Raw genomic sequence first — 57671 nt, forward strand, 5'->3', positions numbered from 1 at the left:
CTTGGAACGATGCAGCAGAGATGAATGAGTCTGTAGAAAGCGATGCTTTGGTAATACCCATCAATTGACGTTCAAACTTCGCAGGGAATTTGTTTTGAGCCGCAACCGCTTGGTTTTCGCCCACAACACGGATGTAATCCACTTGTTCGCCTTTGATGAAGCTTGTATCACCGCCATCAGTGATATCAACTTTACGCAACATTTGACGTACGATAACTTCAATGTGCTTATCGTTGATTTTTACACCTTGTAGACGATAAACGTCTTGAACTTCGTTCACGATGTAGTTGGTTAATGCAACTTCACCTTTCAAACGCAAGATGTCATGTGGGTTTTGTGGACCATCAGAAATGGTTTCACCACGGTTCACATGCTCGCCTTCGAATACGTTGATTTGACGCCATTTCGGAATCAATTCTTCGTAGATCTCAGAACCATCATCAGGTGTGATCACTAAACGGTTTTTACCTTTAGTTTCTTTACCGAAGCTGACGATACCAGACACTTCTGCAAGGATCGCATGTTCTTTCGGTTTACGTGCTTCGAATAAGTCAGCTACACGTGGTAAACCACCGGTAATATCACGCGTACGAGAGGTTTCTTGTGGTACACGACCGATAACATCACCGACACCGATTGTTTCGCCATCACGAACAGTCACAATCGTGTTTTGTGGCAAGAAGTAGAACTGTTCACCACCATCGGTTGTATCTAGCACAATCGCAGGACGTAAATCTTTACCAGAAGCTGGACGCGCTGTTACAGGTAAAATTTCAGTTGTGGTCATACCTGTTGCATCATCAGTTTTCGATGTTGCAGTCACACCATCAGCAATTTGGCTGAAGCGTGCTTTACCAGCAACTTCCGTCACTAATGGATGCGTATGTGGATCCCAAGTTGCAACAATACCGCCTCCTTCAACAAGCTCACCATCTTTAATTAAGATGGATGCACCGTAAGGAAGTTTATAACGTTCACGCTCACGACCTAAATCATCCGCAATACCAATTTCACCTGAACGTGAAACAGATACCAAATGCCCTTTAGCATGTTGTACAGTTTTCACATTGTGGAAACGTACTGTACCTTTATTACGTACTTGAACGCTATTTGCAGCAGAAGTTCGACTTGCAGCACCACCGACGTGGAACGTACGCATGGTTAACTGTGTACCAGGCTCACCAATAGATTGTGCAGCCATTACACCGACAGACTCACCTGGATTTACCAAGTGACCACGCGCAAGGTCACGACCGTAACATTTCGCACAAACACCAAATGTCGATGCACAGCTTACAACTGAACGTACTTTAACTTCGTCAACACCAGAATCTTCAAGGTATTGAGCAAGTTTTTCATCAATCAAAGTATTACGTGGCAAGATAACTTCATCTGAACCCACTTTAGTAACATCTTCAGCAGTTACACGACCTAATACACGTTGGCTCAATGGCTCAATGACATCACCACCTTGAATAAATGGTGTCATGACAAGACCATCATAAGTACCACAATCAGGCTCAGTAATGACTAAGTCTTGTGCTACGTCAACCAAACGACGAGTCAAGTAACCTGAGTTCGCTGTTTTCAATGCAGTATCGGCCAAACCTTTACGTGCACCGTGTGTTGAGATGAAGTACTGAAGTACAGTCAAACCTTCACGGAAGTTTGCTTTAATTGGAGTTTCAATGATCGAACCATCTGGTTTCGCCATCAAACCACGCATACCTGCTAACTGACGAATCTGAGCTGCAGAACCACGGGCACCTGAGTCAGACATCATATAAATACTGTTGAAGGATTTTTGTTTCTCGTCTTCACCCTGTTTATTTTTAACAGTCGTGAATGACAAGTTATCCATCATCGCTTTGGCAACTTGGTCGTTGGTACGTGCCCAAATATCGACCACTTTATTATAACGTTCACCCGCAGTTACGAAACCTTGCTCAAACTGATGTTCAATTTCACGAACTTCTGTTTCAGCTTTGTCGATAATTGCTTGCTTTTGTGGCGGAATCAACATGTCTTCCATACCCACAGAAACACCTGAACGTGTTGCTTGACGGAAGCCCAAGTACATCAATTGGTCAGCGAAGATAACAGTATCTTTTAGACCCAATTTACGATAGCAAGAGTTGATTAACTTCGAGATGTTTTTCTTGGTCATCTCAACGTTAATTTGTTGGAAATCCATGCCTTCAGGAACAACTTCCCAAAGGAGGCAACGACCTGGAGTTGTGTCTACAACAATGGTTTGATGCTCACGGTTACCATTTTCATCAATCACAGTTTGGTGTACACGTGCTTTTACACGCGCATGTAAGTCTACTTGACCTGTAGCCAATGCACGGTTAACTTCGTGAGTATCCGCAAACACCATGCCTTCACCTTTGGCATTGATTGCATCACGTGTGATGTAATACAAGCCCAAGACCACGTCCTGAGAAGGCACGATGATCGGCTCACCATTTGCAGGTGATAAGATGTTATTGGTTGACATCATTAACGCACGAGCTTCAAGCTGAGCTTCAAGTGTTAATGGAACGTGTACCGCCATTTGGTCACCGTCGAAGTCGGCGTTAAACGCAGCACATACGAGTGGGTGAAGACGGATCGCTTTACCTTCAATTAAAGTCGGTTCAAATGCTTGAAGACCTAAACGGTGAAGTGTTGGCGCACGGTTCAACATAATTGGATGTTGACGAATTACAGATGCAAGCACGTCCCAAACTTCTGGTGTCTCACGTTCAACCATTTTCTTCGCAGCTTTAATGGTTGTTGCTTGGCCTGAAGCTTGTAGTTTCGCAAAGATAAATGGTTTGAATAATTCAAGTGCCATTTTCTTAGGAAGACCACATTGGTGCAAACGTAGTGATGGACCAACGGTAATCACCGAACGACCAGAGTAGTCAACACGCTTACCAAGTAAGTTTTGACGGAAACGACCTTGTTTACCTTTGATCATATCTGCCAAAGATTTCAGCGGACGTTTGTTTGAACCTGTAATTGCACGACCACGACGACCGTTATCTAACAATGCATCTACAGACTCTTGTAACATACGTTTTTCGTTACGTACGATAATGTCTGGCGCTGCAAGGTCAAGAAGACGTTTCAAACGGTTGTTACGGTTGATGACACGACGATACAAATCGTTCAAGTCAGAAGTCGCAAAACGACCACCTTCAAGCGGTACAAGCGGACGAAGATCTGGTGGAAGAACTGGAAGTACAGTCAACACCATCCATTCAGGCTTGTTATTTGAATCGTTGAATGCTTCCATCAATTTCAAACGTTTAGAGGCTTTTTTAAGTTTAGTCTCAGACGTTGTATTTGGAATTTCTTCACGAAGACGTGTAATTTCAGCTTCAAGATCGATGTCTTTTAACAAATCTTGAACTGCTTCAGCACCCATTTTCGCGCTGAATTCATCACCGTGTTCTTCTAACGCTGTGAAATATTCTTCATCATTCAGAAGTTGATATTTTTCAAGCGGTGTCATACCTGGATCAGTAACGACATAAGATTCGAAATACAATACACGTTCGATATCACGTAAAGTCATATCAAGTAACAAACCGATACGGCTTGGTAATGATTTCAAAAACCAAATATGTGCAACAGGTGAAGCAAGTTCAATGTGACCCATACGTTCACGACGAACTTTCGCAGTCGTTACTTCAACGCCACATTTTTCACAAATGACGCCTTTGTATTTCATACGCTTGTATTTACCACACAAGCATTCGTAATCTTTGACTGGACCAAAGATTTTGGCACAGAATAAACCATCACGTTCTGGTTTGAACGTACGATAGTTAATCGTCTCAGGTTTTTTTACTTCACCATGAGACCATGACTTAATCATTTCTGGTGACGCAAGACCAATACGGATGCGATCAAACTCTACAGGAGCATGACCGTCTGAGTCCGTCTTTTTGCGCATGATATCGAGCAAGTCTTTCAATTTTTTTCTCCGTGTGTTGTGGAGATTTTCACTCTACAACTGGGTCACAAATATTGTTTTTTAACTGAAAAATCCCCTAAGTCCCCCACTTAGTACAAATGAGGTCTTAGGGAGATTTCAATGGCTAATTAGTCACCATTTTTCAGTTCAATGTTGATACCTAAAGAACGGATCTCTTTGGTCAATACGTTGAACGATTCAGGCATACCTGGGTCCATATAATGGTTACCATCTACAATGTTCTTATAGATGCGAGTACGACCTTCAACGTCATCCGACTTCACAGTAAGCATTTCTTGAAGTGTATAAGCAGCACCATAAGCTTCAAGTGCCCAGACCTCCATCTCACCAAAACGCTGACCACCGAATTGAGCTTTACCACCCAATGGCTGCTGCGTAACTAGAGAGTAAGAACCAGTAGAACGTGCATGCATCTTGTCGTCAACCAAGTGGTTGAGTTTCAACATGTACATATAACCTACAGTGACTGGACGGTCAAAACGCTCACCTGTACGTCCGTCATACAATACTGTTTGACCTGTACGTGAAATACCACCAAGTTCAAGTAAGTCTTTGATTTGTGACTCTTCAGCACCATCAAATACTGGTGTTGCTAAAGGCACACCCTTACGTAAATTACCTGATAATACCAAGATTTCATCATCAGTTAAGCTATCAAGATCTTCTTGCTCGCCACCAACTTGGTTATAAATCTTGTCTAAGAATTCACGTAACTCAAGAATAGTACGTTGTTCTTGCAACATCTTATCGATCTTGTCACCAAGACCTTTTGCTGCCATACCCAAGTGAGTTTCTAGAATCTGACCCACGTTCATACGTGATGGTACACCTAACGGGTTAAGTACCACATCAACAGGCACACCGTTTGCATCATGTGGCATGTCTTCTACAGGTAAGATGTTTGATACAACACCTTTGTTCCCGTGACGACCCGCCATTTTATCACCCGGTTGGATGCGACGTTTAACAGCTAAATACACTTTAACAACTTTCAATACGCCAGTTGTAAGTTCATCACCTGTAGAAAGTTTGCGTTTTTTCTCTGCAAATTTCTCATCAATTTCAAGACTCTTCTCTTTCAAGAACACTTGAATTTGTGTCAAACGTTCAGCAATTGCTTCGTCAACAGGTTGGATTTCAAGCAGATCTACCAACTCTAAACTAGACAACACGTCTTCAGTGATTTTTTGACCACGTTTAGTTGTGCCACCACCATTCGACTCTTGACCATTCAACAAGCGAACCACACGCTCACGTGCTGCTTCTTCGAAGATTTTGTATTCTTCTTTCAAGTCTTTACGGTAAGCATCAAGTTGTGCTTTTTCAATTGCTTGAGCACGTTCATCTTTTTCAATGCCATCACGAGTGAAGACTTGAACATCGATGACTGTACCTTTCACACCAGACGATACGCGTAAAGATGAATCTTTTACATCAGCCGCTTTCTCACCAAAGATTGCACGAAGCAATTTTTCTTCAGGTGTTAATTGCGTTTCGCCTTTCGGTGTTACTTTACCAACAAGAATATCACCTGCTGTCACTTCAGCACCGATATACACAATCCCTGACTCATCCAATTTAGACAGTGCAGCTTCACCCACGTTAGGAATATCCGCAGTAATTTCTTCTGCACCCAATTTCGTATCACGTGCTACACATGACAATTCTTGAATATGAATTGAAGTCAAACGATCTTCTTGAAGTACACGCTCAGAAAGTAAAATCGAGTCTTCGTAGTTGTAACCGTTCCAAGTCATGAACGCAACGCGCATGTTTTGACCGAGTGCTAATTCACCACCATCAGTCGATGGACCATCAGCAAGAACGTCACCACGACCCACTTTATCACCCAGGCTTACAAGCACTTTTTGGTTAATACAAGTGTTTTGGTTCGAACGTGTATATTTGATCAAGTTGTAGATATCTACACCTGCCTCACCCGCGATCATTTCGTCTTCATTGACACGAATAACCACACGAGAAGCATCAACAAACTCAATACGTCCGCCACGTTTCGCAATCACACACACACCAGAGTCATGTGCTACGTTTGCTTCCATACCTGTACCAACAAGTGGTTTGTCAGCAAGCAATGTAGGAACAGCCTGACGTTGCATGTTTGAACCCATCAATGCACGGTTGGCGTCATCGTGTTCAAGGAATGGAATGAGGGATGCCGCAACAGATACAACCTGCTGTGCAGAAACGTCCATATGCGTCACTTTTTCAGGAGGCATACGTACAAATTCACCTTGGTGACGTACAGATACAAACTCTTCAGTCAAATGACCATCTTGATCGATCCCTGAATCGGCCTGTGCAATCACAGTACCTACTTCTTCAATCGCAGATAAATATTCAACTTCATCTGTTACACGACCATCAATAACTTTACGGTAAGGTGTTTCCAAGAAACCGAAGCTATTACATTTCGCATACACTGAAAGTGAGTTGATCAAACCAATGTTTGGACCCTCAGGAGTCTCAATTGGACATACACGACCATAATGCGTTTGATGTACGTCACGTACCTCAAAGCCCGCACGCTCACGTGTTAAACCACCAGGCCCGAGTGCTGATACACGACGTTTGTGTGTAATTTCAGACAATGGGTTATTTTGGTCCATGAACTGAGACAATTGGCTTGAACCAAAGAATTCTTTGATTGCAGCAGCAACTGGTTTTGCATTGATCAAATCTTGTGGTGACAAATTATCTGTTTCAGCTTGGCTTAAACGCTCTTTTACAGCACGTTCAACACGAACAAGACCTACACGGAATTGGTTTTCTGTCATTTCACCAACAGAACGCACACGACGGTTACCTAAATGGTCAATATCGTCGACTTCGCCTTTACCATTACGAATTTCAACCAATGTTTTTAATACATCAGTAATGTCTTCGTTTGAAAGAATACCTTCAACTTCACGTGATTTTTGGTCAGTACCGACTTCATAAGGACGACCTAAACGACGGTTAAACTTCATACGACCCACTGGCGATAAATCATAACGCTCAGTTGAGAAGAATAAGTTATTGAATAAGTTTTCAGCAGCTTCTTTTGTTGGTGGCTCACCTGGACGCATTACTTTGTAGATTTCTACCAGTGCTTCTTCACGACCTGAAGTCGTATCTGCACGTAAAGTATCTGCAACGAATGGACCACGGTCGATGTCATTGGTATAAAGCACGTTAAACTGCTTAACGCCGCCTTCCGCAATTTTCACCATAATTTCATGGCTAAGCACTGTATTGGCAGGAATCACTTCACCATCATGTAAAGTAATATCCTGTGCAACAATACGCTCATATAAATATTCATCAGGTACAGGAAGCTTAGTTAAGCCCGCTGCTTCCATTTGACGTACATGACGCGCATTGATACGCTTACCTTGTTCAACAATCACTTTACCGTCATTGTCTGCAATATCAAACTGCGCCATTTCACCACGTAGGCGTTCTGGCACTAGGTCAATTTGATAACTGCCCATATCAAGATATACAGGAACTTTCTCATAGAACATGTCTAGAATTTGTTCGTTGCTATAGTTCAACGCACGTAAAACAACAGTCGCAAGTAATTTACGACGACGGTCAATACGTACATAAACTAAATCTTTCGCATCAAACTCAAAGTCTAACCATGAACCACGGTAAGGAATAATACGTGCTGAATACAACACTTTACCGCTTGAATGAGTTTTACCTTTGTCATGATCGAAGAACACACCTGGAGAACGGTGTAACTGAGATACGATTACACGCTCAGTACCGTTAATCACAAATGTACCGTTCTCTGTCATGAGTGGCATTTCACCCATGTAAACTTCTTGTTCACGAACGTCTTTGATTGATTTCGTTTCACGATCTTTAATGATCAAACGAATTTTTACGCGCATTGGTGCCGCATAAGTTGAGCCGCGAAGAATACATTCACGTACATCAAACTCTGGTTTACCAAGGCTATACTCAACGAATTCTAAAGCAGCATTGCCAGAATAACTTTCTATTGGAAACACTGAACGAAATGCGGCTTGGAGACCGATATCTTCGCGGTTTTTTGGAGTTTTGCCATCTTGTAAGAATGTTCTGTACGAGTCGACTTGGATCGCGAGCAGGTACGGAGCATCCATCACTTGGGGCAATTTACCAAAATTCTTACGGATCCGTTTCTTTTCGGTATATGAGTATGCCATCTGGAGTCCTCGGAAAGTAAACTAAACCCGCCTGCAGAACGGATTTAGAAGGAATTACGCAGGTCGATATGACCACCACCTTTTACAAATGCTGCAATTTTCAGTGGTATAAAACGCTTAACAATATTTTTAAAATGGAAAAATATTGTTAAGCGTTTGATTTTGTTTGCTTATTCTTAAAATTGATGATTTTTCTATCATTCAATCTAAAATCGAGCCGATTATTGTAACGCAAAAAGGCTGATAGCCCAAGAGCTATCAGCCAATTTGTGGAGTCGATTTTTAAATAATCGACCCCCTAAGCGATTACTTAAGTTTAACTTCAGCACCAGCTTCTTCAAGTTTTTTCTTAAGTTCTTCAGCTTCTTCTTTAGAAACGCCTTCTTTGATTGCAGAAGGAGCGCCTTCAACAAGATCTTTCGCTTCTTTAAGACCAAGACCAGTTGCTTCACGAACTGCTTTAATTACAGCAACTTTGTTAGCACCGAAGCTAGCAAGTTCAACTGTGAATTCTGATTGCTCTTCAGCAGCAGCAGCGCCAGCACCTGGAGCAGCAGCTACAGCTACAGCAGCAGCAGATACATTGAATTTTTCTTCGAAAGCAGAAATTAATTCAACAAGTTCAAGAACAGTTTTTTCAGCAACTGCGTTTAAGATTTCTTCGTTAGTTAAAGCCATGAGAGTAACTCCAAATGGATATTGAATGGTGTGTAAAAATGTTTAAGCTTAAGCAGCTTCTGACTCGTTTTTCTCTTTGAGCGCTGTAATAAGGCGACCCAATTTCGAAATAGGAGCTTGAAGAACGTTTGCAAGCATAGTAAGCGCTTTCTCTTGGTTTGGAAGGTTCGCGATTACGCTAACTTCAGCACCTTGATAAACTTTACCGTCAAATGCAGCAGCTTTAAGTTCAAATGCTTTATTAGTTTTAGCAAATTCTTCAAACAAACGAGCTGCAGCGCCCATGTCGTCTTCAGAAGTTGAGAAAGCTAAGATTGTTGGGCCAACAAGGTTGTCATTCAAAATATTGAATTGAGTGTCTTGAAGCGCACGTTTAGCCAAAGTATTACGTACTACACGAGTAGCAACACCTAGTTTACGCGCTTCAACACGTAGAGCAGTTAATTGCTCAACAGTTAAACCTTGGTAGTCAGCAACAACAGCAGCATACGCAGTAGAAGCAACTTCTGTTACTTCAGCTACGATCTGTTTTTTGTCTTCGATAAGAAGAGCCATTGTAAAACCTCCTAACGGTGATTTATGCACTCTAAAAAAGTGCACTCCCAATTCGTAAACCTTTCGATTTACACGCGGAGGAGGAACAAATCACACCACCGCGTCTACTCAGACTGGATTTTTAAGAAGTGGCTTCGAAAAACCACCTCGCCTGAGGTCTTTGACGCTGATAAATATTCACTTATCAATTCAAAGTTTGCCTGAGTTTGCGAGAAACTACGTTTCTTGCGAAAATCTTAAAGCGATGCTTTAAAATTTTCTCAGGGCTTTAAAATTCTTTATTTAAATAAGTTAAAACTTATTTAGAAACGTTTTGTACATCCACAGTAAGACCAGGACCCATCGTTGAGCTCAAAGTGATCTTTTGAATGTAGATACCTTTAGAAGTCGCAGGTTTTGCTTTCTTAAGGTCAGCAATAAGTGCTTCAACGTTTGAACGAACAGCTTCAGCAGTAAAACCTACTTGACCGATCGCAGCATGGATGATACCCGCTTTGTCTACACGGTAACGTGCTTGACCCGCTTTTGCATTTTTAACTGCAGTTGCTACGTCAGGAGTTACAGTACCCACTTTAGGGTTTGGCATTAAGCCACGTGGACCAAGAATTGTACCTAACTTACCTACAACGCGCATTGCATCTGGAGCAGCAATAACAACATCAAAGTCAAGGTTACCCGCTTGGATGCTTTCAGCAAGATCATCAAAACCAACAACGTCCGCGCCTTCAGCTTTAGCAGCTTCAGCAGCAGCGCCTTGAGCAAACACAGCTACACGTACAGTTTTACCAGTACCTGCAGGAAGTGTCGTCGCGCCACGAACAACTTGGTCAGATTTACGAGGGTCAACACCTAGGTTTACAGCAACATCCAAAGACTCTTTGAATTTAACTGCAGGAAGACCATTAAGAACTGCAACCGCTTCTTCCAAAGTGTAAACTTTGTGTGCTTCAACAGCAGCAACGATGGCTTTTTGACGTTTAGTTAATTTAGCCATGTCTTATAGCTCCACTTCCAAGCCCATAGAACGTGCAGAACCAGCGATGGTACGAACACGTGCGTCTAAATCAGCACCAGTTAAATCTGGTTCTTTAGTAGTCGCAATTTCTTCCAATTGAGCACGAGTCAACTTACCAACTTTAGTTTTGTTAGGTACAGCTGAACCCTTTTGGATACCCGCAGCTTTCTTAAGAAGAATCGCAGCAGGAGGAGTTTTCATGATGAAAGTGAACGATTTATCGTTGTACACAGTAATCACGACAGGAATTGGAAGACCAGCTTCAAGTTTTTGTGTCGCAGCATTGAATTCTTTACAGAATGCCATGATGTTAACACCACGTTGACCTAGTGCAGGACCAATCGGTGGAGATGGATTCGCTTTACCAGCTGGAACTTGCAGCTTGATATAGCCGTCAATCTTCTTAGCCATTATCTAATACCTCTGGGTAGTAACGCCGTTAGGCTCCCCATTTTATTCACACAGCAAACATATTACTGCGATAATAACAATGCCCGATAAAATCGGGCGCTTTTCAACCAACAATGATTAAACTGTTTTTTCGACTTGACGAAATTCCAATTCAACTTGTGTTGGTCGATTAAACACGTTAATCGTTAAGGTTAAACGTGATTTATCGTATATAACTTCTTCCACCACACCTTTAAAGTCTGTGAATGGACCGTCAATAACCAACAATTCTTCGCCTGGTTCAAACATTGTCTTAGGACGAGGTGCTTCACCAGTATTGCGTACACGTGCAAGAATCGCATCAGCTTCTTTTTGCGTAATGGGTGCAGGCTTTTCTGCTGTACCACCGATGAAACCTAATACTTTTGGACATTCTTTAACAATGTGCCAAGTTTCATCATTCATTTCCATTTCAACTAACACATAGCCAGGAAAGAATTTACGCTCTGATTTACGTTTCTTACCATCCTTCATTTCCACTACTTCTTCAGTAGGAACAAGGACTTCACCAAAGCTATCAGCAACAGCGCTACGCTGGATTCGATCATTAAGTGAACGCATCACTTGTTTTTCATAACCAGAATAGGCATGAATAATGTACCAACGTTTCATAGCTCTCTTACCCGATAATAAACTTCATAAACCAACCAATAATGTAGTCAAAGCACCACAAAATGATCGCCGCAACCACTACTACCAGTAGAACTTGCCATGAAGCTGTAACTGTTTCATGTTTCGTAGGCCAAGTCACTCGACGTAACTCTAATCGAGCATCCTTCAACAAACGAACAAAGCCTTTGCCTTGATGGGTGGCGTATAATAAACCTAAAGCCACGATGATACAAGCTATAATTACCCCAATGCGCACCCAAATGCTATTTGCAGGTGCCCAATATGCTGGTAAAAACTGTGGAACCATCATTGAACCAATCAACAGAATCAATGCAACGATCCATAACACCACATCAAATGGTGTACCAGAGCTTACAACTTCAGCAGGGTTATTTCTTTGAGGAATTGGCGCGCCGCCCATTGCGTCACGCGATTTATCATTCGACATTCTTTTACTCGTCGTAGGATTCGCGACTTATTATATGACCAGATCAGTCGGCATCAAGCTTTTTATTTAAAAATATGGCAGGTCAGGAGGGACTCGAACCCCCAACATTCGGTTTTGGAGACCGACGCTCTACCAATTGAACTACTGACCTATAAGACAAACCGAGAATCGAAACCCTCGGTTTGAGATAAAACAATTATGCAGTAACTTTAGAAACTACACCAGCACCCACTGTACGACCACCTTCACGGATCGCAAAACGTAGACCTGGGTCCATTGCGATTGGGTGGATCAATTCTACTGACATTTCTACGTTGTCACCAGGCATAACCATTTCAACGCCTTCTTTCAAAGAGATTGCGCCAGTTACGTCAGTTGTACGGAAGTAGAACTGTGGACGGTAACCGTTAAGGAATGGAGTGTGGCGACCACCTTCGTCTTTAGAAAGTACGTATACTTCTGCGTCGAATTTAGTGTGTGGTTTGATTGAACCTGGCTTAGCCAATACTTGACCACGTTGAACGTCTTCACGTTTAGTACCACGTAGAAGAATACCACAGTTCTCACCTGCACGACCTTCGTCAAGCAATTTACGGAACATTTCTACGCCAGTTACAGTTGTTTTAACTGTATCTTTAATACCAACGATTTCAACTTCTTCGCCGACTTTAACGATACCAGACTCAACACGACCTGTTACTACTGTACCACGACCAGAAATTGAGAATACATCTTCGATTGGCATTAAGAATGCTTTATCGATTGCACGTTCTGGTTCTGGAATGTAAGTGTCAAGCGCTTCAACAAGTGCAAGTACAGCTGGAACACCGTATTGACCATCTTCACCGTTAAGTGCAGCTAAAGCTGAACCACGGATTACTGGAGTGTCATCACCCGGGAAGTCATAAGTAGAAAGAAGTTCACGAACTTCCATTTCAACTAATTCGATTAACTCTTCATCATCAACGATGTCACATTTGTTTAAGAAAACAAGAATGTAAGGTACACCTACTTGACGAGAAAGAAGGATGTGTTCACGAGTTTGTGGCATAGGACCATCAGTCGCTGAACATACAAGGATCGCGCCGTCCATTTGAGCAGCACCTGTGATCATGTTTTTAACATAATCGGCGTGTCCTGGGCAGTCTACGTGCGCGTAGTGACGGATTGGAGAATCGTATTCTACGTGAGAAGTATTAATTGTAATACCACGTGCTTTTTCTTCTGGTGCAGAGTCAATTGCAGCGTAGTCTTTCGCTTCGCCACCAAAAGTTTTTGCACATACAGTTGCAATTGCAGCTGTTAAAGTTGTTTTACCATGGTCAACGTGACCGATTGTGCCCACGTTTACGTGTGGCTTATTACGTTCAAACTTAGCCTTAGCCATGTTTATTTTCCTCGTTTACGTCGAACACAGTTCTAATACAACCCATCGACATATTGTCTAAAAACCAGACACCCAATACTTGAAAAGCAGACTAATAAGCCTGCTTTTTGAATTTTTGTAGAATAATCTACTAAACTGTAATCTGGAGCTCTTATCGAGATTTGAACTCGAGACCTCTCCCTTACCAAGGGAGTGCTCTACCACTGAGCTATAAGAGCAATCATCTTCGATGGAGCGGGAGACGAGGGTCGAACTCGCGACATGTAGCTTGGAAGGCTACCGCTCTACCAACTGAGCTACTCCCGCTAAATGTTGGTAATTACCACTTCAATCGAAGTTAATGGTGGTGGGAGAAGGATTCGAACCTTCGAAACTTTCGTGGCAGAGTTACAGTCTGCTCCCTTTGACCGCTCGGGAATCCCACCAATTACACTTACTTTCAGTGTTGAACCTTTACTATTACATTACAAAACTTTAGATGGTGCCGGCACACGGATTCGAACTGTGGACCTACTGATTACAAGTCAGTTGCTCTACCAACTGAGCTATGCCGGCGTTTCTTTTGTTTCGTACCTTTCGTATCGGAACGGTGTGCAGTTTAGCAAAAAGAAAAATCCTTGCAAGTGTTTTTTTAAAAAAAATCGCTAAAAACCTATAAAATCAATCCATTTGATGATAATTCAACCGCTTTGATCACTGCGCGAGCTTTTATTTGGGTTTCATTCCACTCAGATTCAGGATTTGAGTCATAAACCAAGCCTGCTCCTGCCTGTACATAGACCTTATTTTCACGAATTACGCAGGTACGGATCGCAATCGACATGTCCATTTCACCATGCCAGCCTAAATAACCAACAGCACCACCAAAAATTCCACGTTTTACAGGCTCGACTTCGTCAATAATTTCCATTGCACGTATTTTTGGTGCACCTGACAGCGTACCTGCAGGGAAAGTTGCTTTAAAAACATCCAAAGCATCTACATCATCACGCACTTCGCCTTGTACATTGGACACAATGTGCATAACGTGTGAATAGCGCTCGATCACCATTTGATCAGTCACTTGCACTTTGCCTATTTTTGAAATACGACCAACATCATTTCGCCCTAAGTCAATCAACATTAAATGTTCTGCAATTTCTTTTTCATCAGACAATAAATCTTTTTCAAGTGCTAGATCTTCTTCTTTGGTTTTACCGCGTGGGCGAGTCCCAGCAAGTGGACGCACTGTGGCAATGCCATTTTCTAAACGAGATAAAATTTCTGGGGAAGAACCGACAATATGGAACGGTTGATTATTTTCCAAAGTCTGCCCTTGCACCAAAAACAAATAAGGCGATGGATTCAAATGACGTAAGGCTCTATACACCTGCAAAGGCTCACCATCAAAATCTGACACCATACGATGCCCAGGGACGACCTGCATCACATCGCCTGCACGGATGTACTCTTTGACCTTTTCAATCGAAGCAAGGTAGTTTTCTTTACCTGTTAATGATTCAAAATGCGGTGCAGTATGTTTTTTGGCTTGTAAGCTGATTGGCGTTGCCAGTAAAGTCTCAAGTTCATCAAGTTGTTGCTGTGCTTTTTGATAAGCATCTGCATCATTGACATCTGCATGTACAATCAAAAACAAGGTATCTTTTAAATTATCAAAGACAATCACAGTTTTAGACAGCATCATCCATAAATCAGGTAAACCCACAGGGTCTGCTTCAGGCACGTTATTTAATCGTGGCTCGATATAGCGCACTGAGTCATAACCAAAGTACCCCACCAAGCCTCCAGTAAATTGTGGTAAATCTGGAATAAGGTCATGTGGTGGCACCTTAAACTGTGCTTGAAAGTCTCGAATATATTGAAAGGGATCTAAGCATGTCTGCTGACGTATATCGCCATTGGCTTGTTGAATGGTGAGTTGCCCTGCATTACAGGAAAAAACCGTTGATTCCCCCAAACCAATAATCGAATAACGCGCCCAATTCTCACCACCTTCTACAGATTCAAATAAATAAGCTTGTTTGTGATCTTTGAGTCGGGCAAATACAGATAAAGGCGTGTCTGTATCTGCAAGACGTTGGCGATAGACAGGAATAAGGCTGTAGCCTGCTGTTTTTAATTGTTCAAATTGATTTAATGTCGTCATCAGGAAGTTCTCTTTTTCGATTTTACTCAGTGGCTTAAAATAAAAATCTTACTTAGTATCGCCATCGAAAAACTTTTTTACTGTTCATTCCTCTTTCCTTTGTCATCAATTTATTTTGCAGGGTTTACATTCACTTAACGCAGCAATTCCATCATATTATCGACCACCTGTTGTGGCTGACATAACTGAATATCCTCACCATGATTATAACCATAGCTTAAAACAACACAATCGACCTGGGCACGGCGTGCTGCTGCAACATCATTACTCGAATCACCAATCATTAAGGTTTTATCAGCACTAGACTGATAATGTTCTATACAATAATTTAACTGTATCGGATCAGGTTTGCGTTCTGCAAAACGGTCACCGCCAATCACATCTATAAAATAGTGATCCATTTTCAATTCTTGTAAAATTTTTCGAGCGGGTTGCTCAGGCTTATTGGTCACGCAAATCAATTTTTTATTGTGTTTCAACCCCCACTCTAAAAAATCAAGAACACCATCAAATGCTTTGGTATCTACACAAGGTTCAGCATTATAAATTTCTAAAAATGTAGCCAAAAGCTGTTGATGCAAATCAGGATCAACTTCACCTTTTAAATATTGCAAGGTGCTTTCACAAAATAATGATGTTCCCTTACCAATCCAAACCCGCACTTGCGCCTCAGTCACCAAAGGTAAATCCAAACGTGCCAGACTTAAATTCATCGCACGATAGAGATCAAATGCTGAATCAACTAAGGTTCCATCCAAATCAAATAAAATAAGTTCTCGCTGATCCAACTTTGCAACATTCATCTTTTTACATCCACTGATCACTGATAAAACAAAGGCATGCGATTGCATGCCTTGATTGTAGGTTGAAACAAGGCTTATTTAAAGAATAGCCAAGCAATCACCGCCAAAATGACCAAAGTAATAATGGTAATGAGTCCAACTTTTGCATTTTTCTGGGTTTCTACTTCTTTCTCAACACAAACTTCAGGTGTTTTAATTTCACACGCTTCTGGTACTGGTGCATGGATGTCTACATTGGCAGGGATTGGCGCAGGTTTTGGCACACCGATATTGGTTGGCATACCATCACGTGACAGTTGCACATGTTCATCTCGTGATGAAAGTTCAGGCATCCCCTGTTCATTCATTTTTTCTGCTGCGGTTTTTTCTTTTTCAATTTTTTCCTCTACCACCGGTGGTTTAATCTCTGAGGTAGCAATTGCTTCAGCAGGTTGAATAATTTCCTCAACGTCAGCAGTGACCATAGGGGCAACGATTTCAGGCACAGTCTCCACCTGAACAGCAGGTGCATAGACATGAAATTTTAGACTAGCAAATTGAACAATATCATTATCTTTTAACAATTTTTGTTCATCAATACGAATATCATTTACAAATGTACCATTAGAAGATTTCAAATCTTGAACCCAAAGTGCATCATCTTTTACTAAAAAAGCAGCATGGCGACGTGAAATTTCTGCCGCTTGCAATAAAATATCAGCCTCTTGATGGCGACCAACTAACATGTCTTTGTCAATTGAAACCTCTTTCCCTTCAAGTTCTGCACTAATTGCCTTTAATTTCCAAGTCATGATGATCTTCTCATTCTGATTCAAAAGCATATTAACATGCAAAATTCAGTTTTTAATAGTCTTAACCACGATCATACAAACTGAATTCTACAATCTTTATCGCCAAAGTGAAGTTAACTCAAGATTTAATTGACCCTTTGCTGCTGAATTTTAGATTGATCTTCTGCAACAGGTGTAGTGATGGCTTTGTGTGCACCACCCGACGGAACCTGTTGATAATTTTGAGGAGTAGGCTGAATAATTTTTGGCTGATTTTGTGGATTAGAGGTCAATGGTAGACGTTGTTGATACACATCTTCTATATTGGCAGGCAATTTAGCAAAGTTACCATCTTTATCCATTGCCAATTGCAAACCATAGAGTTGGTCATAACGTTGCTGAGTTAAACGGCGCACATCCGTATTATCATCGACAATGGTTGGATGAATAAAGATCAATAAGTTACGTTTTTGATTACTATTATTGTCTGATCTAAAAAGACGCCCTAGACCCGGAATCGCACCCAAGAAAGGTACTGACTGACGCCCAGTCACGCTATTATCTGCAATCAAACCACCTAAAACGATAGTTTGCCCATGATCTGCCAAGACCGTGGTTTTAATCGCACGTTTACTGGTGACCAAATCCGCTGCTTGTCCACGACTTTGATTCACATTTGAGACTTCTTGTTCAACTGCAAGTCGCACTGATCCACCTTCTCCAATTTGCGGGGTTACTTTCAAGGTAATCCCGACATCTTTACGCTCAATCGAAGTATATGGATTGACTGTGCCGCCACTTCCTGTACTGACAGAACCCGTCACAAATGGAACGTTTTCCCCCACTACGATATACGCCTCTTCATTGTCCATCGTCACAATAGACGGTGTAGATAATAAATTGGATTTGGTTTTCTCTTTGAGTGCTTGGATCATCGCGCCATAAAGTTTACGAGAACCATTCGCACCTTCTCGATAATCCCCTAAGATTAGAGATGTACCTGCACCTTGATTACTGTTCCCAGCCATTGCTGCGCCAATGCCTGCTGCACCACCTGTCAAATAACCTGCTGCTAAGCTTGCTAAACTCGACCCGACATTAGAGAAGTTAATCAAGCCTACGCCTGTACTCAAATCCCCCATTGCCCATTGCACGCCAAGTTGATCTGTATCGTTGCCTTCTATTTCAATGATGGCTGCTTCAATCAAAACTTGTTGACGACGTATGTCAAGTTGTTGAATCGCAGCATCAATTTCTCGCATAAGCTGCGGTTCAGCTTTTACAATCAAGGCATTTTGCGTGCTGTCAGCAATAATACTGACTCCATTGGCATTAAAGCTGCTGATATTATTTTGATTATTATTTGAAGTATTACTGTTTAAATTAATCGATGAACCTGTCGCACTTGAAGCGCTTGAGCTATTACTCAGCGATGAACCATTTGTATTGTTATTGGTTAAGTTATTGATTGAGCTATTGTTGCTATTATTGTTGCCGTTATTACTTGAGCTCACAGCCTGACCTGTAACCAGTCCTTGTAAAATTTCAGATAAGTTTTTTGCATTGGCATATTTTAGCTTAAAGACTTTCAAGCCACCCAAACGATCTGCTGAAGGTACATCCAGCATTTCTACCATGTGACGCAAACGTTTACGTGATGTCGGATCACCTTTTAAAATAATTCGATTCGTTCGTTTATCTGCAATGATTCGCACACGAGAACCAGCAAAATCTTTAGAAGATCCTGTCGCCGCCATCGAATCAAGCAGACTTATAATTTCTTCGGCTTGACTCGATTGCAGGGTAATCGCTTCAATGTCATTTTGCCCCGTACCATCTAAGTTACGGATAATCGTTTCAATCTGATAAATATTACTTGCACGATCTGACACGATTAGAGCATTTGTTCCCTGAATCGCTGCCATATGGGCAAATTGCGGCATCAGTGGACGTAAAGCAGGAATCAAATCATTTGGATTGGTATTTTCTAGCCAAATCACACGTGTTACGACTTGATCACCACGTGCATTATTACGCGGGTCGTACTGCACATTCGTGTTGCGAATATTACTGTCAGGAATAAGACGAATGGTGTTACCTGATGGCACAGCAACCACCCCATTAACATTAAGTACACCTAAAAATAAGTCATAAACTTCATTTTTATTCAGCGGCTTATTTGAAATCACCGTAACGTTGCCACGCACACGCGGATCAACTGCAAAATTTTTCCCTGTAATGTCTGCAACTTCATTAATAAAAGCAGTTAAATCTGCATCACGTAAGTTAATTTTCCATGTTTGTGCATGGCTTGCTGTGCTGATAACCGTCATTAAAGGAGCAGCGACTACAAGAGCCCAAACTGGTCGATGATTCAAAAAAGCCATAACTTATTATCTTTCCTAATTTTATTTGTAGTTCTCATCACTTACAAACTTTGCTGAATGGTCATCACCTGATCACCACGCTTAATTTCAATTCTTACTTTACCATCACGTTTGGCTTGTTCTAACAGTTGTATATCACTTTGTCCCTGCCCCACAGCTTGTCCATTAAGAGAAATAATACGATCACCCGACCTCAAGCCTAATTTGTTACGCAGCGCCGCAGGCGTTTGATCTGTCACTTCATAGCCCTGTCCACCTTGTGTATTGACGCCCATATTTTTTAAATATTGATCTTTGTCTTGATTCATTTTCTCAATGGCTTGAGTCAGTGCGCTTTGACTATTACTCGGTGAAGGCTCTGTTGCAGGCTGTACATCTTGTTGGAGTGGTGCGACACTTGCTGAACCCGATTGATTTGGCTCAATAGGTTGGTACAAGCTACCTAAACTATTAAATTTTAACTCTCGAGTTGCACCACTTGCCTGACGTAAAATGACCCGATCCCAATATACTTCTGACAATTCATAGCCACTGTTGTCAATATTCTGTCCAACAATAAAACGGTCTGCAACTTCATTAACCTTAATTACAGCTGAGGAGTTTCGGCTTGGATAACCTACAACCACGCCTTGCAATTGCATTGGAATAGTTTCATCCGCCGCGGCTTCACTTTTATTGGCTTCATAAAATAGTGCAAAACTCGAAATATTCGGAACTTGGGGTTGTTGTGCCCCAAGCTGCACCGCTTCGGGCTGTATCACTTGAGGAGGTGCAATCACCCACCAAAACATTGCAGCCAATTTCCAAGCGATTGCCAAAATCAATAACAATAAAACCACAGGCGCAAGTTTATCGAGCTTTTTCCACGAAATATGTTCAAGGTGTTGTTGAAAATTCATGGTTATGAGCCTCCTTGCAACAAAGGCTGACGACTACTGATTACATAAGTATCTAAACCAGCTTTACCATCATAAGAAGGGACATTTAACAAGAAACGTTGTGTCAATTGCACATCGAGCATCATTGTGGGATCTAAAGTAATATTGACCATTTTTTGACTACGTTGATCTTGAATATCAAAAATCAGTTTACCTGCTTCATCCTTCAGTTGACCATTCAACGATGGCATATTCATACGATCTTGGCGCTGAGCATAGGTGTAAATTAACTCACCACCCGCCCACTGTAGTTGACCATCACTTTCACTAAAACCTGTCTCTTGCTTAAACTTAAAACTGACATCTTTAAGTTGAATGGCATTGACGGGCCATTGCCAATCAACAATGCTTTTCAGTGTTTCTGGTGCAATTTGTCCCGTCATATTTTTAATGGTGACTCGCTTACCCAAACCATATGCTGCAACACCGTTAAGCTGTGTTTGCCCACTATGAATTTCAACATGTGCACCAGCACGCAACAAAATCAAATCAAAAGGACGTGTGTGCCAAGTCACTGAGCCGCGTAAATTGCCTTGCTGCCAATCTGCTTGACCTTGCCAAATATTGCCACTGACATTGTGTAAAATTTGATTGTTTTTATAAAATTTAGAAATTAACCACGTCGCAGGTACTTGTAATAATACAAAAATGAAAAAGGCAACAATGCCAAGAATCCACCATGTTAACTGTTTCGATTTTTTATTCATCTAGCCATACCAACACATATTCATTTATTCTTCCATGCAAGATGATGCCTGAGTTATGACTACACATTATGCATAATTTTCGAGTATCTCCAATTGACTCTTATAAAAAAACCAAGCAGTTTTGCTTGGTTCTTTAGATTTTAAGGACTTTGCATGACATTTACATGAAGATTAGATCAAGAAATCTTCTAATTTAGCGCCTTTTTCAATTTCCGCCACTAACCAACGAGGTTGTTTACCACGTCCAGTCCATGTTTCTGCTGCATTGTTTTTGTTACGATAACGTGGTTCAACGGCTTTACGCGTTGTCTTTTTACGTTTATGCGTACCATATTCGATGAACTGTTCTAAAGTTAGACCCGCAGCTTCTGCAATTTCAATAATTTTATTATAAGCATCTTCTATTTTTTGATCTTTTTTTGATTCAATCAACGCTTCAGCTTGTGCTGCTAAACGCTCTAACTCTTCTACCGAAAGATCACTAATATCAGGCATCATATTAACTCCATAGTCAATTCTTAATAATTATTCAAAATAATTCCGCTATTATATTATTTTTAATAATATTAATTAGCAATACTAAACCCTTTATTCATTCACATAAAATCAACAAAAAAATAAAGTTATTTTGATTATACATGAATAATTAATATACACCATATTCCTTACTTAATAAGTAATCTTGACTTTTTATATCCAAAACCCAAATAAAACATTTCTAAAGGACACTTTTTACTAATCTTAAGGATGTATATTATTTTAAGTTATTTCCACTTTGATTTTCTAAATCAATTATTTTTTGTCTTAAAATAACTGGAATAGTAGTTTTTTTCATTTCGATTTTATCCACAAAGACTACAACAGCTTCACCTTCTGCTACAACTTGGTTTTGTTGCATGCTATATAAAACATAATGCATACGAATCGCACTATTACGCATTTCTTCAATACGTGTATAAATCTTTAATTGATCTGGATAGAACACAGGTTTTAAGTATTTACATTGACTTGATGCAACCACAGTTAATATATCTTCAGCCAATACATTTAAGGCATCAAAATATGCAATACGTGCACTTTCTATATAACGATAATATTGCACATTATTAACATGTCCAAATGCATCCATATCTCCCCATGCGACTTTTTGCTCATAAACAATTGGATAGTTTGATAATTCCAACATATATATAACCCTTAAATTTTAAATTTCACAAAATTTGCATCATTTTCAAAAATCGAATTTAACTGTAAAATTAAATCATCATTACCATTTAAAGTGGACTTAATTCTCAAATAATTCATCAATGGATCATCGGGATAAAGTGATAACAATTGTTCTGCTTTTTGAGTTTTACCAGTAGCGTTATAGATATGCCACTTCGCAAATGCAAATACAGGAATACCTGAATACTTAGTTTCTAAATACTCGATTTGTTGTTCAATATATTCATAATCTGGGTTCTGGCGTAATAAATAATGCTGGAATAATAAATAAAATACATCCTGATCAAATTTTTCATTTAATAATTGCAATGCCAAATTTTGATGCTGTTGACTCATTTCAGGATAATGAGTTAATACTTTCAACCACAATACCTTTATCTCATAAGACAAATCTGTCAAATGCTCAGCCGCAAGTAGATAACGTTGTTGAATCAGTTCATTTTCTTTCGCTGTAGCCGTTTCGAGCTTAGAAAGCAATTCAGTCAACCAAAGTCGTTGTGTTTCTTCATTTAATAAGGCAGCAAACTGCGTCGAGTGTAAATATTCAAATGGAAATTTAATCGCAAATGCTCCCCATAAATTTTGTAATTTATGCGCATAGGCTTGACTGACTTGCTTTAACCACGGTGATAATTCATGTCCACTCAAAAACTCTAAATGTGTCAGTGCTTGCTGTGCTTGATTTTCTGCCAAATAAATTTTAATGCGTTGTATTTCCGCGAGCTCAAAAGCTGCTGTTGAGCTCTGCTCCAAAGCAGTTAACGCTTCAGTATAATGCTGAGCACGAAATAACAACCGAGCTTGAATAATATTTTTTAACAAACCAGATTGATTAAACACTTCTTGAATAAATTCTTGTTTCTCACTTTCACCTTCGAGTAACCACACCACACCCAATTGTTCATAAGGATGCAAACGGCTAAAACTAAAGGTATTTTCCAATTTACGGCGCTCTTGATTCAGATAGCGCTTCATCAAATACCAAGTGCTATGCACCATAAAACTCAACAACAGGAAGAAGAAAACCACCACCCAAATATTGGTCTGGATTTGAATATCACGCCACAAAACATAAATATAGCCAGCACCTGAGGAATAACTCAGCAAACTCAAAACAGCTAGCAGAATTAAAGCAACAAAACTATAGACGCCCAAAATTTGCTTCATCTTATGCTCCCAATACTGTGGTTGTATTGAGTTTTGGCACTGATAAAATAGGCATTTGTTTAATTTGTAATAATTTTTGTTTAAATTTCTGACTTTGTGCATCAGGCAACGGATCTAATTGTTGAATCACTAGATTGAGCATATTTTGGTATTCAACATATTCGCCACGCAATAACGCGTTTTGTGCCAAAATAATACGTAGCTGAGTTTCTTTTAGAATTAAACGACGATTCACCAATTCATTGGCAGAACGATCAACACGTTGTACCTGCAACCAACGCTGCCAAAAATGTTCAGGATTCTGTTGAGCAGGACTTAAACGAGGTTGTTGAATCTCGACTTGAATCGCTTGATCTAGTTGATGCAATACATGATTGAGCTGTTCCTGCTGCACATCTCGGGCTTGACTAAACTTTTGAATCGCTTGTATATCTTTTTGAATCGCTTGACGTAAACTATTTTTTAACGAGTCAGCTAAATTATATTTTTCTACCTGCAGGTTCAGCTGCACCAATTGCTCTACGGCAAAAATATATTGTTGCTGTTGTAAGGCAAACTGCACCAATTCTAACTGTTGTTTAATCACAGTAGATGGCTGAATACTTTGTATTTCTAATGTTTTACTCGGCAAACTATTCGGTACATTTTTCGCAGGTACACTATTTACCACTGTGGGATCGCGTTGTAATGCCACCACTTGGTCATTCAAAGTGGCATTTTTTTGCTCACTTTGATGCAAAGTATTTTGAATATCAGCCAGTTGTTGAGAAATATGATAAAAGTCGTAACTAAGTTTACCTAACCATGCCAATGCGATAAAAAATAAGAAATGGATAAACTTCTTCATATATTCCTTTGCAATAGTTGAATCTGCTGCAATACAGTCACCGTTTTTAAATTTGGAAGTGTGCTGATATTAAAACACATTGTCATTTTTTTCTTATATTGTTGCAAAATTTGATACAAACGCTCACCTAAAACTAAATAATGGCACTGATCAACCAACTTCAAGTTTTCTTGGTTTAACTGTAACCAATTGAGCCAGCTGGCTTCACTACTGATACACACCACATAAGGCTGGTGCATCTGATCAAGCTTTAACAGCATAGTACGATATTGTGCCAAACTTGTGGCAGGCAAATGCCGCTCATACAAAATAAAATTCAACACCTCAAGCTGACGTGCTTGGCATTGTTGCATCATAAATTGCCGCCCACCCTCACCTCGCCAAAAAGCAATTTTGCTAAGAGGTTGAACATGTTCAAAAATACTTAGTCCTAACATACCTTCTGAAGTTTCTACTTCAGGCACATGGCTGCTGATTTGATATTTTGCTAAAGCTTGGGCGGTCATTTGCCCCACAGCAATCCACTCAATGTGCTGTAGCTGTGAAAGCTGCACACCACTTTGTTGTAAATATCTCATCCCAATTTCGACTGCCGTTGGACTCACCACCACAATCATTTGTGCTTTTAAAAGCTGTGAATAGAGTGCTTTTAATTCATTTGAAAAGGGGTGTGCAGACAATTCTAATAAAGGCAGTTCAATCGTGTCTATACCTGCCTGTATCAGATTTTGGCTGAGTGCCTGTGCACGGTCAGTCGGTCGGGTATTAATAAATAACATTAATCTTGATAAAGTGCTTTGAGTAAATCACCCGCACCCAATGTAAGTAAAGCTTTCGCCAATTCTACACCCAATTGCTCGGCTTGATCTTCAGCACCTTGTACACGTTGTACCAATAGTGTTTGGCCATCAGGGCTACCCACACGACCTTCAAGCTGAATTTGTTGCTGTTGCACGGTTGCATAGCCTGCAATCGGTACTTGGCACCCGCCTTCTAAATAGGCGTTGAAAGCTCGTTCTGCACGGACACAGACATTGGTATCATGGTGCATTAACGGCATAATCAAGTCCAAAACTGCTTCGTCATGACTCCGACACTCTAAACCTAAAGCACCTTGACCCACCGCAGGTAAACTCAACTCAGGTGCAAGTGTATGACGAATACGGTCATGCAAACCTAAACGCTTTAAACCTGAACTTGCCAAGATAATGGCGTCATATTGTTCAGCATCAAGTTTAGATAAACGTGTGCCAACATTCCCTCTTAAATCAATCACATCTAAATCAGGACGTTGTTTTAATACTTGGCATTTACGGCGTAGACTTGAAGTACCAAGCTTTGCACCTTGGGGTAAATCTTCAAATTTTGCATAGTGATTTGACACAAAAGCATCAAAAGGATCTTCACGCTCACAAATCACTGCCAACTCTAAACCTTCTGGCAACTGCATCGGAACATCTTTCATTGAATGTACAGCTAAATCTGCTCGTCCATCTAATAAAGCCGCTTCTAATTCTTTAACAAATAAGCCTTTACCACCGATTTTTGCCAATGGCGTATCTAAAATTTTGTCACCTTGCGTCACAAACGTCACTAACTCCACTTGAAGTTGTGGATGCAACTGCTCTAAACGATCACGAATGTGTTCAGCTTGCCACATTGCAAGTGGGCTTTGTCTTGTCGCTATTTTCAAGGTCTTCATCATTTCAGCTTTGCCACAGTTTAAACACTCTAAACTTAACCTCCTGCTCTAAAAAAGCAAGTAAAATTATCACAGAAGCTATCTGTTCTATTTTATAGGTTCTGCATTCGCTCTCTTAAATTCGGTAAATGACGGCGACTCACTGCAAGTTTTTCATCTAATTCACGACAGCGCACCTGATATTGCCCTGAAGCAACCATTTCCAAACCATCCAAATAATCTATTGCAATGAGTGCATTACGGTGAATACGAATAAATTTACCCGAAAATTCTTGCTCAAGGTCTTTTAATGTTTCATCAATCAAAACACTGCCATTTTTATGACGTACAGTGACGTATTTTTGATCTGCTAAAAAATAGTAAATATTTTCAATTGGAATCAACTCCAATCCACGATAGGTTTTTGCAGCAATTTGCTGTCTTTGCACTTTTTCTTCCATGAGTTCTTTTTGTTCTAAATTAGTGATTTGCGCTTGAGTTAACTTAGTTAAACTCTCCAATACATCATTTAGATCGTCCTTTGCGATCGGTTTTAACAAATATCCTTTTGCTTGAGATTGAATTGCTTGCAATGCATGTTCATCATATGCAGTACAAAAAATAATTGCAGGCATAGGGTCAAATTGGCTTAATTGTTTAGCACACTCTAATCCGTCCATTTCAGGCATTTGAATATCCAATAGCACCACATCAGGTGCGTAATGTTCGACAAGTTCGAGTGCTTCTTGTCCATGCTGTGCCGTTGCCACCACATGATGTCCCAATTGCGTTACTAATCGTGATAATCGCTCGACCGCAAGTGGCTCATCATCACAAATTAGGATATCCATTCTCCCTCCTTTTGCATCATCATTCTTTTAATGTTTTGCTCTGTCATTGTATTACTTATATTGATACTGCATCACTGTAGTAAAACGCTCTTTGCCTGCGATGCTCCGAAATTGAACAGATTCACCAAAATGCGCTTTTAAACGCTGTTTCACATTTTCCAATGCTATGCCATGTCCTTCTCTTGAATTTATTCTATCCTGTATAAATGGGTTAGTAATGACTATAGTGACTTGATTTTGCAATATTTCAACCAATATCCCAATTTTAGCATTGATATGCTTCTGCTCAACACCATGAAAAATACTGTTTTCAATGAGTGGCTGTAATGTGAGTAAAGGTATTTTAACCTGCTTTAATAATTGAGGTTGTTGAATATTCCATTCTACGTTTAAACGATCACCCAAACGAATTTGTTCGATGCTAATGTATTTTTTTGATAATTCAATTTCTTCAGCCAAACTCACCAATTTCAACTCTTGAAAACTCACCCGAAAGAGTTTAGATAAATCTATGAGCATCTGTTCAGCTTTGTCAGGATTAATACTAATCAGACTCACCACACTATTTAAACTATTAAATAGAAAATGCGGGTGAATCCTTGCTTGCATCGCTTGTACACGTGCATTCAATTCACTATTTTGCTGTTTTAACCATTGCCCACGCATATAAATATAACGCAAACAAAATGCGCCCAAGAGCGCCCCATAACTCAGATGTAAAATAATATGTTCAAAAACAATAGCCGCGGTTAAATGCGTTAAAGAAAAGTTCGCTCCCCAATACAGCACACAATTTAAAACAATCGTGGTGATAAAAACAATCAACTCAAGCAAGATAAAACCGAAAATTGCTGCGTTTAAATCGCTCATTTTTTTGAGTTTATCTTGGAAAAAATCAACCCAAGCCGTAAATGCCAATAAAATCCAATTGATATATAAAACATATTGAATCACATGACTAAATTGTAAATCTGACCATGCTTGCGCCTCCGCCAAAGCCAAGACAAGTGCCAGGACATTACTGCCAATAAACAGCTCAATAAAATATTGCCATTGGCTAATTTTGCTAAAAAAATGTGGACGATTTTGAGCATTTTGCATATTTAAACCAGATTCATGTTACTGCGCTGCGGAAAGTAAGCTTGAATTTGCTATACTATTTTCCAGTTCTATTGCTTTTTTAAATGAGCCGACATGACCACATCTTCTAATTCCTCAAATCCGTCACAAGCCCAAACTTCGGGTATGTGGGGCGGTCGTTTTTCTGAAGCAACTGATGCTTTTGTTGCTGAATTTACAGCATCTGTTCAATTTGACCAACGCTTTTATAAACAAGATATTGCTGGTTCTATTGCGCATGCAACCATGCTTGCAAAAGTAGGTGTTTTAACAGAACAAGAACGTAACGACATTATCAATGGTTTAAACACCATTAAAGCTGAGATTGAAGCAGGTCAATTTGAATGGCGCATCGACCTTGAAGATGTGCATATGAATATCGAGTCACGCTTGACTCAACGTATTGGTATTACTGGTAAAAAACTTCATACTGGACGTAGCCGTAATGACCAAGTTGCAACTGACATCCGTTTATATGTACGTGATGAAATTGATGCCATTTTACAATTACTTGAAAAATTACAAAAAGGTATTTTAGGTTTAGCTGCTCAAAACACCAACACCATTATGCCGGGCTTTACCCATTTACAAACAGCACAGCCTGTAACCTTTGGTCATCATTTGATGGCGTGGTTCGAGATGCTCGTTCGTGACTCTGAGCGTCTTATTGACTGCCGTAAACGTGTCAATCGTTTACCTTTAGGTTCTGCAGCACTTGCAGGAACAACCTATCCAATCGAGCGTGCCTATACGGCTGAACTTTTAGGTTTTGAAGCAGTATGTGAAAACTCACTTGATGCTGTATCTGACCGTGACTTTGGTATTGAATTTAATGCTGCCGCATCACTCATCATGATGCATTTGTCGCGTATGTCTGAAGAAATGATCCTTTGGACATCTGCACAGTTTAAATTTGTCAATATTCCTGACCGTTTCTGTACAGGTTCATCGATCATGCCACAGAAGAAAAACCCAGATGTACCTGAGTTGATCCGTGGTAAAACGGGTCGTGTTTATGGCGACTTGATGAGTCTTTTGACCCTTATGAAAGGCCAACCGTTGGCATACAACAAAGACAACCAAGAAGACAAAGAACCATTGTTTGATGCAATTGATACAGTGCGTGGTTCATTGATGGCATTTGCTGACATGATTCCTGCATTAGTACCGAACATTGAAATCATGCGTGAAGCGGCGCTTCGTGGCTTCTCAACTGCTACAGATTTGGCTGATTACCTCGTTAAAAATGGCGTTGCGTTCCGTGACGCACATGAAATTGTCGGTAAAGCGGTGGCGTTAGGCGTGCAAGAAGGCAAAGACTTGTCTGAACTCACACTTGAGCAACTACAACAATTCTCTGACTTGATTCAAGCAGATGTATTTGAAAAAGCGCTTACCCTTGAAGCATCAGTCAATGCCCGTAATCACATTGGTGGTACTGCACCTGCTCAAGTTGAAGCTGCCATTCAACGTGCTTATACACGTTTGGAAAAACTATACGCTTAATTTTTTTAAGTTTAACTTTAGGTCAATTGGAGTATTGATATGTCTCGACAAGTATTTTGCCGTAAATATCAAAAAGAAATGGACGCTTTAGACTTTGCACCTTTTCCTGGTGCAAAGGGTCAAGAACTATTTGACACTATCTCGAAGCAAGCTTGGCAAGAATGGTTAAAACACCAAACCACGTTAATCAATGAAAAACGTTTAAATGTGTTTGAACCTGATGCGAAAAAGTTTCTCGAAGAACAACGTGAAAAATTCTTTAACAATGATGAATCATTGGAAAAAGCTGAAGGGTTAAAACCTGAGTAAAAAACACTGCTTTCTTTACATTCAAGACAAGAATGAAGTCCACATAGACTTTAATATGAAAGAATCTCCATATTTGGGGATTCTTTTTTATGTTCCGTCTTATGTTTTGCAAAATCATTTTCAAACAGGTAAATAAATTTTAATTTAAGAACAAACTCAATCGCATTGATAATCTTTTATCATCAAATTAAGCCATGCCATAAAAAATTGACTGAGAGATCAATAATATACTTATTTTGGATAAAATAAAGCTCAGATATTTCAGCGAATTTTACAAAAAAATGATTATAAAACATACCCACGGAGTCAATTTAGGATTTTTAATTACACGCTGAAATGCAATTTTACATTCAACACACAGGAGTCATCATGACTGTTGCAGTTTTTTTTTATACTATAATCACATCAGCTAATGAAACATTGTTCCCCCAAGACAATCCATTAGATAAATATTCTCCAGAATATTTCTGTTTTCTTTCCTAGATTTTCCCCCAAAAATCTAGGAATTTTTTTGTCTCAATTTTTTCAAATACACTATCACAACATTATTTTTAACATAAAAAAGCCCTAACTTTCGCTAAGGCTCTTGTAAAAATATCAAAATTTAAACGGCTTATTTACCTTGTACTTTTTCTTCAATTTCTTCAATTTTAGTATGACGCACATCAAAGCCTTTTGCGATATAAATGACTTGTTCTGAAATATTACGCGCATGATCCCCAATACGTTCAAGTGAACGTAAAACCCACATGACATTGATCACACGACTAATATGACGGGGATCTTCAATCATATAAGTCATCAAGGTACGTGTAGCTGATTGATACTCACGATCGATATCTGCATCCGCCAACAAGACTTTTAAAGCTTGCTCTGCATCAATACGTGCAAATGCATCCAATGCATCATGAATCATCACACGCACTTGGTTACCGATATGACGGGTTTCCATATAACCACGTGGTGACTGACCTTCTTCACATAGAGTTTGTGCAATCCGAGCAATTTTAGCAGCTTCATCACCAATACGTTCTAAATCAGTATTGGCTTTACTCATGGCAATCACCATACGTAAATCAATTGCAGCAGGATGACGGCGCGCCAAAATGAGTGTCAAAGCTTCATCAATTTCACGTTCAAATTGATTGACTGCATTATCTTGAAATTGTACATCAATGGCTAAATTCGCATTGGTATCTAATAATGCATGAATTGCATTTGCCACTTGCTGTTCAACCAATCCCCCCATTGTCATAAACTTAGTATTTACACCTTGTAAATCTTCATTAAATTGTGAAGAAATGTGATGCCCTAAGGCAGGATTATTGAGACTCAAGGTGCTTACTCCACAACAAGTAAAATGACATGAATGAAATTGGCGTATTTAAACATACCTATTATGAAGTTTTGATGACAAATTTAAAATATTGAGCATCATTGCAACATAGTAAATTCCATATATTTCAGACTAAAATGTCATAAAATACTTAGGGTTTAGCATGTCTTTCAAAGTACCAATCATAAAGTAATGTTTAATGGTATCTTACAATGAAGTCATCTAAAAACTGCTATTGTCAAAATACAGCCTTTATGCGCTAAAAGATGTAAATAATTAACGTATTCGCTGCACAAAACTACAAAATATTGCATTCTTTCAGCCTAATTTAGATGAAAATAGCTTCTATCAAATCTCCCTACTGTTCTGTTTTTCATGATCAAATGAATTTTAATTGCTCACTTAAACCTCTAAAGTCATTGAGTATTGTATTCAGCCTGTGTGCTGTACTTTCAGCATGCCAAAAACCTGAACCCGAAATGGCAGTTGAAACCAAAGAAGCACCTAAATCAGAAAAAGTACAACCTGATTTGACATTAATTTGTGAAAATTTAAAAAAAGAAATGTTGGCAATGAATGCTCAGCGTACCGCTTTAGCGATTGAGCAAGTCAATCAAGATATTCGTTTATGTTTACCTTTAATGGCATGGGACGAGCAAAAAGAGTTAATTGATTTGTCCAACCAAATGTATAAGCAATTTTTAAAAATTGAACGTACCGCTACCCAGCAACTTGCCTTTGAAAGTTATGCATTGGGTAAATCAGACTACCCAACCATTCAACAAAATCATTTCGAACAATTAAATATTCGAGATCAATATTTAATTCGGCATCAAGGACAAGCCTATATTGAATTGGTTGACCAAGGTCCAAAACAAATTTTTTATCGCCGTAACCCACAATATTTAGCGAAGGTCTTTGCACCTTATTTACCAGAAGCAGAACGTGTTTTTATTGAACATTTAGCAGAACAAAATGGTCAGCTCTTATTGCAAAATCAAAAGCTGAATATTACGCCAAATGAAATTGTTCAACGGGCTATTTTTTGGGAAAGTTATATTCAAAGTTATCCCAAAAGTCATTATTTAAAAGATGCACAATATTTAGCTCAAACTTATCAGGCTTTATTATTCAAGGGCTTAGAAACATCTCCTGTTTCAGAGCAGTATATTGACGCGAGTGACATTTCAGCATCGGTTTGGTTGGAAATAGAAGCGTTATCGCAACAAAATGACAGTACTTTAGCCAAGCAGGCGCATAAATTCGTTGAATACATCAACATGACACCTGAACAACGCTTAGAGAAAATTGTGTTGCCAGCCTCCCAGTACAATCAAGTCAAAAATGATCCTCATCAATTGGCTGTGGCACAGCTCAATCAGTTTTTAAATTTAAAAAATGTGAGTGTAACGCCGAAAAGTCGTGATTGTTTTAATGATTCTATTTGTATGTCACCAGATAACTAACTGATCTATATTTTGTTAAGCAAAAATGTTCTTCATTCATCTGATTTTAGGTATGCTCATCAAATCGGTCTTTACAACCGACTTCCGTTTTTAAATTCATAGATTTAACAATAAAGCCAACTTCATGAAAAAAATAGTTTCTTCCCTGCTCTGTTGTATGACGCTCAGTGCTTGTCAGCAAAAAAATCAGGCAACAGAACAACCTGACATAACACAAGAAAAAGTACAGCACATATTAACAACTGTGGATTGTTTTTCTGACACCAAAGCAATTCTGTCTCAAATTGATCAAAAAAGTTCGATTCAACAACTTGCAGTGACCAATAGCACACTGAAAAAATGTATAAAAAACCTCAACCATACACAAATTTATCAACTGCTTGAAAGCACAAATTTGATGTATCAGCGTTTTTTAACAACATCTTCAGGGGATGAATCGATGCAAGGGCTAAATACCTATGGTTATGCTCTATTTTACCCTGACAATGCAAAAGATTTAGGACAGGGAGATGCTGCAACGATCAAGAAAAATTTACCACAGCGCGATCAATATTTAATGGATCAAGTGGGTAAACAATACATTCAATTTCTAGATGTAGGTGAAGGTTATTTTGAACTTAAACAACATCCGCAATATACAGTAGATATGTTTGCTGCTTACTTACCTCAAGCCGAAGCGGTTTTTATACAACGCATGGCAAAGGACAATGCCGATATTTTATATTCAGATGCAGCCATTGCGATTTCAGGTCAGGCTCTTGCTGAACGTGCATTATTTTGGGAAAACTATATCAAACAATATCCACAGAGTAGGTATATTAAAGATGCTGAATTATTATTGAATGAGTATCAGTATTTGATCTTTATCGGCTCAGAGAATTCACCTGCATTTAGCTTTTCTAAGCATCATTTCACCCTTCAGCCTGAAACCCAACAAGCCCTCGATTGGCTAAGTAGACAACCTGATACACCGCTCGTGCTCAGTGCACAATTTTATGCTGAAGCATTGGCCGAGCCAGCAACAACATTAAGTGACGAACAACAAGCATATGATTTTGTAAAACAATACATGAACTTAAAACCACGCAATGATCGCCGTGATTGTCATCAGTATGCTTTATGCAATGACACCCCTTAACCATGCCATTAAATCTAGATGTTTTTTTCGACATGTCATGTTAGTATCGTGGCATCGCTTGACGGAGCGCGAGTATGCCCTCGCTGAGATCATCTAATGAAGATGAGTACCGTTGAACCTGATCAGGTTAAAACCTGCGTAGGAATCAAGCCCACCTAAAAACTGCAGCCTAAAGTTGCGCTATTTTTGTAGAAATACCTGAATTTACAGACATAAATGTAAATGATAGCCAGAAAATAGATGTCACTGCCCCCTGTTTTTGGTCGTGCTTGATTCGTTGATGTCATTCATAAGGATCATTGCAATGAACCAATTAACGAATCTATCCCCTGTCGATCAACTTGCACAACATGAGCAAGAAGCTAAAGATCTGACTCGTATTTTACCTGCATCTAAAAAAGTCTATATCCAAGGTTCACGTCCTGACATCCAAGTCCCAATGCGTGAAATTGAACTGACCGATACGCCAACAGGCTTAGGCGGTGAAAAAAATCCACCCATCATGGTCTATGACACTTCAGGCGTGTATACCGACCCAAATGTACAGATTGACCTGAACAAAGGTTTACCCAATGTTCGCGAAACATGGATTGAGGAACGTGCAGATACAGAACGCCTCGACACCTTAACTTCAAAATTTGGACAGGAACGTTTAAAAGATATTCGTACTGCAGACATTCGCTTTGCGCATATTCAAAAACCTCGTCGCGCTAAAGCAGGCAAAAATGTCTCTCAAATGCACTATGCCAAACAAGGCATTATTACTCCTGAAATGGAATATATCGCGATTCGTGAAAATCAGCGTCAGCGTGAAGGCGTAGATATGCGTCAACATGCAGGACAAAATTTTGGCGCACGTAACCTGATGGAAATTACCCCTGAATTTGTGCGTAAAGAAGTTGCGGAAGGTCGTGCCATTATTCCAGCCAATATTAACCACCCTGAATGCGAACCCATGATTATTGGTCGTAATTTCTTGGTGAAAATTAATGCCAACATCGGTAACTCAGCACTTGGCTCATCAATTGATGAAGAAGTATCGAAAATGACATGGGCAACGCGTTGGGGTGCAGACACCATCATGGATTTGTCGACGGGAAAAAATATTCACGAGACCCGTGAATGGATTATCCGTAATTCACCTGTACCGATTGGCACAGTACCGATTTACCAAGCTTTAGAAAAAGTCGATGGTGTAGCAGAAGACCTGACTTGGGAAATTTTCAAAGACACGCTGATTGAACAAGCTGAACAAGGTGTGGACTACTTTACTATTCATGCAGGCGTACTCTTACGCTATGTACCGATGACTGCGAATCGCTTAACAGGCATCGTGTCACGTGGCGGTTCAATCATGGCACAGTGGTGTCTCGCACATCACCAAGAGAACTTCCTCTACACCCATTTCGATGACATTTGTGAAATCATGAAAGCCTATGATGTGTCATTCAGTCTAGGAGACGGTTTACGCCCAGGATGTATTCAAGATGCCAATGACGAAGCACAATTCTCAGAATTGCGTACTTTAGGTGAACTCACTCATCGCGCATGGCAACATGATGTTCAGGTCATGATTGAAGGTCCGGGACATGTGCCGATGCACATGATCAAGGAAAATATGGACTTACAACTCGAAGTATGTAAGGAAGCGCCATTTTATACGCTTGGTCCTTTAACTACGGATATCGCACCAGGTTATGACCATATCACTTCAGCCATTGGAGCAGCCATGATTGGATGGTATGGCACGGCAATGCTTTGTTATGTCACACCAAAGGAACATCTTGGTTTACCCAATAAGAAAGATGTCAAAGATGGCATCATCACTTATAAAATTGCGGCACACGCTGCCGACCTTGCCAAAGGCCATCCGGGTGCGCAAGTCCGTGACAATGCTTTGTCTAAAGCTCGTTTTGAGTTCCGATGGGAAGATCAATTTAACTTAAGTTTAGACCCTGATACGGCTCGCTCTATGCATGATGAAACCATGCCTAAAGAAGCGCACAAATCAGCGCACTTCTGTTCAATGTGTGGTCCAAAATTCTGTTCAATGAAAATTACGCAAAATGTGCGTGATTATGCACAAAATCAAGATAAAGTTGAGCAAAATACTCAAGTGAATCCTGATGTTGAAGCAGGTCTCGCTGCCATGAAAACCGCTTATCAGGAACATGGACAAAAGTTGTACCATAAAGTTTAAAGCTTTAAAAAATGATTTGTCTTTAATCAATTCTCCGTTAGGATGGAACGACTACGTTTCATCCTAATTTTTTCATACATGAATATTATCCAACGTGCGACTTATTCTCATCAAGATGTTGAAATACAATCTCGTGACATATTGTATTCAGGTTTTATACGTGTCGAAAAAGTTAGTTTAAGACATCGCTTATTTCAAAAAAATACCTATACACCGACGATTCAAAGAGAGCTCATTCAACGTAAAGAAGCTGCGGGTGTACTGATTTATAACGATCAACAACAAAAATTTGCCTTAATTGAACAGTTTCGTATTGGGGCAATGGACGATATTGTTTCACCTTGGCAACTGGAAATTATTGCAGGGGTACTTGATGCTGATGAATCCCCTGAAAGTTGCATTCGTAGAGAAAGTCTAGAAGAGTCAGGCTGTGAACTCAGTCAACTACACCATATCTTTAGTTTTTACCCATCCGCAGGCGCATGTAATGAAATTTTCCATCTTTATACTGCCCAAGCAGAACTGCCTGAGACAGGTGGTATTTTTGGTGTCGCAGATGAAGGGGAAAATATTCAACTGCATATTTTAGATTATGCTGTTTTGGATGAGCTTTTGACGGGAAGTCGTCTGTGTAATGCGCCGATTATTATCGCATTACAATGGTTAAAACAACACATTTCATCGTTGAATACGTTATAGAGGGATCGACATGTCCACATATCAGATCAACTCGAAAAATCGTGAGCCTGTTATTATTCAGATCTCAGATACACATTTGATGACTGACCCCAATGAGCATTTTATTGGTATTTCACCCGAACAAAATTTTCATGCTGTGATTGCACAAATCTTACAAGAACATCCACATATCGATGCGATTGTACATACAGGTGATTTAGCTCAGCAAGCCACGACTGAAACCTATCAACGCTATCAAGCGTATATGCAAAGCTTAGGCATTCCTTTTTTCCAAATTCCAGGAAATCATGATGACCTCAACTTATTTCCTTTTTTAATGCCTCTTCCTGAACCTGCATGTGTAGAAATAGGCGATTGGTGCTTTATTTTGCTCAATAGTGCAGTTCCCAAACAAGTGGATGGTTGGATTCAGACTGAACAACTGCTTCACTTAACGCACTTGCTGCAACAAACTCAAGATAAATTTGTGATTTTAGCCTGTCATCATCATCCTTTTGAGATGCATTCACAGTGGATTGATCAGCACAAACTTAAAAATACCGATCAACTTACCACGTTGTTGTCACAATTTACCCATATTAAAGCAGTATTGTTTGGGCATGTTCATCAGGAGTCGATTCATGTGTGGAACAATATCCAGTTTTTATCGACACCTGCGACCTGTGCACAGTTTAAGCCTTTAAGTGAAAATTTTGCCTTAGATGAGGCAGCACCTGGTTACCGTTATTTACATTTAAAATCTGATGGGCAATTTGAAAGCGCTATATTTCGCTTAAAAGATTATAATCAAACAATAAATAACGAAATTTCAGGTTATTAACTTTTCATTTTGCTATTTTTGCTTTAAGTTATTCCACCTCAAATGGAGTTTGAGTTCGAAATAGCAAGCTTGACTGCTTTCATCTTAGTGAAAAAGTCTATATGATGACGACCCCCGATAGCAGCATTCTATCGGTAGCGATAAAAATACTTGCATATCACCATATTTTTTACGTATAACCATACGTATATGATGAGGAATGCCCTTTATGGCGAATGACAACCAAAACCAAGTCTTGGACGAACAAACCGATGTTTTGGACGACAAGTCTGTAAAACGTGTACGTAAAACCAAGCCCAAAGCGACTGAAGGCGGGAGCACTGCAAGTCTTTTTGGTATTGAGCCTTATCAGCCTAAGAAAAATGAAGAATATATGTCTGAAGGGCAACTTGAGCATTTCCGCAGTATTTTACTTGCATGGAAAGCTGAGTTAATGTCTGAAGTAGACCGTACTTTAAATACCATGCAAGATGAGTCTTCTTCTTTACCTGACGTCAATGACCGTGCAACACAAGAAGAAGAATTTGCTATTGAACTGCGTACCCGTGACCGTGAGCGTAAATTGATTCGTAAAATTGAGCAATCAATTGAAGCGATTAAAAATGATGATTATGGTTTCTGTGAAACTTGTGGGATCGAAATTGGTTTACGTCGTTTAGAAGCACGTCCAACTGCGACTTTATGTATCGACTGTAAAACACTTGCAGAAATCAAAGAGAAGCAGAATAACGGTTAATTATGCTATTCAATAATCCTCCCCTAACCCCTCCTTTAAAAAAGGAGGCGGATAATAGGATGGCTTATGTGGGTCGGTTTGCGCCATCGCCAACCGGCCCTTTGCATTTTGGGTCACTCATTACCGCAGTTGCGAGTTACTGCGATGCCAAAGCACACCATGGTCAGTGGATCGTCCGTATTGAAGATACAGATATTCCACGGATCTATCCCAACAGTGAACAACATATTCTGCAATGCTTAGACGCTTTTGAATTTGAGTCTGATGTAAAGATCATTTATCAAAAAGATCGTCTAGATATTTATGAAGCCGTCATTGAGCAACTGAAACAAAAAAATCTAGTTTATGCCTGTGAATGTACTCGCAAAATGTTGGGTTCCAATCATATTTATGCAGGCACTTGTCGAGAAAAAGGTTTAGCTTTCCAAGATCAAGCCATTCGGATCAAAGTTTCAGATTCAATCATTTGTTTTACAGATCACTTACAAGGTCAGCATTGTTCAAATCTTCAAAAGGATTTAGGTGATTTTGTTTTAAAACGTCGTGATGGCATCATTAATTACCAACTCGCCGTAGTCGTCGATGATTATTTGCAAGGTGTCACCCATGTGGTACGTGGTGCCGACCTTTTAGATAATACTGAACGGCAAATCTGGCTAGGACAATGTCTTGGCTATCCGCCATTACAATACCTGCATCTGCCTTTAGCAATGAATGATCAAGGGCAAAAACTGTCTAAGCAAAATTTAGCCCAAGCACTCGATATTCAGCAAGCACCACAACTCCTACAACAGGCAATTTCTGCCTTAGGTCAATTACCTGTAGATCTAGACCAACCCCATAAAATGCTCGCTCAAGCAAGCGCACAATGGGATGTGCAACGTATTCCGAAAGGTACTGAGATTCAAGGCATTTTCAAATAAAATAACAATGCTCGTTTTTTAAACAAAAAATCGTTATATTGAAGTCATTATTCTGCTTATTTACTTGAGGTGCATGATGTTCTTTATCTTTGGAATCTCGCCCAAAACCATCAAAACCGATCAAGGACAATTTATCTGTCCCGTGTGTAAGATACATACTAGTTATGAAATACAGACTCAACGCAGCTATTTTTCATTATTTTTTATTCGAATTTTTCCTGTGTCCAAGCCCAAACAAAGCGCATTAGTGTGTCAAAATTGTGGTACGCATATGCCAAAAATGGTGCTAGAACATTAATTCATAGCACCATTTTTTAATCTAACCACACAAAATCAAATTTAAAAACTCGATTCTTCTTTGCTTGGATTGGTCACTCGGGTTGTGGCATCAATTTTCAAAATCAAACTGATCATGACCGCACACATGATGAGTGATGAACCACCATAACTAATAAAGGGTAACGTTAAACCTTTGGTTGGCAACATCCCCATATTCATCCCTGCATTCACCAAAATCTGTAACAAGAAAATAATACTAATACCATATGCCAAATAACCTGCGCGTAAGTATTGATGTTTCAAGGCACGATGTGCGATGCGAATACAGCAAAACAGCATACCAAAAGACAAAATTAAAACAGTCGAAATGCCAAAGAACCCAAATTCTTCACCTAAAATCGCCAACATAAAGTCAGTATGTGCTTCAGGCAAATATGACATTTTTTGGATACTGTGTCCTAAACCTACACCCGTCCATTCACCACGACCAAATGCCATCAAAGCATTAGACAATTGATAACCTGTACCTAATGGGTCTGCCCAAGGATTTGAGAATGACATCAGACGGTCGTAACGATAAGGCTCAAAAATAATCAAGAAGATAAATGCGGCAATAATTGCCCCAAATGCAATCCCGAACTGAATGGCTGGAGCACCTGCAAGAAAGAAAATTCCCAGCATTGAAGCAACAATCACCACTGTTGCCCCTAAGTCAGGCTCAAGTAGAATCAACAATACGGTCAGCCCCATCACCACCGCCAATCGCCCAAGCCCTTTCCAGCTCTTCAAGACAAAGAAACCTGACCAACCGTATTTCACCTCAGTCGAACGGCGCACCACATAATCGGCAGTGAAAATAATCATCACGACTTTAGCAACTTCCGTTGCCTGTAGGGTAAACCCTGCAATCCGAATCCAACGTGTCGAACCGTTGACCTCTGTCCCGACCACAAGGACTGCAGCAAGCAAAAGAATGGTAATAAACCACAGTAAAAAAGTGTTTTTAAACCATACATTTAAACTAATACGATAGGTAATCGTTGCTGCAATCGCCGCCACTACAATCGAAATTGCATGACGAATCACATAATGAAATGGGGCTTCATGCATACGCTCTGCATAAGGCATAGATGCCGAAGCCACCATTACGGTGCCAAGACACAACAGTGAAATGACACAAAAAATAAGTAAATTACGTGGTGTGATTTCCGCAGGAAGCTTTGGAATCCAACGCTCACATACCGCTATAATTTTATTGACTGTTGTCTGAGCTAACCCAGCCATACTGTTATCCTTATGATTCTTTTTAGTTTAGTGCATTTACATAGTCTACAAAGCGATGACCACGCTCAGGATAGCCTGTAAACATATCAAAACTTGCACATGCGGGTGAAAGTAAAACGACATCGTTTGCACGGGTATTTTGCTGGCACAATTCTACCGCTTCTTGTAAAGACTCGGCGTGTAGAAGTGTTGTAGTTCCTTCAATGGCTTTTTCAATAATAGGACGATCCTCACCGATCAGCACCGCAACTTTGGCATATTTTGTTAAAGATTCACGTAATGCAGTAAAGTCTTGTCCTTTGCCTTGACCACCTAAAATGATGGCAACTTTGCCACCTTTCGCCTCAATTGCCGCACCTAAACCATCAATTGCTGCCAAAGTTGCCCCAATATTGGTGCCTTTGGAGTCGTTATAATAACGTACAGCATTGACCTCTTTAACAAACTCACAACGATGCTCTAAGCCTTTAAAGGTTTTTAAGGTTGCTAACATTTTATCTAAAGCTAAACCAATCGCTTCACCCAATGCTAAACAGGCCAAAGCATTGGCTACATTATGCGTCCCCTGAATATACATCTCTGCACTATTCAATAAACGCTCACGACCACGTGCCAACCACATGGTGCCATCATCATCACGTAAAACACCGTATTGATTTAAATCAGGTGCATTTAAACCAAAGCTTTGCATCGGTGTAACATCAGGGACTAAAGGACGAGTCAATGAATCATCACGGTTAAATACAACTTTTTTAACTCCTTGGAAAATGCGATGTTTTGCTGCGTGATAACCAAACATATCACCATGACGGTCTAAATGGTCTTCACTCATATTCAGCACAACTGCAACCTCAGCATTGAGATTAGAAGTCGTTTCAAGTTGGAAACTTGAGAGTTCTAAAATATAAACATCAGGATCATCATGCGTTAAATCCAATGCAGGACGACCGAGATTGCCACCAACAGCGACTTTCACCCCTGCCTCTTGTGCCATTAAGCCAATTAAAGTGGTTACTGTACTTTTGGCATTTGAGCCAGTAATCGCCACAATGGGTTTATCTGTTGCACGGCGTAAAACCTGAATTTCACTAATGACAGGAATACCTTGCGCAATTGCAGCTTGAATTTCTGGCAGCTTTGGATCAAGCCCTGGGCTAATAATGATTTCTTCGGCTTGTAATAATAAGTCTTGGTCAAAATGCCCAAAACTGGTTTGCACATCGCTTGGAATTTTGTCATGCCCCGGCGGAACTTCACGTGAATCCGTTACTGCAACGCGGTAGCCTTTTTCATATAAAAAATTAACTGCTGAAACACCCGAAATACCTAGACCAGCAACGACTTTTAAGCCACCACGTTGAATTAACATTTTTGTCCCACTCAGAGTAAATTTTGAAACTTGCAAAATGTTAGCACTTTGCAGATTTGAAAGCTTTTTATGTTTTCACTTTATCTATAATTTTTTGTGTCAGTGCGTAAAAAAACTGTCATATTTTATTGAATCAGATCTGTGTAGCATCGATCTGCCTGCATCACAAATCAATATATTTAAATCGCTTTATTTTTTTATTTACTCTGAAGCGCTTTCGGTATAATCGGTGCAATATCTAAATTTAACTCCGTTACAAACTACATCCCAAAATCATTCACTTTATTTTTCATTTGTATTCTCAGCATAAAAAAGCCACCCTAATATGAGAATGGCTTTCGATATATTTTAAGTTTTTATTTCCATTTTACGGCTTGGACTTCAACTTTTTTCTGTGCTGGTGCGTCACTACTTGAACAACCACATCCACCGCCACAGCCTGTAACTATCGCAGGTTGTAACCATTTGGCTAGACCATTCCAACCACGCGATCTACACAACTGAGCCAGTTTTGAAAATACCGAATACGCTGATTTTGGAAAAACCTTTTTAAACACAAAGATCGCACTCCAAATCACCAATGCTGTAATAATCAATAATTCAACCATCTCAAACTCCTTAAGTTTTGTGAGGTCTTATCAACCAAAATAATGAGTTGCAATTTGGTAAGTCAGAAAAGACATTAAATACGCCAAACCAAATAAATAAGCCGTCATGCCTGCAACTGTTTTCCATGAACCTGTTTCACGTTTTACCGTTGCTAAAGTTGCTAGGCAATGCGGTGCATAGATAAACCAAACCAATAAAGATAAACCAGTCGCCAATGACCAACTTAAATCACCTTGGCTGATAATTTGCGATAAACCTTGAGTTACAGCATCTTCATCCGTTGCAGAAAGTGCATAAACTACACCTAAAGATGCAACGAGCACTTCACGTGCTGCCATTGCAGGGATAAGAGCGATACAAATTTGCCAATTAAAGCCCAGTGGTGCAAAAATTGGTTGCATCAAATGCCCTAACATACCTGCAAAAGAATAATCAATCGCAGGCAATGTTCCACCTTCAGGAGGTTGCGGGAACGTACACAAGAACCACAACAAAATCGACAAAGCGAAAATGATCCCACCGACACGTTTTAAGAAAATTTTGGCACGGTCAAGTAAGCCAATCCAAACGCTTTTAAGATCTGGAATACGGTAACTTGGCAGTTCCATCAGCAATGCATGTGCAGATTTATCTTTTTGGAAGAACTTCAATACCGTTGCGACAATCAAGGCACTCACAATACCTGACATATACAAAGCAAATAGCACTAAACCTTGTAAATTTAAAAAGCCCCATACTGTTTGTGATGGAATAAAAGCAGCAATGAGTAAAGCATAGACAGGTAAACGTGCCGAACATGTCATCAGCGGCGCTACAAAAATTGTGGTCAAACGATCTCGTGGATCACTAATGCTTCGTGTCGCCATAATGCCAGGTACAGCACAGGCAAAACTAGACAATAATGGAATAAATGAACGACCACTTAAACCCGCTTTAAACATTAATTTATCTAACAAAAATGCTGCACGCGGTAGATAGCCTGATTCTTCCAAAACCAAAATAAAGAAAAACAAGATCAAAATCTGTGGCAAGAATACGACCACACCACCTGCGCCGGCAATCACACCATCAACCACAAGGCTATTGAGCAATGGCGCTGAGATAAATTGACCGACAAATTCACCTAGCCATGCAAATCCATCTTCAATCAGCGTCATGATGGGTTCTGCCCAAGCAAACACAGCTTGGAAAACCACAAACATCATCAACGCAAGACTTGCTAAGCCCAAGACAGGATGCAAAAAGATTTTATCCAGAAAGTCTGTACGCTTGTCTTCGTGATCAACAAAAATCACCACATCTTTTAGAATCTGTGTGACTTTGTCATGATTTGAACCCGTCAAAATCACATCACTTAATGCAGCATCTGGGATACGGAATTTTTCTTGATCAAGTGCGCTCATCAGGTTTTCAATACCCGCATTACGCACAGCAACAGTTTCAACGACTGGTACACCTAAACGCTGTGCAAGCTTTTCAACATTAATTTGCATACCACGACGGCGCGCTTCATCCATCATGTTCAATACAAGTAGAATCGGTTTGCCTTGTGCAATAATTTCAAGCACTAAACCCAAGTGTAACTTTAAGTTGGTTGCGTCCACCACACACAAAAAAGCATGTTGTTCTTGTTCTTCCGCAATTTTACCCATAACTACATCACGAGTAATTGCTTCATCTGGACTGGTTGCATTTAAGCTATAAGCACCAGGTAAGTCCAATACACGTACAGCTCGCCCTGAAGGTAAAGTAAATGCCCCAACTTTACGTTCAACGGTTACCCCTGCATAGTTGGCAACCTTTTGACGTGTTCCTGTTAAATGATTAAAAAGTGATGTTTTACCGCAGTTAGGATTCCCGACTAAAGCAACTCGTAAAGTTTCGCTCATGCGGAAGCTCCTTGTAGATTTTGATCAATTTCAATACGTGCCGCTTCGATTTTACGCAAGGCAAAACGGGTAAATCCAACCTGAATTAAAATTGGATCGCCACCAAAAATCCCTTTGGTAATCACTTGCACCGTTGTACCAGGCACAAAACCTAAGGTTTCTAAACGACTCGCAACGAGATCGGGTTGACTTGAATTATCGGCTAATGTTCGATTAACTTTAGTAATAATAGCAGTCTGCTTCACTTTCAATTCTGACAAACGCACTGCAACTGATCCTAAAAAAGAAACGGTATTTATGTCGATTATACATACAAATGAGAATAATTACCAAGTAAGGTTTGATTACAATTCTCATTCTCTATCTAGGTTCGACTTCTGTATTTTTTTGGTCTACATTCCTCTTATCGCTTTTAAAAATCGTCGTTTTCCATAATGCTCAATAAAAAACCCCGCACTCCTACGGCTGTTACGATTCCTGAACACTTGAGCTTTTTAAATGGTTATAAAGACTATTTAATTGCCCAAACGGTTAGCCCACACACCCGTAATGCATATCTTTCTGACCTCATTCAATGTAGTGAATGCTCAACGCAATATTTACCCACATGGTCACATGATGATATTTCCGATGTGATGATTAACTTGACCAAACAAGGCAAAAGCCCCCGCTCTATTGCCCGTAGTCTTTCTGCTTTGCGTTCTTTTTACAAATTTTTACGTGAACAAAAAATCCGTCTAGACAATCCCATGGTGGCACATAAAACCCCAAAAATTGGACGTGCCCTGCCTAAAGATCTTTCGGAACAAGATGTCGATGCGCTGATTCAAGCCCCTGATTTAACAACCGCTTTAGGACTACGTGACCGTGCAATGCTAGAAGTACTATACGCTTGTGGTTTACGTGTCAGTGAACTACTGAATTTACGTTTAGATTTAATTAATTTAAAACAAGGCTATTTACGCATTGTAGGTAAAGGCAATAAAGAGCGTTTAGTGCCTTTAGGACAAATCGCTTGTGAATGGGTGGAAAAATATTTAAATGAAGCCCGCTCTCAACTTTATAAAAGTAGTACGGATTATTTATTTCTCACCCAACATGGCGGCATCATGAGTCGACAAAATTTTTGGTATGCGATTAAACGTTATGCCTTACAAGCCAATATTCAAACAGAACTGTCACCACATACACTTCGACACGCCTTTGCAACACACTTACTCAATCATGGGGCAGACCTGCGTGTCGTACAAATGTTACTTGGACATAGTGATTTATCGACCACACAAATTTATACCCATGTTGCTCAAGTCCGCATGCAACAGCTGCATGCACAACATCATCCACGGGCTTAATTCTAAATTTTATATATCGTCATTTTACAGCCCTTAATCAAGTTTTAACGTATGCCATTCATTTTTTTGCTATGCTTCTTCATTCAAAACCTATTTCTAAAAATCACGCTGAACAAACAAAAGAGTTATTTATGCAACTAAAACGTTCAAAATTAATGCTTGCTTGTATGCTTGCGAGTGGCCTTACACTCAGCGCTTGCTCTAAATCTCCTGATGCAAAAAAAGATGATACTTTGACAGCGACTGCACCTGCGACGGGCGAAGCATCAAATTTGACTGAACGTAATGCACAGCAACGCTTAATCCAAACGCTACAAGGACATTTAAAGAAAGCCAACATTAATGCCAAAATTTTAGATGTAAAACCCACTGAGATGCCTAATTTATATTGGGTGAGTCTAGAAGGTATGAGTTCAGTCTATGCCACAGGTGATGGTAAATATTTAATCCAAGGTGATGTGATCCGTTTGGGGGGTAAAGAACTCAGCAGTATTGGTGACTCATTACAAGCGGCGGAAAATAAAAAGTATTTAACACAATTAAAAACTGAAGACTTATTGGTCTACCCTGCTAAAGGCAAAACCAAACATGTGATCTATGTCTTTACCGATGCAAGCTGCCCATACTGCCATAAACTACATGAGCAAATTCCTGAAATTAATGCCAAAGGCATTGAAGTCCGTTATATCGCTTGGCCACGTGGTGAACAGTTTATGCCTGCGATGGAAAGTGTGTGGTGTAGTGCCAACCGCCAAGAAGCCTTTGACCAAGCCATTGCAGGCGTACAACTTCCACCTGCAAGCTGCCAAAATCCAGTTCGTGCACAATATGAACTTGGCTTAAAAATGGGCGTAAATGGCACACCTGCAATCTACAATGCTGAAGGTGAACATATCGGTGCATATATGACGGCTGATGATCTAGCTGCACGCCTTAAATAACCTATATTTATAAGTTAATTTACTATTTTTTATAGCAAAATATAAAGATGCGTCAGCCTCTAGAGTCTGACGCATTTTTTAGCTATGATCTAAGGCGAATAAAATTTTTATATATTTTGGAGTGTGACGTGAAACCAGTACGTCTGGCAATACTCGGTCTTGGAACCGTAGGTGGTGGTGCCCTTAAACTATTACAAGAAAACGCTGCTGAAATTAGACGTCGCACCGGTCGTGAAATTGAAATTACCTATGTGGGAACACGTCGCCCACGCCCAGATCTAAACTTACCTGCGAGCGTCAAACAAAGCTCGGATCTCCTTGATATCGTTCGTCAACCTGATGTTGATGTTGTTGTTGAAGTCATGGGTGGTATTCATCCTGCTTATGAAGTGATTATGGAAGCCATTAAACATGGTAAACAAGTGGTCACTGCCAATAAAGCCTTGCTTGCAGAACATGGTAATGAGCTCTTTAAAGCAGCCGATGACCATCATGTACAAATCGCGTATGAAGCTGCAGTTGCTGGCGGTATTCCAATCATCAAAGTGATTCGTGAAGGTTTGGCAGCCAACAAAATTGACTGGCTCGCAGGCATTATTAACGGTACAGGCAACTTCATTCTGACTGAAATGAGTGAAAAAGGTCGTGCGTTTGATGATGTACTGAAAGAAGCACAAGAGCTCGGTTATGCTGAAGCAGATCCAACATTTGATGTTGAAGGAATTGATGCTGCACATAAACTGACTATTCTTGCGTCTTGTGCCTTTGGTATTCCATTACAATTTGACAAAGTGTATACCGAAGGGATTACTAAAATCACAGCACAAGATGTCAAATATGCTGAAGAACTCGGTTATCGTATTAAACATTTAGGTATTGCTCGCCGTTCAGCAAAAGGCATTGAACTGCGTGTTCACCCAACCTTAATTCCTGAAGAAGAATTGATTGCCAATGTAAATGGTGTGAAAAATGCAGTCTTGGTACAAGCCAATGCTGTTGGTCCAACACTGTACTACGGTGCAGGTGCAGGTGCGGGTCCTACTGCGTCTGCTGTCATTGCTGACGTGGTTGATATTGTTCGTGACATTATTTATACAGAAGATGGCGCAGGAACGATTCCACAACTGGCATTTGAGGCACTTTCAGACCTACCAATTTTAGAAAGTGACGAAATGACAACGGGTTACTATATCCGTATCAATGCTGAAGACCAAACAGGCGTACTTGCTGATGTTACGACCATTCTCAGCCGTGCAGGGATCAGTATTGATGCCATCATGCAGCAACCGCGCTTAAAAGATTTGATTCCTATTGTGATTTTAACTGATCCAGTCGTTGAATCAAAAATGAACGAAGCTTTATCTCAAATTCAAGCTTTACCTGTGATTCATGGCGAAATCGTACGAATTCGTTTAGAATTGCTTGATAACTAATCGGGTTTAAATTTTCCTAAACTCCTCTTATTTATGCTAAGGGGAGTGATTACGCGAATAAATTCATTGGAAATGCGTAATTTAGGAAAGTTAACAAATATCTCTATTTGCTCTACATAACACTTGGAACACCCTCATGTCTAATGCAAATCGCTATACAGGACTTGTTGATCGCTATCGTGACCGCTTACCAGTATCTAAAACTACACGTGCTATCTCTTTAAATGAAGGGAATACTCCACTCATTAAATTAGACAATATCCCACGTCTTATTGGTAAAAATGTTGAAATTTATGTGAAGTATGAGGGCTTAAACCCGACTGGTTCATTTAAAGACCGTGGTATGACCATGGCTGTAACAAAAGCTGTAGAAGAAGGCTCTAAAGCAATCATCTGTGCATCTACAGGTAATACCTCTGCTGCTGCTGCCGCTTATGCTGCACGTGCAGGCATCAAAGCGTTTGTTTTAATCCCAGAAGGCAAAATTGCGATGGGTAAAATGGCGCAATCCATGATGTATGGTGCTGTGACTTTACAAATTCATGGTAACTTCGATGATGGTATGCGTCTTGTTAAAGAAGTTGCAGACCAAGCACCTGTAACAATTGTAAACTCAATCAACCCTTACCGTTTACAAGGTCAAAAAACTATTGCTTACGAAATCGTAGAAGCTTTGGGTCGTGCACCTGATTATCACTGCTTGCCAGTTGGTAACGCAGGGAACATCACTGCACACTGGATGGGTTATACCGAAGCAGTTGCTGATCAGCCAGCAGAAGAGTTTGAGCAAGTGGTTTATGACGCTGAAACTGACAAATTTACAGGTCCAAACCCAGAAGGTCGCCCAATCATGGTTGGTTACCAAGCATCTGGCGCTGCACCATTCTTACGTGGTGGTCCTGTAGAAAACCCTGAAACTGTTGCTACTGCAATCCGTATTGGTAATCCACAAAGCTTTAACCATGCTAAAGCAGTCGTTCGTGATTCAAATGGTTGGTTTGATGAATTAACAGATGCTGAAATTTTAGAAGCACAACGTTTACTTTCTATGTATGAAGGTGTATTCGTTGAACCTGCTTCTGCTGCATCTATCGGTGGTGCGATCCGTGACATTAAAGCAGGTAAAATTGCTGAAGGTTCTGTGATCGTATGTACTGTAACAGGTAACGGCTTAAAAGACCCTGATACAGCCATCAAACAATGTGCTGATGCAGTCATGTTATCTATTGATGCTGAACTGAATCAAGTTCGTGATTCTATTCTTTCAAATATGTAAAATTTGAATAGATCATAAAAAAACCTGCCAAGTGCAGGTTTTTTATGATCTGAAAATTAATGCTATTCGCTCATAATAAAAAGCTCCATTTAGTAGGAGCCTTTTCATATCTCATGATTAGATACGTTTTGGTAAATTACTCACCCAATTTAATAAATTGGTTGCATCATTCGTACGGGATTGCGAAGTGCTTGCACCCAACAAGACCACAACAGCAGGACGATTATTTACAGTCGTATGCATCACAACGCAACGCCCTGCTTCATTAATATAACCTGTTTTTGAAATATTAATGTTCCAACCACCATTACGCACCATTGCATTGGTATTGTTAGATTTTAAAATACGATAACCAAGATTAAAGTCATAATGTGCTGTAGTAGAGAATTGACGAATCAAACCGTATTGTGAAGCTGCACTCACCAAAATACCCAAATCACGAGCAGATGAAACATTACGAGGGTCTAAACCTGTAGACTCTGTATAATGCGTTGAATGCATGCCCAATTGACGAGCTTTTGCATTCATTGCTGCAATAAATGCAGAACGACCACCAGGATAAGTCCGCGCTAAAGCTGCTGCTGCTGGATTTTCAGATTTCATCAAGGCAACCAGTAACATTTCTGCACGGTTCATGGTATCGCCAACTTTTAAAGTTGAACTTGAATTTTTACCACCTGCTCCAGCAAAGTCGATGGATTGCAACATAATGTCTTCTGACATATTTAAATGTGCATCTGCTGTCACCACTGCGGTCATTAACTTAGTAATAGAAGCAATCGGCAATGCAGCATTGGTATTTTTACTATATAACACTTCGCCTGTATTGGCATCCATAACCAGTGCTGCACGCGCACTGACCGAAGGTTGGTTTAGATAGCGATTGGTATCACTGATTTGTACAGTTTGTGGTACAGGTGCAGCCGTAGGTGAACCATATGATTTTGTTGCGGGTGCAGATAAAAAGGTCACAGAACCAGCAGGTGATGGCTCATCACCATCTTCGCTGATGGAGACATCACCATTGAGTAACTGACTTGCATCATCAGCTGACCAGCTCATTGCAGCACGTTGCGTTCCCCCCGAAGAATTCATTACAAGCTCTGCAAAACTGGCTGAACTCAAACTGAGTAGCACTGCTGCAGACAGGGCATGCATTAACGTTTTTTTTGACTTTATCACGGTAACTTACTCATTCAGGGAGGTTTTTTGCACTATTGCTAATTACCTCAATTATGACTTACATTTATACTCAAACATGACTAATATTGAATAATCAAATTAGCTACACCATTGTGCATAAAAGCTTAAGAAAGATTAGGAATAGCATTGCTAATTTTGTTATGACATTGCAAGTACTTTTTGCTTTGTGTAACAAAAAAGTTGCTTTTTTGAAAGTATAAGGAGGTCTTAGTGATCACGGTTTTAGTGGTAGACGACCATGAATTAGTACGTACAGGTATCTGCCGTATGCTTGAAGACCAAGCAGATATTCAAGTGATTGGTCAGGCTGAATCTGGTGAAGAAGCCATTGCTATCGTCAGACAGCAGCATCCGAATGTGGTTTTATTAGATGTTAACATGCCTGGTATTGGTGGTGTTGAAACAACGCGTCGTTTATTACAAACAGCACCCGAAACCAAAGTTCTTGCTGTAAGTGGCTTAGCTGAAGAACCCTATCCTTCTTTATTGTTAAAAGCAGGCGCGCGTGGCTATATCACCAAAGGTGCACCAATCTCTGAAATGGTACGTGCCATCAATAAAGTCATGCAAGGCGGTAAATATTTTAGTGCCGATATTGCTGAGCAATTGGCGAGTTCGTATTTATCCGACAATCAAAGCTCACCTTTCGATGCCTTATCTGAACGTGAAATGCAGGTGGCAATGATGGTTGTCAACTGTATCAGTGCGCAAGAAATTTCAGATAAACTTTTTGTCAGTGTCAAAACTGTGAATACTTATCGTTATCGTATTTTTGAAAAATTAGGTATTGATAGTGATGTTAAGCTCACACATTTAGCAATACGCTATGGTTTAATCAAACCATAAATTTGGTATAAAAATGAATACGATGTGGCCTGCGGTATCCAATTCACTTCAACAAACTATTTATCGGTTAGGCACATTATATTCAGTTTATAGATTTACTTTATCTTTTTGTTTAATCATTATTTTTTTGTTCACATCTGAACATAATGGAATCAACTACCTACATAGTAAATTGTATTTTGATAGCTTAATTATTTTTGGCTTTCTGAGTTTTCTACAATTACTCTCTCTGAAATTTTTTACTCGATATATATCTGAGCAGCTTTTTGCAATTTTTCTCGTCGATATTATATTTTTAAGTACGCTGACTTTTTCTTTAGGTGGCCCTAGTCTTTCAATCAGTTTGTTATTTGTCATCATGGTTTTTTCAGCCAATTTTTTATTGAAAAAAAATGAAGCACTGATTGTGACACTTGTTTCTGTTATTGCTGTTATTTATCAACAGTTTGTTGGCTCATTATTTGATGTATCTAACCTGAATAATATTAGCAATAGTGCACTGTTAGCTTTTCTATTCTTTCTCGTCTATGGTATTGGGCAAGTCTCGATTCAGCGCTTTAGAGTATTAGAAACTATTAACTCATTGCAGTCTTTAGAATTATTAAAACTGCAAAATATTAACCGTTATATTTTAGAACAAATTGAACTCGGCTATTTGGTTTTAGACGAAAATTATCGCATTGTGGTTTGTAATCCTGCGGCATGTTCATTATTAGGCATCGCCCCATTATATGCTTATGCAAATGAACAGTATTCATTGGTCAAGTTTCAAAAAGAGCTATTTGATCTACTACAGATCAAAACTTTGGAAGAAGGACAACGTTTCCAATTTCAATCGAATCAAAGTCATTATACCGTGGATATTCGAGTGCAAAAACTCATTGTGCCATATCAAGCATTAACGCTGTTGACCTTAGAAGATTCACAAAAAATAAATCAAAAAGTGCAACAACTCAAATTGGCTTCTCTTGGACAACTCTCTGCAAGTATTGCCCATGAAATTCGTAATCCCTTAGCCGCGATTGCCCAAGCCAATGAATTAAGTTTAGATGCAGATCTTGAGCAACGCCAAATGCTGAATGCAATGATTGAACGACAAAGTCAACGTATTAACCAAATTATTCAACAAACCTTAGATATGGCAAAAAATAAAAAAACCATAATGTCCGATATTCAACTTAACATTTTTTTTAAAGATTTATTCATCAATGACTTAGCAGATGTAAAAAATCAAATTGCGTTAAGCCTGCCGCAAAATTATATGATTCAGTTTGATGAATCACAGTTAAGACAAGTTTTGATTAACCTCGTTCGTAATGCGATACGACATAATGCCCATGATGCTGATTTTATCCAAATTCTAGTACATGCTGAGGCTCAACATCTGTATATTGATGTGATAGACTTCGGTGAAGGGATTGCAAGACAGAATCTTGCACAATTGTTTCAACCCTTTTTTACGACTGAAATCAATGGCACAGGACTTGGCTTATACTTATCGCAGAGTATTTGTGAAGCAAACCAAGCCAAGTTGATGTATATAGAGCAAAAACAAAAAGGGGCATGTTTCCGAATAGAGTGCCCATTGAAAATTTAATTTAGGTTATTGGGGATATGACCACACGACAACCATTAGTTCTACTTGTGGATGATGAGCACGATTTATGTGTACTCATGCAAATGACATTAGCGCGCATGGGCATCAAAACCCATATTGCACATCATCTACAGCAAGCCAAATTGTTCTTTAGTGAGCACAACTACAATGCCTGTATTACCGATTTAAACCTACCTGATGGAAGTGGTTTAGAGTTGGTTAAGCACGTGACACAGCATTATCCAAAAGTACCCATTGCGGTACTCACAGCCTATGGCAATATGGAAATTGCAATCGCCTCACTCAAAGCAGGTGCATTTGATTTCGTGAATAAACCGATTAATCAACAGCATTTACACCAACTGCTCACCAAAGCCTTGCACGTGCCTTTAATCGATTATAGTGAGGAAAATTTGCAACTAGAGCATCAACTTCTCATTGGCGAATCTAAGCCCATGTTAAAGTTGAAGGAAACCCTTAAAAAAGTCGCTCGCTCACAAGCCCCTGTTTTTATTTCAGGTGAATCAGGCACAGGCAAAGAAGTCGTTGCAAATTTGATTCATAAACTGAGTAATCGCAGTGATAGCCCATTTGTGGTCATTAACTGTGGTGCTATTTCTGAAGAACTCATCGACCGAGAACTTTTCGGCTACGTCAGTCATAGTTTTACAGGAGCGACCCAAGATAAACAGGGGTTAATTCAATCGGCTAATGGGGGGTGTCTATTTTTAGATGAAATTGCGGAACTATCCTTAAATACACAGACCAAACTATTACGCGCCTTACAAGAAAAGAAAATTCGTCCACTAGGCAGCGAACAAGAAATCGATGTAGATTTTCGCATCATCAGCGCAACCAATCAAAATCTTGAAGAACGCGTGCAACAAGGTAAATTTAGACAAGATCTATTTTTCCGTATCCATGTCATGGACTTACACTTAGCTCCCCTGCGTGAAAGGGGCAAAGATATTCTCATTTTAGCAGAACATTTTATACACAATATCTGTTTGGAATGGGATATTGCCAATAAAGAACTGTCTGAAGATGGCAAACGCTTTTTACAATCGCAACCCTTTTTAGGCAATGTTCGTGAACTACGCAATATGATTGAACGTGCAATTACCTTAAGTGATGGGCACCTGATCTGTATTGAGCATTTGCAATATTCACAGAAACGTAATTTTAATGTGGAAAAATCAGATACGGGCATCAGTTATGAAAACTCAACAAATTCACAAGAAGCATCTGGGAAGATCCCCACTGAAGGCTTAGAACAATACTTAGAAAAAGTGGAAAAAGAAGTGTTATTAAATGCTTTAAATCAAACCCATTGGAACAGAACCTTAGCCGCCAAAAAACTCGGTATGACATTCCGCTCTTTGCGCTATCGCTTGAAAAAGTTTGGCTTAGACAGTGATGATGATTAATCTTAATATCTGAGATTAATCATCTATCAGACTTACATTGTGATCGTGGGTTAAACATCCACAGCACCCTCAGATTAGACTGAGCGTAAAGAGATTTGCACTCAGGCTAACTCAAAATTTTATAAGTTTTTGACATATAGGCTGTGCACACTGAACATAAAGATTGAATTGTTTTTAGTTTCTGTAGCCTATTTCCATCAATCACGATGTTTCAACAAAAGTTCAGAGACATTATTTAAATATGTATCTTCTTTCATTTCTAAATGCCAAGGATACTCTTGATTTGGTGTGATCCCTAAGCCATCAATTTTCGTGTCCTTAGGCGTGAAATAATGTGATACCGTCATTTGTAAGGCTGCACCATTCGGTAATGGAAAAAGCTTTTGTACCACCCCTTTACCATAACTTTTCTCACCCATCACCCACGCACGTTGATGGTCTTTCATCGCAGCAGTAAATACTTCTGCTGCCGATGCTGAGCGATTATTAATTAAAATCCCCATTTTAAGTTGGGTAAACTCATTGCCGGGTAAAGCTTGAAATTGTTGATTACCTTCGGAACGGCTTTTGGTTGAAACAATCGTTCCTTGATTTAAAAATAAATCTGCTGTTTCAACAGCAGATGATAATAATCCACCTGGATTATTACGTAGGTCAATCAATACCGCTTTAATCCGTGCTGCGCTATATTCTTCTAAGAGACGCTTGATTTCATTTGCGGTATCTTGCTGAAATACTTTAACTTTTAAAACCAAGACTTGATTGTGTAATAACACAGGCTCAATATCTGCAATTTCTAGTTTCTTATTGCGTAATAACGTAATCGCAGGGCTTTTCGGGTTGAGTTGTAATTGAAAACTCGAACCAATTGAGCCATGTAACAAGTCTTCAACTTGTTCTGCATTTAAATTTTTTAGCTCTTGATTATCAATTTTAAAAACAGTGAAGCCTTCTTTTAAGCCTTGTTTTGCTGCGTCTGAATTTTCTTTTAACTGGCTGATTTGCCACTGATGCATATGTGTATCAAAAACCAGTTTAAAATCCACTGTTGCCAAATCTGCTTCAGTATATTGCATCAACTGCTTATAGTCTTCTGGACTTAAATAACGTGAATAGCGATCTAACCCACTCACCAAGCCTTTAATTGCTTGTAAAAATAAAAAATCATCAGGTTTTTCTTGTACATAATTGTCTTTGACAATGCCATAAATTTGCACAAATTGTTCAATAGACTCTATGGGGACTTCGGCTGTACTTTGCTCCATTTCATCATCAAAATCGAGCACTGCGGATTGCTCCGCAGCCCAAACAGAATGGCTTCCACTGGCAATTAACCCTGTTAAAACAGCAATGTATTTCCAAGCTTGAGCCATTCACTCACCTTTTTGGTTTTATGGATTTAGCGTAATTAAATTACGTCCCTGCATTTCTTTAGGTACAGGAATATTCATGAGATTCAACAATGTTGGAGCAACATCTGCCAACACACCACCTTCTGCAATTGTAGCTGAAGTTGGGCCAACATAGATAAATGGAACTAATTCAGTGGTATGTTGAGTATGAACCTGACCACTGACATAGTCTTGCATTTGTTCTACATTACCATGATCGGCAGTAATAATCATATGCCCATGTTTTGCCATCACTGCTTCATACAAACGCCCTAAACTTGTATCTACAGCCTCTACTGCTTTTACAGCGGCATCGAATACACCTGTATGACCGACCATATCACCATTGGCATAGTTCACCACCAATAAGTCATATTCACCTGAATTAATCGCAGCAACCAATTGTTCTGTAACCTCAGGCGCACTCATTTCTGGCTGTAAGTCATAGGTTGCAACTTTTGGTGATGGAATCAAAATACGCTTTTCACCTGGATATTCATCTTCACGACCACCACTAAAGAAGAATGTTACATGTGCATATTTTTCAGTTTCAGCAATACGTAATTGGGTTTTTCCCAATGAAGATAAGTATTCACCAATTGAATTTTTAAGTTCTTCAGGCATATACGCAACAGGTGCATCAATCGTTGCCTGATAGCGTGTCAACATGACAAATTTAGACAGATTTGGTACAACTTTACGTTCAAAACCTGCAAAGTCTTTTTCAACAAAGGCTTTGGTGATTTCACGTGCACGGTCAGCACGGAAATTCATAAACACAATGCTGTCACCATCTGAAACTTTGGCAATTTCACCAATGCGAGTCGCTTTCACAAATTCATCATTTTCATTGGCTGCATACGCTTGTTCCAAGCCTTCAACCGCAGAGTCAACAACACGAAGCGCTTCGCCTTCGGTCATTAAACGGTAAGCTTGTTCAACTCGCTCCCAACGGTTGTCACGATCCATGGCAAAATAACGACCAATCATGGTGGCAATACGACCTTGATTTGGATATTGTGCAAATAAAGCATCCAGTTTTTCCAATGAAGGCTGTGCACTACGTGGCGGTGTATCACGTCCATCAAGGAAGGCATGTAAATACACTTTAGCACCACGTTTCAATGCTAACTCGCACATTGCCACGATATGATCTTCATGTGAATGCACACCACCTTGTGACAATAAACCCATGATGTGCACTGCCCCATTCGCTGCTTTGGCTTTTTCTACAGCATCGACAAGAACTTCATGCTCAAAAAAAGCACCATCACGAATATCTTTGGTAATACGGGTAAAGTCTTGATACAACACACGACCTGCACCCAAGTTCATGTGACCGACTTCAGAGTTACCCATTTGACCATCAGGTAGACCGACATCTTCACCAGAGCCTGAAATTAAACTATGCGGATGCTTGTCTTGCATCATGGTTAGATTTGGCGTTTTTGCTGCTAAAAACGCATTATCTTCGACCGCTTCACGATGACCCACACCGTCCATGATCACAAGAACGTGAGGGATTTTGCCAGCAGTTGCATCCGTCATGATTTACACTCTTTTCTGTTTACAAATTAATCGTCATATCTTACCTTTTTTTGAGATAAGACTCTATGTGCTGCTGATGGTATTCATTTATAAGTACCATCAGTATTTCAAATGAGAAAGAT

48 protein-coding genes, 5 tRNA genes, 1 pseudogene and 1 riboswitch (1 of these 55 only partly in view) are annotated in these 57671 nt (G+C 39.8%); of the genes and pseudogenes, 17 read left to right on the forward strand and 37 right to left on the reverse strand.

What is annotated here, in order from left to right; genetic code table 11:
• The 28 genes and pseudogenes from rpoC to HUV91_RS11430 form a co-directional block, all read right to left on the reverse strand.
• On the reverse strand, positions 1–3967 hold the 5' portion of the coding sequence (gene rpoC, locus HUV91_RS11295; protein WP_130074257.1) for a DNA-directed RNA polymerase subunit beta'. Its footprint begins 227 nt before the window's first position; the window shows 3967 of its 4194 coding nt (coding positions 1–3967); it begins with the start codon at positions 3965–3967; its stop codon lies beyond the left edge, outside the window.
• A 128-nt stretch (positions 3968–4095) separates the two neighbouring features.
• Positions 4096–8184 carry a DNA-directed RNA polymerase subunit beta gene (gene rpoB / locus HUV91_RS11300; protein WP_174493427.1) on the reverse strand — a complete coding sequence of 1363 codons (4089 nt, stop codon included), beginning with the start codon at positions 8182–8184 and terminating at the stop codon, positions 4096–4098.
• A 306-nt stretch (positions 8185–8490) separates the two neighbouring features.
• A complete protein-coding gene (gene rplL / locus HUV91_RS11305; RefSeq protein WP_065993999.1) occupies positions 8491–8862 on the reverse strand; it encodes a 50S ribosomal protein L7/L12 in 372 nt (123 codons plus the stop codon).
• Positions 8863–8910: 48 nt separating this feature from the next.
• The gene (gene rplJ / locus HUV91_RS11310) at positions 8911–9417 is read right to left on the reverse strand and encodes a 50S ribosomal protein L10 (protein WP_130074254.1); all 507 of its coding nucleotides are present in this window, start codon (positions 9415–9417) and stop codon (positions 8911–8913) included.
• Positions 9418–9715: 298 nt separating this feature from the next.
• On the reverse strand, positions 9716–10411 hold the full coding sequence (gene rplA, locus HUV91_RS11315) for a 50S ribosomal protein L1 (protein WP_174493428.1): 696 nt from the start codon (positions 10409–10411) through the stop codon (positions 9716–9718).
• Positions 10412–10414: 3 nt separating this feature from the next.
• A complete protein-coding gene (gene rplK, locus HUV91_RS11320; RefSeq protein ID WP_004813566.1) occupies positions 10415–10843 on the reverse strand; it encodes a 50S ribosomal protein L11 in 429 nt (142 codons plus the stop codon).
• Between the two features lie 117 nt (positions 10844–10960).
• Positions 10961–11494, reverse strand: a complete 534-nt coding sequence (gene nusG / locus HUV91_RS11325; protein ID WP_111861062.1) for a transcription termination/antitermination protein NusG — start codon at positions 11492–11494, stop codon at positions 10961–10963.
• Positions 11495–11501: 7 nt separating this feature from the next.
• Positions 11502–11942, reverse strand: coding sequence for a preprotein translocase subunit SecE (gene secE / locus HUV91_RS11330; protein WP_174493429.1), 441 nt, complete (start codon positions 11940–11942; stop codon positions 11502–11504).
• A 75-nt stretch (positions 11943–12017) separates the two neighbouring features.
• Positions 12018–12093, reverse strand: a tRNA-Trp gene (locus HUV91_RS11335).
• 45 nt (positions 12094–12138) lie between these two features.
• Entirely contained in the window at positions 12139–13329 is a 1191-nt protein-coding gene (tuf, locus tag HUV91_RS11340; RefSeq protein ID WP_174493252.1) for an elongation factor Tu, read from the reverse strand.
• Positions 13330–13472: 143 nt separating this feature from the next.
• A tRNA-Thr gene (locus HUV91_RS11345) sits at positions 13473–13547 on the reverse strand.
• Between the two features lie 12 nt (positions 13548–13559).
• Positions 13560–13635 (reverse strand) — tRNA-Gly (locus HUV91_RS11350).
• Positions 13636–13670: 35 nt separating this feature from the next.
• A tRNA-Tyr gene (locus tag HUV91_RS11355) sits at positions 13671–13754 on the reverse strand.
• A 54-nt stretch (positions 13755–13808) separates the two neighbouring features.
• A tRNA-Thr gene (locus HUV91_RS11360) sits at positions 13809–13884 on the reverse strand.
• 97 nt (positions 13885–13981) lie between these two features.
• Entirely contained in the window at positions 13982–15475 is a 1494-nt protein-coding gene (gene trpE / locus HUV91_RS11365; protein ID WP_174493430.1) for an anthranilate synthase component I, read from the reverse strand.
• 134 nt (positions 15476–15609) lie between these two features.
• Positions 15610–16278 (reverse strand): HAD-IA family hydrolase, encoded by a 669-nt coding sequence (locus tag HUV91_RS11370; RefSeq protein WP_174493431.1) that lies wholly within the window; start codon positions 16276–16278, stop codon positions 15610–15612.
• Between the two features lie 74 nt (positions 16279–16352).
• Positions 16353–17069: an FHA domain-containing protein gene (locus tag HUV91_RS11375; protein ID WP_130074521.1), complete on the reverse strand. Its 717-nt coding sequence runs from the start codon at positions 17067–17069 to the stop codon at positions 16353–16355.
• A gap of 125 nt (positions 17070–17194) precedes the next feature.
• Positions 17195–19435, reverse strand: coding sequence for a type II secretion system secretin GspD (gene gspD, locus HUV91_RS11380; protein ID WP_174493432.1), 2241 nt, complete (start codon positions 19433–19435; stop codon positions 17195–17197).
• Positions 19436–19476: 41 nt separating this feature from the next.
• Complete coding sequence (locus HUV91_RS11385; protein ID WP_130074519.1) at positions 19477–20334, reverse strand: type II secretion system protein N; 858 nt, start codon at positions 20332–20334, stop codon at positions 19477–19479.
• Positions 20335–20336: 2 nt separating this feature from the next.
• Positions 20337–21080, reverse strand: coding sequence for a type II secretion system protein N (gene gspN, locus HUV91_RS11390; protein WP_174493433.1), 744 nt, complete (start codon positions 21078–21080; stop codon positions 20337–20339).
• Between the two features lie 171 nt (positions 21081–21251).
• Positions 21252–21578: an H-NS family nucleoid-associated regulatory protein gene (locus HUV91_RS11395; protein WP_130074517.1), complete on the reverse strand. Its 327-nt coding sequence runs from the start codon at positions 21576–21578 to the stop codon at positions 21252–21254.
• A gap of 256 nt (positions 21579–21834) precedes the next feature.
• Positions 21835–22266: an acyl-CoA thioesterase gene (locus HUV91_RS11400; RefSeq protein WP_130074516.1), complete on the reverse strand. Its 432-nt coding sequence runs from the start codon at positions 22264–22266 to the stop codon at positions 21835–21837.
• A gap of 11 nt (positions 22267–22277) precedes the next feature.
• A complete protein-coding gene (locus HUV91_RS11405; protein ID WP_174493434.1) occupies positions 22278–23474 on the reverse strand; it encodes a heme biosynthesis protein HemY in 1197 nt (398 codons plus the stop codon).
• Between the two features lies 1 nt (position 23475).
• Complete coding sequence (locus HUV91_RS11410) at positions 23476–24321, reverse strand: hypothetical protein (RefSeq protein WP_174493435.1); 846 nt, start codon at positions 24319–24321, stop codon at positions 23476–23478.
• Positions 24318–25100, reverse strand: a complete 783-nt coding sequence (locus HUV91_RS11415) for a uroporphyrinogen-III synthase (protein ID WP_130074513.1) — start codon at positions 25098–25100, stop codon at positions 24318–24320. Before HUV91_RS11415 ends, HUV91_RS11410 begins: the two co-directional genes overlap by 4 nt.
• Positions 25100–26023: a hydroxymethylbilane synthase gene (gene hemC, locus HUV91_RS11420; RefSeq protein ID WP_174493640.1), complete on the reverse strand. Its 924-nt coding sequence runs from the start codon at positions 26021–26023 to the stop codon at positions 25100–25102. Before hemC ends, HUV91_RS11415 begins: the two co-directional genes overlap by 1 nt.
• Positions 26024–26115: 92 nt before the next feature.
• Positions 26116–26853, reverse strand: coding sequence for a LytR/AlgR family response regulator transcription factor (locus HUV91_RS11425; protein ID WP_174493436.1), 738 nt, complete (start codon positions 26851–26853; stop codon positions 26116–26118).
• Between the two features lie 51 nt (positions 26854–26904).
• Positions 26905–28057, reverse strand: a pseudogene (locus HUV91_RS11430) (sensor histidine kinase).
• Here HUV91_RS11430 and argH point away from each other — a divergent pair.
• Positions 28048–29478, forward strand: coding sequence for an argininosuccinate lyase (gene argH, locus HUV91_RS11435; RefSeq protein ID WP_174493437.1), 1431 nt, complete (start codon positions 28048–28050; stop codon positions 29476–29478). The pseudogene HUV91_RS11430 and the gene argH sit on opposite strands and share 10 nt — an antisense overlap.
• A gap of 39 nt (positions 29479–29517) precedes the next feature.
• Positions 29518–29787 (forward strand): oxidative damage protection protein, encoded by a 270-nt coding sequence (locus tag HUV91_RS11440; RefSeq protein ID WP_068972953.1) that lies wholly within the window; start codon positions 29518–29520, stop codon positions 29785–29787.
• A gap of 613 nt (positions 29788–30400) precedes the next feature.
• Here HUV91_RS11440 and phoU read toward each other — a convergent pair.
• On the reverse strand, positions 30401–31123 hold the full coding sequence (phoU, locus tag HUV91_RS11445; protein WP_130074509.1) for a phosphate signaling complex protein PhoU: 723 nt from the start codon (positions 31121–31123) through the stop codon (positions 30401–30403).
• A 383-nt stretch (positions 31124–31506) separates the two neighbouring features.
• Between phoU and HUV91_RS11450 the strand changes: the two genes are divergently transcribed.
• The 8 genes from HUV91_RS11450 (at position 31507) to HUV91_RS11485 (ending at position 39403) form a co-directional block, all read left to right on the forward strand.
• Complete coding sequence (locus HUV91_RS11450; RefSeq protein WP_174493438.1) at positions 31507–32589, forward strand: hypothetical protein; 1083 nt, start codon at positions 31507–31509, stop codon at positions 32587–32589.
• Between the two features lie 124 nt (positions 32590–32713).
• On the forward strand, positions 32714–33727 hold the full coding sequence (locus tag HUV91_RS11455; protein ID WP_174493439.1) for a hypothetical protein: 1014 nt from the start codon (positions 32714–32716) through the stop codon (positions 33725–33727).
• Positions 33728–33779: 52 nt separating this feature from the next.
• Positions 33780–33889: riboswitch (TPP riboswitch) on the forward strand.
• Between the two features lie 142 nt (positions 33890–34031).
• Complete coding sequence (thiC, locus tag HUV91_RS11460) at positions 34032–35927, forward strand: phosphomethylpyrimidine synthase ThiC (protein WP_174493440.1); 1896 nt, start codon at positions 34032–34034, stop codon at positions 35925–35927.
• 78 nt (positions 35928–36005) lie between these two features.
• Positions 36006–36626, forward strand: a complete 621-nt coding sequence (locus tag HUV91_RS11465; protein ID WP_130074505.1) for an NUDIX domain-containing protein — start codon at positions 36006–36008, stop codon at positions 36624–36626.
• Positions 36627–36636: 10 nt separating this feature from the next.
• Positions 36637–37446, forward strand: coding sequence for a 3',5'-cyclic-AMP phosphodiesterase (cpdA, locus tag HUV91_RS11470; RefSeq protein WP_130074504.1), 810 nt, complete (start codon positions 36637–36639; stop codon positions 37444–37446).
• Positions 37447–37654: 208 nt separating this feature from the next.
• A complete protein-coding gene (gene dksA / locus HUV91_RS11475) occupies positions 37655–38182 on the forward strand; it encodes an RNA polymerase-binding protein DksA (RefSeq protein ID WP_130074503.1) in 528 nt (175 codons plus the stop codon).
• Positions 38183–38184: 2 nt separating this feature from the next.
• The gene (gluQRS, locus tag HUV91_RS11480; protein WP_174493441.1) at positions 38185–39105 is read left to right on the forward strand and encodes a tRNA glutamyl-Q(34) synthetase GluQRS; all 921 of its coding nucleotides are present in this window, start codon (positions 38185–38187) and stop codon (positions 39103–39105) included.
• A gap of 76 nt (positions 39106–39181) precedes the next feature.
• The gene (locus tag HUV91_RS11485; protein WP_130074501.1) at positions 39182–39403 is read left to right on the forward strand and encodes a zinc-ribbon domain-containing protein; all 222 of its coding nucleotides are present in this window, start codon (positions 39182–39184) and stop codon (positions 39401–39403) included.
• Positions 39404–39444: 41 nt separating this feature from the next.
• Here HUV91_RS11485 and ftsW read toward each other — a convergent pair whose 3' ends face one another.
• From ftsW to HUV91_RS11510, 5 genes are all read right to left on the reverse strand, one after another.
• The gene (gene ftsW / locus HUV91_RS11490; RefSeq protein WP_174493442.1) at positions 39445–40668 is read right to left on the reverse strand and encodes a putative lipid II flippase FtsW; all 1224 of its coding nucleotides are present in this window, start codon (positions 40666–40668) and stop codon (positions 39445–39447) included.
• 22 nt (positions 40669–40690) lie between these two features.
• Entirely contained in the window at positions 40691–42037 is a 1347-nt protein-coding gene (gene murD, locus HUV91_RS11495; protein WP_174493443.1) for a UDP-N-acetylmuramoyl-L-alanine--D-glutamate ligase, read from the reverse strand.
• A gap of 356 nt (positions 42038–42393) precedes the next feature.
• Complete coding sequence (locus HUV91_RS11500; RefSeq protein WP_174493444.1) at positions 42394–42645, reverse strand: DUF6587 family protein; 252 nt, start codon at positions 42643–42645, stop codon at positions 42394–42396.
• 30 nt (positions 42646–42675) lie between these two features.
• The gene (gene feoB / locus HUV91_RS11505; protein ID WP_174493445.1) at positions 42676–44535 is read right to left on the reverse strand and encodes a ferrous iron transporter B; all 1860 of its coding nucleotides are present in this window, start codon (positions 44533–44535) and stop codon (positions 42676–42678) included.
• Positions 44532–44801 carry a FeoA family protein gene (locus tag HUV91_RS11510; protein WP_130074496.1) on the reverse strand — a complete coding sequence of 90 codons (270 nt, stop codon included), beginning with the start codon at positions 44799–44801 and terminating at the stop codon, positions 44532–44534. Before HUV91_RS11510 ends, feoB begins: the two co-directional genes overlap by 4 nt.
• 168 nt (positions 44802–44969) lie before the next feature.
• Between HUV91_RS11510 and xerD the strand changes: the two genes are divergently transcribed.
• From xerD to thrC, 4 genes are all read left to right on the forward strand, one after another.
• Entirely contained in the window at positions 44970–45887 is a 918-nt protein-coding gene (gene xerD, locus HUV91_RS11515) for a site-specific tyrosine recombinase XerD (protein WP_174493446.1), read from the forward strand.
• 131 nt (positions 45888–46018) lie between these two features.
• A complete protein-coding gene (locus tag HUV91_RS11520) occupies positions 46019–46828 on the forward strand; it encodes a DsbC family protein (RefSeq protein WP_130074494.1) in 810 nt (269 codons plus the stop codon).
• A gap of 128 nt (positions 46829–46956) precedes the next feature.
• Complete coding sequence (locus HUV91_RS11525) at positions 46957–48261, forward strand: homoserine dehydrogenase (RefSeq protein WP_107008526.1); 1305 nt, start codon at positions 46957–46959, stop codon at positions 48259–48261.
• A gap of 136 nt (positions 48262–48397) precedes the next feature.
• Complete coding sequence (gene thrC / locus HUV91_RS11530; protein ID WP_107008527.1) at positions 48398–49537, forward strand: threonine synthase; 1140 nt, start codon at positions 48398–48400, stop codon at positions 49535–49537.
• 117 nt (positions 49538–49654) lie between these two features.
• Here the strand turns inward: thrC and HUV91_RS11535 are convergent, their stop codons facing one another.
• Positions 49655–50719, reverse strand: a complete 1065-nt coding sequence (locus HUV91_RS11535; RefSeq protein WP_130074493.1) for a D-alanyl-D-alanine endopeptidase — start codon at positions 50717–50719, stop codon at positions 49655–49657.
• Between the two features lie 231 nt (positions 50720–50950).
• Here HUV91_RS11535 and HUV91_RS11540 point away from each other — a divergent pair, with 231 nt between their 5' ends.
• The 3 genes from HUV91_RS11540 to HUV91_RS11550 are packed head-to-tail and all read left to right on the forward strand — an operon-like array spanning position 50951 to position 54610.
• On the forward strand, positions 50951–51586 hold the full coding sequence (locus tag HUV91_RS11540; protein ID WP_130074492.1) for a response regulator: 636 nt from the start codon (positions 50951–50953) through the stop codon (positions 51584–51586).
• Between the two features lie 22 nt (positions 51587–51608).
• Positions 51609–53183, forward strand: coding sequence for a sensor histidine kinase (locus HUV91_RS11545; protein ID WP_174493642.1), 1575 nt, complete (start codon positions 51609–51611; stop codon positions 53181–53183).
• A 17-nt stretch (positions 53184–53200) separates the two neighbouring features.
• Entirely contained in the window at positions 53201–54610 is a 1410-nt protein-coding gene (locus HUV91_RS11550; RefSeq protein WP_174493447.1) for a sigma-54-dependent transcriptional regulator, read from the forward strand.
• A gap of 197 nt (positions 54611–54807) precedes the next feature.
• Here HUV91_RS11550 and HUV91_RS11555 read toward each other — a convergent pair whose 3' ends face one another.
• Complete coding sequence (locus tag HUV91_RS11555) at positions 54808–55983, reverse strand: S41 family peptidase (RefSeq protein WP_130074490.1); 1176 nt, start codon at positions 55981–55983, stop codon at positions 54808–54810.
• 18 nt (positions 55984–56001) lie between these two features.
• Complete coding sequence (gene gpmI, locus HUV91_RS11560) at positions 56002–57549, reverse strand: 2,3-bisphosphoglycerate-independent phosphoglycerate mutase (protein WP_174493448.1); 1548 nt, start codon at positions 57547–57549, stop codon at positions 56002–56004.
• Between the last annotated feature and the right edge of the window lie 122 nt (positions 57550–57671).

This window comes from Acinetobacter sp. Marseille-Q1623 (assembly GCF_902809895.1).
GTDB classification, from domain to species: Bacteria; Pseudomonadota; Gammaproteobacteria; order Pseudomonadales; family Moraxellaceae; genus Acinetobacter; species Acinetobacter piscicola_A.

Excerpts from the sequence above, each read along its gene's own strand:
- rpoB (WP_174493427.1), bottom strand. The coding sequence starts at position 8,184 with ATGGCATACTCATATACCGAAAAGAAACGGATCCGTAAGAATTTTGGT.
- rplL (WP_065993999.1), bottom strand. The coding sequence starts at position 8,862 with ATGGCTTTAACTAACGAAGAAATCTTAAACGCAGTTGCTGAAAAAACT.
- rplJ (WP_130074254.1), bottom strand. The coding sequence starts at position 9,417 with ATGGCTCTTCTTATCGAAGACAAAAAACAGATCGTAGCTGAAGTAACA.
- rplA (WP_174493428.1), bottom strand. The coding sequence starts at position 10,411 with ATGGCTAAATTAACTAAACGTCAAAAAGCCATCGTTGCTGCTGTTGAA.
- rplK (WP_004813566.1), bottom strand. The coding sequence starts at position 10,843 with ATGGCTAAGAAGATTGACGGCTATATCAAGCTGCAAGTTCCAGCTGGT.
- nusG (WP_111861062.1), bottom strand. The coding sequence starts at position 11,494 with ATGAAACGTTGGTACATTATTCATGCCTATTCTGGTTATGAAAAACAA.
- secE (WP_174493429.1), bottom strand. The coding sequence starts at position 11,942 with ATGTCGAATGATAAATCGCGTGACGCAATGGGCGGCGCGCCAATTCCT.
- tuf (WP_174493252.1), bottom strand. The coding sequence starts at position 13,329 with ATGGCTAAGGCTAAGTTTGAACGTAATAAGCCACACGTAAACGTGGGC.
- trpE (WP_174493430.1), bottom strand. The coding sequence starts at position 15,475 with ATGACGACATTAAATCAATTTGAACAATTAAAAACAGCAGGCTACAGC.
- HUV91_RS11370 (WP_174493431.1), bottom strand. The coding sequence starts at position 16,278 with ATGAATGTTGCAAAGTTGGATCAGCGAGAACTTATTTTATTTGATTTG.
- HUV91_RS11375 (WP_130074521.1), bottom strand. The coding sequence starts at position 17,069 with ATGACTTGGAAATTAAAGGCAATTAGTGCAGAACTTGAAGGGAAAGAG.
- gspD (WP_174493432.1), bottom strand. The coding sequence starts at position 19,435 with ATGGCTTTTTTGAATCATCGACCAGTTTGGGCTCTTGTAGTCGCTGCT.
- HUV91_RS11385 (WP_130074519.1), bottom strand. The coding sequence starts at position 20,334 with ATGAATTTTCAACAACACCTTGAACATATTTCGTGGAAAAAGCTCGAT.
- gspN (WP_174493433.1), bottom strand. The coding sequence starts at position 21,080 with ATGAATAAAAAATCGAAACAGTTAACATGGTGGATTCTTGGCATTGTT.
- HUV91_RS11395 (WP_130074517.1), bottom strand. The coding sequence starts at position 21,578 with ATGATGCCTGATATTAGTGATCTTTCGGTAGAAGAGTTAGAGCGTTTA.
- HUV91_RS11400 (WP_130074516.1), bottom strand. The coding sequence starts at position 22,266 with ATGTTGGAATTATCAAACTATCCAATTGTTTATGAGCAAAAAGTCGCA.
- HUV91_RS11405 (WP_174493434.1), bottom strand. The coding sequence starts at position 23,474 with ATGAAGCAAATTTTGGGCGTCTATAGTTTTGTTGCTTTAATTCTGCTA.
- HUV91_RS11410 (WP_174493435.1), bottom strand. The coding sequence starts at position 24,321 with ATGAAGAAGTTTATCCATTTCTTATTTTTTATCGCATTGGCATGGTTA.
- HUV91_RS11415 (WP_130074513.1), bottom strand. The coding sequence starts at position 25,100 with ATGTTATTTATTAATACCCGACCGACTGACCGTGCACAGGCACTCAGC.
- hemC (WP_174493640.1), bottom strand. The coding sequence starts at position 26,023 with ATGAAGACCTTGAAAATAGCGACAAGACAAAGCCCACTTGCAATGTGG.
- HUV91_RS11425 (WP_174493436.1), bottom strand. The coding sequence starts at position 26,853 with ATGGATATCCTAATTTGTGATGATGAGCCACTTGCGGTCGAGCGATTA.
- argH (WP_174493437.1), top strand. The coding sequence starts at position 28,048 with ATGACCACATCTTCTAATTCCTCAAATCCGTCACAAGCCCAAACTTCG.
- HUV91_RS11440 (WP_068972953.1), top strand. The coding sequence starts at position 29,518 with ATGTCTCGACAAGTATTTTGCCGTAAATATCAAAAAGAAATGGACGCT.
- HUV91_RS11450 (WP_174493438.1), top strand. The coding sequence starts at position 31,507 with ATGAATTTTAATTGCTCACTTAAACCTCTAAAGTCATTGAGTATTGTA.
- HUV91_RS11455 (WP_174493439.1), top strand. The coding sequence starts at position 32,714 with ATGAAAAAAATAGTTTCTTCCCTGCTCTGTTGTATGACGCTCAGTGCT.
- thiC (WP_174493440.1), top strand. The coding sequence starts at position 34,032 with ATGAACCAATTAACGAATCTATCCCCTGTCGATCAACTTGCACAACAT.
- HUV91_RS11465 (WP_130074505.1), top strand. The coding sequence starts at position 36,006 with ATGAATATTATCCAACGTGCGACTTATTCTCATCAAGATGTTGAAATA.
- cpdA (WP_130074504.1), top strand. The coding sequence starts at position 36,637 with ATGTCCACATATCAGATCAACTCGAAAAATCGTGAGCCTGTTATTATT.
- dksA (WP_130074503.1), top strand. The coding sequence starts at position 37,655 with ATGGCGAATGACAACCAAAACCAAGTCTTGGACGAACAAACCGATGTT.
- gluQRS (WP_174493441.1), top strand. The coding sequence starts at position 38,185 with ATGCTATTCAATAATCCTCCCCTAACCCCTCCTTTAAAAAAGGAGGCG.
- HUV91_RS11485 (WP_130074501.1), top strand. The coding sequence starts at position 39,182 with ATGTTCTTTATCTTTGGAATCTCGCCCAAAACCATCAAAACCGATCAA.
- ftsW (WP_174493442.1), bottom strand. The coding sequence starts at position 40,668 with ATGGCTGGGTTAGCTCAGACAACAGTCAATAAAATTATAGCGGTATGT.
- murD (WP_174493443.1), bottom strand. The coding sequence starts at position 42,037 with ATGTTAATTCAACGTGGTGGCTTAAAAGTCGTTGCTGGTCTAGGTATT.
- HUV91_RS11500 (WP_174493444.1), bottom strand. The coding sequence starts at position 42,645 with ATGGTTGAATTATTGATTATTACAGCATTGGTGATTTGGAGTGCGATC.
- feoB (WP_174493445.1), bottom strand. The coding sequence starts at position 44,535 with ATGAGCGAAACTTTACGAGTTGCTTTAGTCGGGAATCCTAACTGCGGT.
- xerD (WP_174493446.1), top strand. The coding sequence starts at position 44,970 with ATGCTCAATAAAAAACCCCGCACTCCTACGGCTGTTACGATTCCTGAA.
- HUV91_RS11520 (WP_130074494.1), top strand. The coding sequence starts at position 46,019 with ATGCAACTAAAACGTTCAAAATTAATGCTTGCTTGTATGCTTGCGAGT.
- thrC (WP_107008527.1), top strand. The coding sequence starts at position 48,398 with ATGTCTAATGCAAATCGCTATACAGGACTTGTTGATCGCTATCGTGAC.
- HUV91_RS11545 (WP_174493642.1), top strand. The coding sequence starts at position 51,609 with ATGTGGCCTGCGGTATCCAATTCACTTCAACAAACTATTTATCGGTTA.
- HUV91_RS11550 (WP_174493447.1), top strand. The coding sequence starts at position 53,201 with ATGACCACACGACAACCATTAGTTCTACTTGTGGATGATGAGCACGAT.
- HUV91_RS11555 (WP_130074490.1), bottom strand. The coding sequence starts at position 55,983 with ATGGCTCAAGCTTGGAAATACATTGCTGTTTTAACAGGGTTAATTGCC.
- gpmI (WP_174493448.1), bottom strand. The coding sequence starts at position 57,549 with ATGACGGATGCAACTGCTGGCAAAATCCCTCACGTTCTTGTGATCATG.